Here is a 55,792-nt window from a genome sequence, read left to right as displayed (position 1 = left end):
GATAACGGTGCGGCGGGCCACCGGCGCCCATGTAGTTTTCCGCGTGGACTTCGAAAAAACCGATATCCGGCCTGGCGTCGAGAATAGTGTCGTAATGTTCCGGCTTGAGGCCGAGGCCAGCACGGGGTGGCAGGACGGTGGCGCGGTCGGCTGAAACGGTCATTGCTGGTCTCCCGGTTTTTGACGGATGAGGGGAGGCCCGGCGAGCGGGCCTCCGGTGTCGCGGCTCAGCTTTTAGAGGGCTCCAGCATGCCCTTGTGGCCATCCACGTTCATCGTGGTGCACGTGCCGGCGGGTACAGCTTTCCAGGCATTGCCCTGGTAATCCATGGTGGAGGTTCCGGCGCAGGTCGTGCCGGCGCCGGCAGCGCAATCATTCTGCCCCTTCAGGGCGATGCCGTAGCACTTCTCGTTTCCGGCCATCTTTTCCGGTGCCAGCGGCGCGGCAAAAGACACAGATGCGACAGCGCTTGCGAGTGAGCCTGCCAAAGCGAGGGTGAGCGTGGAACGGTTCATAAATGTTCTCCTCTTGGATGTCCGCAGACCGTTCATCGGCCGCGTATGGCTGTATTCGATCTGTCCGGGCCGACGTTACAGCTTGCGGCGAACACGAACGCGTGACCGCCATATGGAATTTTATTGTACAATAACCACAGCTACCTTCTTGCACCGCAAATATCCCTTGTATTGGAGTCGCTGGGCGATGGTGCGAAGCTTCGGATTTACGGTGGGTGCGCCAATGCCATAAGAACCTGGCCACCTGGAATCAAAGTAAGCTTCATTTTGTTCTGCTTCTGTCACAAGAACAGGAGTTTGATCGATGGTCGGCAGGCAGGCGGACCTCGTCGTTCTGAGCGCCACGGATAGAAATTTCTTCGAATCTCAGGTGCGCCGACATAAAGCGCCACGCTCCTTGTGGGTCAAATCCGCCGACCAAATCCTCGCCTCGGTCAAGCGCTTCTGCCAAAAGACAATGGACCGAACTTCAGATTCGTGTGAATGGCGCATCAATTTGCGCACGGCGTCGTGATATGGCACGGACAAATGCCATTGGACTGTCCGTCAACGAGGCGTCATTGTGGTGATTGTCGCGCATCGGCCGGATGCGCTGTCAGTTATCGGTCACGTTCTCGCCCAAGGCGCAGCCCATTCCTGTCCCCGGGATATGGAAGCGCAGTTCTGTATTGATATCAACAAGCAGGATTTCGGCCTGGCCTGCAACCTGCGGGAGTTGCCGAAGGTGCACAAAGTGAGGTGCTGCCCGATCGTGGGACACCAGCCCGCGGCGTAAACGCAGCGTCCGACGATGAAATGCCCGCAGTTTCCCGATTTTGATGAAGCGCACATTCGATGTACAATCTCATTCCGATCGGTAGCGCTTGATCTGGCGCGGGATTTGCTTCTGTCTGCCTGCCGGCGAAATTCACCTACAATCATCCGGGTAGGCGCGCAAGAAATGAACATACACTGGGACAGCTCCGACTCGAACAACGGCAATCAGACGATTAATTATTCAGACGCAATGAAGGTACCCCGATTAGAAAGAAGAACCAAAACCGCCTGCGAGTCGGACTAATCGCGACCCTAGCTACGACATTCATTGCGCTGGCAGGCGTCGCAGGTCACGGACTGGGCCGCTCCGGAGCCACATCGGCACTTATAGCGGACACCGGTCACAGGCTGAATCTCTTCACAAGTACAGCCGTTTTGATAATCAATCGACTGAGCAGTGTCCCGGGAACGATCGAACTCAATCCCGACGTCGTCTCGCTCGTCGGTGGCCGTGGCGCGCCGTCCACCACTGAAACCGTCAATCGCTTTCTCTACAGGCTCAGCGCCCAACTCGGCAGTGATGCGATCTTCGTTGCCAACGAACGCGGCGAGGTCGTCGGCTCCAGCAACACGACACAACAGGATGACAGTCGGCTTGGCGGAGATATTGCTTATCGGCCCTATTTTCAGGATGCCTTGTCCGGTTTTGTGGGGCGCCATTTCTCACTCGGTGAGGCACCGGACACACCCGGATATTTCGTTGCCTATCCTATACATGATGGCGATCGCGTCATTGGTATCGCGACTGTAAAAATCAGTCTCAAGCCCGTCGTCGATGCGTTTTCGCTCCTCGGAAAACCGGCACTCATCGCTGATCGTGACAACGTGGTGATCCTCTCCTCACATGAGGATTGGCTCTATACCTCGCTCAAGCCCATCTCCGTGGCAGAGCGCGTCGATCTGGAACTGACGGGTATGTATGGGCGCCACCGCGTCGGTGAATTCCCCTTCCTCGTCGATCCCGACGTCAACCAGGCTTCTCTCGGTCTTGACAAGATCGTCCCCCCGCGCGACGGCAGCAGGGCAGCGTTGCCGGACCTGCTCGTTCAGGGACAGGTCCTCGCCGGCATGGATTGGAAGCTTCTGGTGTTTTCGGACGTGACCGATATCCGCCATCAGGGAATGATCGCCGCAGCGTTGGCCTCTGCTCTGGCTGTGCTCCTGCTCACGCTTGCTCTCTACATGACGCAACGCCGCCGCGCAGCCAGGCAAAAGCAGGAGGCAAAGGATGCACTCGAACGGGCCAATGCCCAGCTTGAAGTAACGGTCGCCAAACGCACGCAAGCGCTGACCAATGCGAATATGGAGCTCCGCATTGAAATGGCCGAGCGCATCCGGACAGAGGAAGCGCTGCGCGCCACGCAAAACGACCTGGTTCAGGCAGCCAAGCTGACTGCATTGGGCGAACTCGCTACTGGTATCACGCACGAACTCGCGCAACCGCTTGGCGCCATACAGACATTGGCTGGCAACGCGCGTGAGTTTGTACGCCTGGGTGATCTGGTTAATGCCCAGGGCAACCTTGCGATCATTGATCAGATGGCCAACAAGATGGGAGGCATTATCGACCCGTTAAGGTCGTTTGCGCGGAAATCACCGGCAGAACCGGAGGAGGCTGATATCTCGCTCGCCGTTCGAAACGCACTGTTTCTGCTCGACGCGCGCCTTCGCACATCGGAGATCGCAGTGACCAACGCTTGCGACCCTCGCGTGCCGACCGTCTGGTGCAACCGAAATCGACTCGAACAGGTGCTTGTCAACCTGATCGTCAATGCCATCGATGCAATGGACGGATCCAGTATCCGCACCCTCGTCATCCGCACTGGCCAACTTCGCGACGGGCAAGTCTCCATCTCGATCGAGGATAGCGGCAAGGGGTTCGCTCCGGAGCAGATCGGCAAACTGTTCATCCCTTTCAATACCACCAAAACAACGGGACTTGGCCTGGGCCTTGCGATCTCGCGCGGCATTGCACGGGAGTATGGAGGGGACCTCATCGCAAAAAATCGACCTGAAGGCGGCGCCGTACTTCTCCTGGTGCTTCCACATCCACGATCGAGGGCCACAGCATGACTGCTCCCCTTTCGGTCCTTGTCATTGAGGATGACCCCCATCTGCGGCTGGGCTGTGTTCAAGCCGTGCAACTTGCCGGCCTGCGGGCGCTCGAATTCGACAACGCCGAGGATGCGATCCGTCTCATCAAACCGGGTTTCGCGGGCCTGATCGTTACCGATCTTAAACTTCCGGGTATGGATGGTCTCAGCGTCGTGAAGCGCTGCGCCGAACTGGATTCCGATCTGCCGGTGATCGTGATTTCGGGCCATGGCGATATCGCCGTCGCGGTAGAGGCGATGCGTTGCGGCGCCTATGATTTCATCACCAAGCCGTTCGGGTCTGAACGGTTGATAGACGTCGTGCAGCGTGCGGCGGAGAAACGGAACCTGACGCTGGAAGTCTCCGATCTGCGCCAGAAGTTGGCGCAGCTTGAAGGCGTCGAGGACAAGCTGATCGGAGATTCCGCGCAAATCCGCAAGGTTCGCAGCCTGATCGCCGATATCGCTGACTCCAGTGTCGATGTTCTGCTTTTAGGTGAAACGGGGGTCGGCAAGGAACTTGTCGCCCGGGCGTTGCACAGGCATTCACGTCGCAAAAGCGCAGCATTCGTCTCTCTCAATTGCAGCGGCATTTCTGAAGACATGCTCGACAGCGAATTGTTCGGCCATGAGGCAGGCGCGTTTGCGGGGGCTCGCAAGCGCAGGGTTGGCAAGGTCGAGCACGCCGCGCGAGGCACCCTGTTTCTCGACGAACTGGACTCTGTCCAGCCGAAGGTGCAGATCAAGCTGTTCCGCTTGCTCCAGGACCGGGAAGTCGAGCGGCTCGGCTCGAACCGGAAGATCGCCGTCGACTGCCGCGTTGTGGCTGCCGCCAGCCCCGATCTTTCCGAGCGCGTACAAAGGGGCACGTTCCGCACCGATCTCTATTATCGCCTCAACGCCATTACCATTGAGCTGCCCCCCCTGAGGGAACGGCGCGAGGATATTCCGATCCTGCTTGAGCATTTTCTGCTCGCCGCGGCCGAGCGCTTCAGGAAGCCGCACCCTTCCGTGACAGCCGAGCAGATGAACCGGCTCATGGCGTATTCCTGGCCCGGGAACGTCCGGGAGCTGCAAACCGTCGCAGATTGCCTCGTCCTGGGCATCACCAAGGATGGGCTGACCGGAACGACTATTCCCCAACAGGGGGCGCCGCAATCGCTAGCGGAGTGGGTCGGAGACTTCGAGCGCAATCTGATCGCCACGGAGCTTCGCCGGCACGACGGCAGCCTCGCACGGACGGCCGATGCCCTCAAGGTGCCCAAGACGACGCTGCACGACAAGATCCGGAAATACAGACTGTCAGAATAGGAACACAACCGCGTGATCGGCGACCTGGTGTTCGGATTTCCGAACGGAGGAATGCGCAATATTCGGATTTCCGAATACCCATTCGTTCGTTGCAAGAAATAGCTATTATATTTCAGTTTGTTATGATCTTGTCGACGTGTGTCATTTTTGTGGTGCAATCAAATTCAGCATCATGGCAAACTGCCCAAAATAGAGACGGCAGGGGACATCAAGTGATCGACACGGACACAGCTCCATCGGAGCCCGTCATACCGATCCGGAACAGCGAGAGGGTGCGATGGGCAAGTCGTTGATGACAGCCCTCATGGGTGCTTCAGTCGTCGCAATGACCTCGACGGCCTCCGCACGAGATGTCGCGACGCTGGAGAGGATCGCCGCGACATCGACTATCAGGATCGGCCAACGCGTGTCGTCCGTGCCGTTTTCCTATTATTCCGGCAAGGGGCGCGTCATCGGTTACTCGCAAGATATCATGATGAGGGTAACCGCGGCGGTCCAAAGGGAACTGAGGCTGCCGTCCCTGACCATCGCCCTGGCGCCCATCACGTCGCAAAACTGGATACCCCTGCTGGTCAACGGCACTGTCGACATCGAGTGCAGCTCGACGAGCCACGTTTCAGATCGCGAACAGAAGGTCGCATTTTCCAACACGATCTTCATCGTCGGCACGCGCATTTTGACCCGCAAGGAGGCAGGTATCGTCAACTTCAGGGATCTTGCTGGAAAGCGCGTTGTCGTTACCGCAGGCACGACGGCGGAGCGCTCGCTGCACCGGTTCAACGAAGAACATTCGGCAGGCATCGTGATCGTGGCCGCGAAGGAGCATGACCTCGCGTTTCAGGATCTTGAAGCAGGGCGAGTCGCGGCCTTCGTGAACGACGACGCCCTGCTTTATGGCGAACGGATAAAAGCCGACCATCCTGACGACTGGATCGTCACCGGAACGCCACTGGGGCTTGAAGCCTATGCCTGCACCATGCGCAGGGACGACCCTTCTTTCAAAGCGGTGGTCGACAAGGCGATTGCAGAAATTATGATCTCGGGCGAGGCGCTTGCTCTTCACGACAAGTGGTTCATGCAGCCTATCCCGCCCACGGGCGCGAACCTCAACTGGCCTATTTCAGGTGCCTTGGCCGACCTTTACAGTGCGCCCAACGATAGGCCGATCGAATGAACGGCCGGGCGAAGCCGACAGAAAGGCGAAGCAGCCGGACGCCTGATGAAGTCCCATAGCTCCGGCCAGACGGCCTCGCACGGGCCGACGAACAGAAAGCATCACCCTCGAACGAGGGTCTAACCGCCGCGCCGACCCCGGTGCCAGCGCCGGGAAGCTGCGCGGCAGCACGCCAAAGGAACAAAGAGGAGTCTAATGATGGAAATACTATCTTACCACATACCGGAACGCGGGGAGGGCTGACATGACCACAATTATCGGGTTTCTCAACACGTTCTTTTGGGGTTATGTCCTCATTTATGGCTTGCTGGCCGTGGGGATATTCTTCACGTTTCGCCTGGGGTTTCTGCAACTCAGGCATTTTCCGGAATTTATCCGCGTTGTCATGCGCGCGCCGGAAACCGACGCGGCAGGCATCACGCCGTTCCAGGCGCTCTGCACTAGTCTTGCGTCACGTGTCGGCACCGGCAACCTCGCTGGCGTCGCCGTGGCGATGACGCTTGGAGGGCCCGGAGCACTCTTCTGGATGTGGGTGGTTGCGTCGCTCGGCATGGCGACTGCTTACGCTGAAAGCACGCTTGCTCAGTTGTTCAAGGTTCGGGGCCAAAGCGGTGAGTATCGTGGCGGCCCAGCCTTCTACATCGCGCGCGGTTTGAATGCGCCCTGGGCAGCGGTGATTTTTGCCATATGTCTCCTGCTTGTGTTTGGCCTCGTGTTCAATGCGGTCCAGGCAAACTCGATCGCCGAAGCCATGCATGGCGCTTTTGGGGTTCCGAAACTCGGTGTCGGCGTCGTAATCGCCATCATCTCCGCAGTGGTCATCTTTGGCGGGATCAAGTCGATTGCGCGCTGCGCCGAATTCGTCGTGCCGTTCATGGCTGCAGCGTATCTCGGCGTCGCTCTGTATGTCCTGATTGTCAACATCGCCGAGGTACCGGCAGCCTTGGCGCTCATCGTCAAGAGCGCTTTCGGCTTCGAGCAGGCAGCCGGTGGCATCGCTGGCGCGATGTTGAACGGCGTCAAGCGCGGCCTGTTCTCCAACGAGGCGGGAATGGGGTCGGCGCCGAACATCGCGGCGGCAGCCACGCCCAATCCGCACCACCCCTCGTCGCAAGGGATGGTGCAAGCGCTCGGTGTCTTCATCGACACGCTGCTGATCTGCACCGCGACCGGCCTCATGATCCTTCTGTCTGGCGCACTCGTACCGGGCGGAGAGCTTACGGGGACGCCGTTGACGCAGGCAGCCATGACCGCTCATATCGGCAGCGCGGGGCACGCCTTCATAGCCATTGCCATCTTCTTCTTTGCCTGGACATCAGTAATCGGCAACTATTCCTATGCCGAGAATGCCCTGGTCTATCTCGGGTTAGACAACAAGTCGGGTCTGCTGGTTGCACGGATCGGCCTCATCCTCATGGTCCTGTGGGGCTCCTACGAGAGCGCCACGACCGTCTTCGACGCCGCCGATGCCTCGATGGGCCTGATGGCGGCCATTAACCTCATCGCGATCTGCATGCTCTCACCGCTGGTCGTCAAGCTCACCCGCGACTACTTCGAACAGCAGCGCTCGAAAACCCCGGTCTTTGATCCGCATATGTATCCGGAACTGACTGGTAAGATCGACGCAGAAATCTGGCACGAAGTGTCGTCCTCTCCGATTGCCGAGGCCGGGCCAAGCCCCGCCAAGGCTTGATGGGTCTCATCACACTCGCCCGCCGAGCTTCCGGCGGGCAGTCCCAATAACAGGAAACGGGATGTCCAGACGCATGTCGACAGCTTGAGGCGGCCGGCGCGCGAAGCGTCCTTGGCGGAGAGAACAACATGTATCGCGTTTGGAAATTCCTGAGTGAATATTCATTGCTTCTGATCATCGGCGCCGTTTCGGCGCTTGTGTGGGCGAATCTCTGGCCGAACAGCTATCATGCACTGGCAGAATTGCCGCTATGGCAGAATGCGCCAGTCGGTCATCTGCATGCTGATGGTGAAGGCCATGGGCATCGGACGCTGACCCTCCACTACCTGATCAATGATATACTGATGGCGTTTTTCTTTGCCATCGCCGGAAAGGAAGTCTGGGAGGCCGTCGCCCTGCCGAACGGATCGCTTCGGGGACGAAAGGCCCTTACGCCCCTGATCGCGACAGTGGGTGGAATGCTCGGTCCCGCTGCGGTCTACCTCATTGGTGCCGCTATACTGGGCAAGTTCACATTGCTCGCCAACGGTTGGGCAATCCCGACGGCGACCGATATTGCTTTCTCCTACCTTGTCGGGCGCATCGTCTTCGGTGCGGGACATCCGGCAGTTATGTTCCTGTTGTTGCTCGCCATTGCCGACGATGCTGCTGGTCTTGTCATTCTTGCCTTCTTCTATCCGCAGGGCATTGTCGCGCCGTTCTGGCTGTTGCTCGCGCTTGCAGCTGCCATTATCGTCTGGTTTTTGGCGAACCGGCTGCCGCGTATTCTGGATGACGGCCGTCCGGAACGTCCAGTCTCGACCTTTGTGCGGCAGACACTGTCATTCTGGCCATATCTCATAGCCGGCGCCGCTAGCTGGTATGCATTCCAGCAGGCGGGCATCCATCCGGCGCTTGGCCTGTTGCCGATAATCCCGGCGATCCCGCACTCCGATATCGAATTCGGCGTATTCGCCGAGGAGGAAAACCATCAGGCTGACCTCCTGAACACGATCGAGCACGGGCTGAAGTCGCCGGTGGAACTGGTGCTGTTCCTGTTCGGTCTCGCCAATGCCGGTGTGGAGTTTTCGGCGATCGGCGAGGCGACATGGCTGGTGTTTCTCGGGTTGGCCATAGGCAAACCGCTCGGCATTACGCTGATGGGCTGGATTGCTGCCCGTCCACTTGGCTTCGGCCTGCCCGTGGGTATGAGCATCTCCGATCTCTTCGTGCTCGGTTGCGTCGCAGCCATCGGCTTTACGGTTTCTCTCTTCGTCGCCGGCGTGGCGTTTGAGCCTGGGTCGGTGCAGGACGCGGCCAAGATGGGCGCATTGTTCTCGTTCGCGGCGGCCGTAATCGCGATAGCGGCGGGAAAACTGGCGCGGGTGGAGCGTCGAAATTTGCCCGCCGTGACCTGAAGGGGAGAGGCTAACGATCAGCCTGCCGTTGATGACGACGAAAACATTCTGGAGTGACCGACCACTCATCCCGGTCCTCCAGTGAGGTAGATAACTGCCCTCCCGGTTGTCTATCTCCGCGCCGCCGGTCGCCCCCCCTTTTCCGGCGGCGCGTCCGCCATTTATCTTCTCAACCCGCACCTCACAGGAGCACCCTTTGAAACCGTTTGATGAAATGCTGACAATCGGCGGAGGCGTTCGCAGGCCTTACGAAATGCTCAAGACCTGGCTGGACGGGCAGGAGCCTGCAAATCTGGCCCGAAAGGCGCTTGACGCCGAAGGCGTCTTTCGCAAAACCGGTATCACCTTCGCTGTTTACGGTCAGGAGGAGGCGGCAGAACGACTGATCCCCTTTGACATTATCCCGCGCATCATCCGTGGCGAAGAATGGCGGCAACTGTCGCAAGGCATCGAGCAGCGCGTGCTCGCTCTCAACGCCTTCCTCGATGACATCTATCACGGGCAGGAAATTGTCCGGGCCGGCATCGTCCCGCAAGAACTCATCACTCGCAACGAAGCCTTCTTGCCTCAGATGAAGGACTTCCGTCCGCCGGGTGGCGTCTACACGCACATTATCGGCACCGATATCGTCCGCACCGGAGAAAACCAGTTCTACGTGCTGGAAGACAACGCCCGCACGCCGTCAGGCGTTTCCTACATGCTGGAAAACCGCGAGACGATGATGCAGCTGTTTCCGGAATTGTTTCAGCAGAACAGGATCCAGCCCGTTGAATCCTACCCGCAGCTTCTGCGCCAGTCGCTGGCGGCGGTAGCACCGCCGGGTGGGGACCAGGACAATCCCACTATCGCAGTGCTTACCCCTGGCATCTATAACTCGGCTTATTACGAGCATTCCTTTCTGGCCGACATGATGGGCGTCCAGCTTGTCGAGAGCAGCGATCTCAAGGTGATTGACGGACGTGTCACGATGCGCACGACAGAGGGCTTTCGCGCCATCGACGTGCTGTACCGCCGTATCGACGACGCCTTCCTTGACCCCCTGTCGTTTCGGCCCGATTCGATCCTGGGCGTACCTGGCATCATGGACGTCTATCGTGCCGGTAAGATCACCATCGCCAATGCGCCGGGAACCGGCATTGCCGACGACAAGGCGATCTATTCCTACATGCCCGAGATCGTCGAATTCTACACTGGCTCGAAAGCTCTGCTGGAGAACGTGCCCACCTGGCGCTGCTCGGAGGCCGATAGCCTCAAATACGTCCTGGAACATCTGGCCGAGCTCGTTGTCAAGGAGGTCCATGGCTCCGGCGGCTACGGCATGCTGGTCGGTCCGACCGCCTCGACCAAGGAACGGGAGGATTTCGCGGCGAAGCTGAAGGCGCGCCCAGGCAACTATATCGCCCAACCGACGCTTGCGCTTTCCACAACACCGATCATGACGGAAAAGGGTCTGGCGCCGCGCCATGTCGACCTCAGACCCTTCGTGCTCGTCTCCGACAAGGTCCGCATCACGCCCGGCGGCCTGACCCGCGTCGCTCTGAAGGAGGGTTCGCTGGTGGTGAACTCCAGCCAGGGCGGCGGCACAAAGGACACCTGGGTGCTGGACGACTGAACTTCGCCTGTCGCTGAAGCCGAACCCCACTCAAAATAGATGCGCCCTGGATAGCCTCGGATTGCGAGGTAAAGACCTGGGTGGAAAGCAGAAAGGAATTGCAAGAATGCTTCTTGGACGAACAGCAAGCGGTCTGTACTGGATGCATCGCTATATCGAGCGTGCCGAGAATATCGCCCGCATCATCGACGCCGGCCTGCGAATGGCCCTGACAAGTTCGGCGGGCGTGATGGAAGAGTGGAAATCCGTCGTGATCTGCTCAGGAACCGAAGCTGGCTTTCGCGAAAAATATACGGATTACACAGCCGCAGCCGTCACGGACTATCTTTTGCGCGATATGGACAATCCCTCCAGCGTTCTTGCCTGCATCGAGGCCGCCCGCTCAAACGGGCGTATGGTGCGCACGGCGTTGACCCGCGAGGTCTGGGAAACACTCAACGAAATATGGATGAACCTCAAGGTGGCATTATCAGAGAGGTTTGCCGAAAGCGAGCTGCCGGGCACCCTTGACCGGATCAAGCGAGAGATGGCGCTGATCCGCGGCACTTTCCATGGCACCATGCTGCGCAATGAAATCTTCGACTTCGCCAGCATCGGCACATTTATCGAAAGGGCCGACAACACGGCGCGTATTCTCGACGTCAAGTATCATGTGCTCCTGCCTTCGGTGTCGGCTGTGGGAAGTGCCCTCGACAATCTCCAGTGGGAATCGATCTTGCGGTCTGTCTCCGCTCACCGGTCATACCGATGGGTTTACGACGGCCAGTACAAATCGCGCAATGTTGCGGACTATCTGATCCTGAACGGCCGGATGCCACGTTCATTGCAGTTCTGCTACCGCAACATCGTGCAGCATCTTTCCTATTTATCCGAAGACTATGGAATCGACAGATCTTGCCACCATGTAACAGCTGACACGCTTGCCATGCTCAAGGACAGGACAGTCGACCAGATATTCGAGTTGGGGCTGCACGAATTCCTGACGGATTTCATCAAGCAGAACAATCGGCTCGGGAACGAGATCTCCGAAAACTACAACTTCACGTGAGATTGTCTCCGGGAGGGAGCTCATCTTCGCCCGTATCGCGGCCTGTTGATTGTCTTCGGTGAATGTGAGTGGGCCTCCGCAAGGCGACACACCACGGCCGCCCTTTACTGTCTGTCAGGTGACTAAATGGTGAGACTTGTGGCCTTGTTTTCCCGGGAGTCAGCGCAAACCGCATATAGACGACCGGCGGTGCGGAGCACTGGCCGGGACGGTAACCAGGGGCGCCCGAATCGAAATCCGCCTGGGCGCTCCAGTTGATCAACAGCCTGGTAATCTCGTATTATTGCGACAGCCTTGTAACGCGTGCGGCAAGCTCTGCTCTGTTTGAGCAGCCCATCTTCTCAAGGCAGCGTGTAAGATGCGTTCGCACCGTCGCAAAGCCGATATTGAGCACACGAGCAATGTCTTTGTCAGAGCAGCCGCGTGAGATGAGAAGCGCGACGTCTCGCTCGCGATCGGTCAGAGCGGAGAGTGTGACGTCAGGCGCGGCAGAGAGCGCGCGCTTGAGCAGTGGTGCAAGGACCTTTAACAAGCCAATTTCACGGTCCGCGAAGTCCGGTTGGCGTTTGGTACGCCAGATGCGCAGATCCGCCAGTGCCCGTCCGTTATCCTTGAGGAAGACATTGATGCCATGATCTAGTCCGTCCTTCATCAGAAAGTCGTTGAAGAACTCCGTCTTCCTCAAATCCGGTTTTGAAATCACCTCATCGACATAGGCCGGGCGCCACAGACTGCGCAATTGCCGGGTCATCGGGTCGCGGTACTGGAACCAGTTCCTGTAAGCCTTGATACTGTCAGGGGACTGGTTGATCACGAAAGGATCGTCATAGCAGCTTATTTTTGGATTCCATTTGTAAGACGCCAGCACATCCGCCCGCATAAGGCGCAAGATGTCGGGGAAAATAGTTTCCCTGATCTCCGCCGAACCCGGGCTTGTCAATCTTCCGACAATGTCGGCGAACAGACTTGCCTCGTCGAATGTTAGATCGAATACAGTCCCGCTCATGAGACTCCCAATAATTGGCGGAATCTTTTTTTGTCCGCTTGGTTCCCTTTTATGGAATGGAAGCAAACAACATGCCAAAGATCAAGAATTTTCGACCTGTCTGACATCACCTTCCTGACCCGTGGCGCGACAGTACCCCGGTCGCGGGACTTTCCTTAACGGGAAAACGAAAGAAAACCGGCCTTCACCAACAAAATTGCGGATGGTGGCACACCCCTCATCTCAAGTAGCCCTTCACTTGTCGAAATCTCATGCGGGGACAACCATGACACTGAAGGCATTCACATTGACCGAGGTCGCCGCCGCCATGGAGCGAGGCGTGTTCAGCGCTGAGGAGTTTGTCACCGATCTGCTGAAGAGAAAAGCAAATCGTGGCGCGATAAACGCCTTTGTGTCACTGGACGAAGAGCGGGTGCGCCTGGATGCGCGTCGGGCTGATTTGGAGCGGGCGGCCGGAAGGTTGCGTGGACGGCTGCACGGTCTACCCCTTGCGTTCAAGGACAACATCAATGTCGCCGGTTATGTTACAACGGGCGGAACACCGGCGCTTCGCAATTTCAAGCCCTTGGCGGATGCTTCGGTTGCGGCGAGACTTTTGAACGCCGGTGCGATTGCCTATGGCAAGAATGGCATGCATGAACTGGCTTATGGCGCGACCTCCGTTAATTTTGCTTACGGCACGCCGTGCAATCCTTTCGATGAAGCCCGCACCTCCGGTGGCTCCAGCGGTGGAAGCGGGGCAGCCGTTGGCGCACGGCTGGTTCCGGCTTCCATCGGAACCGATACCGGCGGCTCGGTGCGGATACCTGCCGCCTTGTGTGGGACATGGGGCTATCGCCCGACAACCGGACGTTGGCCGACTGACGGCATCGTGCCGATTTCAACGACGCGGGACACACCGGGGCCAATTACCCTCTCTGCGACAGACATGGTGCTGCTGGACAGCATTGTAACATCCTCGCCGCCAGTTTTGGCTTCACGAATAAAGGGTACCAGGCTCGGTATTCCGCATAAACATTTCTGGGACGTCGTCGATTGCGAGGTCGCCGTGGCCTGTACGGCGGCGCTTCAACAGCTCGTCGCCGAAGGTGCGGAGCTTGTCGAGGTTGATTCTCAAGCGCTCCCGGAGCCTTATTCAGCCGCCGCGATGTCGATTTCGGTCTATGAAGGAAGGCGCGCCCTATCCGCATTTCTGGCCGATCACGACATACCGTTGACTTTCGCAGAGGTTGCCGATCAGGTGGCGAGCCCCGACGTGCGCGAAATTCTTCTCGCGCAACTTGATCCGGCAACAGCCGTCGACCCCTTGGCTTACGAGACCGCTATGACGGTGCATCTTCCGGCCTTGAAGTCGGCCTATGCTGAAATATTCAAGGCCAACCGGATCGATGCGCTCGCGTTTCCCGTCTGCCGTCTGCCGGCACCGGAGTTTACCCGGTCGTCAACGGTTATAATCGATGGCAAAGGGTTTCCTGTTTTTCCGGCTCTCATTCACAATACGGATATCGGCAGTGTCGCAAGTCTTCCCGGAGTTTCCGTTCCGGTCGGCCTCACGCAGGCAGGCCTGCCCGTGGGGCTGGGGTTGGACTTTCCATTTGGACGAGATCAGGCGCTTCTGGCATTCTCGCTCGCGATCGAGACGCTTTTCCCCGTTCCTTCTCCCCCTGCATGAGGTGATGCGGCAAACGCTTGATCAAGTCCGTTTACAGCGGATGTCAGTTGCCGCCTGTCCTCAATATTGCTGATGAGGAAAAACTCGATCCGCGCTATTCTTGGCTCATTTCGTGATATTTCCAGAGGACCTCTATGAGCCACGACGATCACACGATGCCACCTTCCACACTTGCGCTTCGGATCAAGGCGATCGAAACCCTGATGATCGAAAAGGGGAAGATCGATCCCGGTGCCGTGACGGAGATCGTCGATCTGTTCCAGAACAGGCTTGGTCCACGCATCGGCGCCGGTGTCGTGGCGCGTGCCTGGTCCGATCCAGCATTCAAGACGCGCCTGCTCGAAGACGCGACAAGGACGTTGAAGGAAATGGGTGTCAGCGGCCTTCAGGGCGAGGCAATGATCATCCTTGAAAATACGCCCGAGATTCACAATGTGATCGTATGCACCCTGTGCTCCTGCTATCCTTGGACAGTGCTTGGTCTGCCGCCAACATGGTACAAGTCGGCACCTTATCGCAGCCGTATCGTTATCGAACCGAGAGCCGTGCTTGCGGAATTCGGTCTGGATATCTCCGACGACCGTGAGGTGCGCGTTTACGACAGCAATGCCGAAATCCGTTACATGGTCCTGCCTGAGCGCCCCTCCGGAACAGAGGGCTGGAGTGAGGAAAAACTGGCGGCTCTCGTGACCCGTGATTCCATGATAGGCACAGGCGTGCCGCTTGCAGTGGCGGCGATCCGAGGAGTGTGATGCCATGAGATCAATCGCCGATCTAGGCGGCATGCAGGGTTTCGGCCCGGTCAATCGTGCCGACGATGACACCAGTTTCAAAGCGGAGTGGGAGGCAAAAACATTCGCCGTTAATCTTCTTTCGCTTGCAGCTGGATGCTTCAACATCGATGAAAGCCGCTGCTCCATGGAGAGGATGCCGCCAGCCGATTACCTGACGACGTCCTATTTCGAACATTGGCTTTATTCACTTGAAGATCTGCTGATTTCCAAGGGCGTTCTAACCGAGGAGGAATATAGGACGCGGATAGCCGAACTTGCCGCAAAGGAGGCCAGTTATGCTACCTAAGGAGATGGTTGCCATCGCGATAGCCACCGGCGCCCCGACGCTGCGCACAGTCGACACCGTTCCGAAGTTCAAGGTGGGCGATGACATCATGACGACCAACGACAGCGTCTCCACCCATACCCGTTTGCCCGGCTATGCGCGCGACAAGCGCGGAACCGTCGTCGGATATGAAGGCGCGCACATATTCCCGGATGCACATTCGGCTGGACTTGGAGAATGTCCCGATCATCTTTATCGCGTCCGTTTCGAGAACACGACACTCTGGGGTAAGGGGAGTGACGGGCGTGGGGCCGTGTATCTGAGCCTTTGGGAAAGCTACCTGTTACGTGGGGAAGTATCGTGATGGCAGATGATTTGGCAATCGATCCGCGATGGCTCGACAATGGCCCGGCCTTTTCCGAGCCATGGCAGGCAGAAGCCTTTGCGTTGACCATGCAATTGTCGCGCGCCGGGCATTTTACATGGGCGGAATGGGTTGCGGCATTTTCGGGCGAGATCACGACCTCTCCCCAAGAGGAAGGCGAAGACATCAACACGGCCTATTATCGACAATGGATGCAGGCTCTGGAAAAGATCGTCGGGCATCGCGGCATGACGACAGATGATGAGGTGGCCGATTATCAGGAACATTGGCGGCGTTCCTATTTCCACACCGAACACGGCAAGCCCGTTGAGTTCCGCAAGGGGCTAGCGCCCATCCCGCCCGGGGCGCTGGAAGAGCTCGATCACGAGCATGACCATCACCACCACGAACATTGCCACGCCGGTGACCACGAAACGCATTCCGGTCCGGTTGCCGTGAGCCCTGCGCGCCGGCAAGCTTCGTCATAACTGTTCTGCAAAGACCCGCCGACCTGAATGGATGATCGTGGTGCCGAAAGGTTCCGCATTGGTCTTCCTATTTGATTTAAAACGGGAAAGTCTTGGCGGTGCGGGTGCCCGATTATCCACAAAACTGTTGATCCCCGATCTCTGGCGCCGCTCCTACTATGCTGAAGCCGGTCCCCGCAAGTAGCCGTGCTGCGGCGAACTTGCGACCGTAAAACCGCAGTGCGGCAAGAAAAAATCGACAGAGGAAGAACCATGACATTTTCGCACAACAACATGAGGCTGACCCGACGCAAGTTCCTTCACGCCGTGGGAGCTGGTGCTGCCGCGGGTGCGGCAACGTCCGTTCTGCCGGCTCCGGCTATCGCTGCCAGCCCGACGATCAAGATCGGCTATATCAGCTCGAAGACCGGCGCGCTGGCACCGTTTGCAGAGGCGGATCCTTTCATTCTTGCCAAGGTCCGCGAGGTGCTGAAGGATGGGCTTGTCAATAACGGCAAGACCTACAAGGTCGAGATCAGCGATATCGATGACCAGTCGAATTCTGATCGTGCCGCCACCTCGGCAAGCCAGTTGATCAATAATGACGGCATCCATCTCATGCTCGCGCAGGGGGCGCTGACCAACGTTCCGGTCGCCTCGCAATGTGAGACTGCGGGCGTGCCGGGCATCACCACGATGGACCCATGGCAGGGCTGGATGTTCCCGCTGAAGGGGACGCCGGATGTTGGTTTCAACTATGTAAACCACTTCTTCTGGGGCATTGAGGACATCATCTCAACCTTCATCGGTATGTGGGACCTGCAAAGCACCAACAAGAAAGTCGGCACCGCCTGGTCCAACGATCCGCCTGGCAAGGTCTTTGGTAATACCGAAATCGGTTTTCCAGCGTCGCTTGGCAAGGGCGGTTATTCGATTGTCGATGTCGGTGAATTCCAACCGGGCGCGGACGACTTCTCCCGGCAGATCGTCGCTTTCCGCGATGCTGGTTGCGATATCGTGACGGGTCTCTTCTCCCCGCCGGAATGGGCAGTGTTCTGGCGTCAGGCGCAGCAGCTCGGTTTCAAACCAAAGATCGCAACGCCGGCCAAGGCGCTGCTCTTTCCTGCCGGAATAGAGGCGCTCGGCAAGACCGGCGACGGGATGTCTACCGAAATCTGGTGGACGCCAGGCTATCCGTTCAAGTCCACATTGACGGGCCAGTCCTGCGGCGAGATTGCGGCGGAGTATTCCAAGTCGTCGAGCAAGCGCTGGACACAGCCGATCGGCGTGGTCCATGCCCTGTGGGAACTGGGCATCAACGCACTGAAGAACGCGGCTGATCCAACCGATCCGGATGCCATACAGGCGGTCATAAAATCGACCAAAATGACGACGGTCGTCGGCGATATCGACTGGGCCGGAAGCCCGATCAAGAACGTTGCCAAGCTCAAGATTGCCGGTGGCCAGTGGCGTCTCCAGCCCGACGGCACCTACGATTTGAAGGTCACCTACAACAAGAACGCCCCTGAGGTTCCAGTCCAGGCCGACTTTACGATGGACCTGGCGCGGAAGGCTGGGTGATGGTGGCATCTGACGCGATCAGGGCGCTCACCGTCGAAAATGTCGTGAAGTCCTATGGCGGACCGACCGTATTGGACGGTGTCAGCATTGCGATCGATCCCGGGAAAATTCTCGGGATCATCGGTCCCAACGGTTCCGGCAAGACCACGCTCTTCAGCGTGATTTCCGGTGCTTTTACGCCTTCTTCCGGCAAGATTTTCCTCGCCGGCCGGGACGTCACCGGCCTTGGAGCTTCCGCACGTGCTATTGTCGGCATCGGGCGAACCTTTCAGGTTCCGCAAACCTTCTCGCATATGTCGGTCTACGAGAATGTGCTTGTTGCCGTCGAGTTTGCTGGGGGACTAAAGGGCCGTGAAGGGGAGGGGGCGGCGCTTCAGGCGCTGAAAATCTGCGGGCTTGAGAGCCGCGGAGATCTAATCGCCGGGGGGCTGCCGCTGCTTGACCGCAAGCGTCTCGAGCTTGCCCGCGCGCTGGCCACGAAGCCCACCGTTCTTTTGCTGGACGAAATCGCCGGAGGATTGACCGACGAGGAGGCCGCGGACGTCGCGACCATTGTTAAAGCGCTGGCAGCAAGCGGAATTGCGATTATCTGGATCGAACATCTCGTGCATGTGCTCACCCATGCCGCCGACGAAATCGCAGTCCTTGGTGAAGGGCGCATCATCGCGCAGGGCGAACCGCATGAAACAATGCAGATGCCCAAGGTAAGGCAAATCTATCTCGGTATGGAGCCTGACATCGATGATCTTGATCAATGACCTCAGGGCGGCCTATGGGCCGCTGCCCGTTCTGTTCGGCATCGACCTCAGCGTAGCACGCGGCGAAACGCTGGCGCTGATAGGCGCAAACGGCGCGGGTAAGACCACGACTTTTGCGGTGATGACGGGCCGTTTGAGGCCTCAGACGGGCAGCGTTTCGGTCAACGGCCGAGATATTGCCGGACTGACACCGATGGACATCGTCGGTCACGGAGTGGCACTCGTTCCCGAGGGTAGACAACTCTTTCCGAGTCTCACCGTGGAGGAAAACCTGCTGGTCGGCGCGCATTCGCGGCGGCCGGGAGGATGGACCCGGGAGCGTGTCTACGAGATTTTTCCGACCGTTGCCGAATTCCGCAAGCGGCCGTCGACGGCGCTATCGGGAGGTCAACAGCAACTGGTTGCTATCGGTCGTGCACTCATGTCCAACCCCGGGGTTCTGCTCTGCGACGAACTCTCGCTCGGCCTGTCTCCGGCAGCCGTCGATACCGTCTACGCTGCGCTTCAGAAGCTGCGGGGGGAGGGGCTCACAACCGTCATCGTCGAGCAGGACATTGCCCGCGCCCTTTCCGTCTCGGATCGCTTTGCGTGCATGCGCCACGGGCAGATCGCGTTGTCGGGTCCGTCTGCCACCGCGGACAGGGCCGAGATCTCAAACGCCTATTTCGGGATGCGTTGATATGCTGGAAACCTTGATCAATGGCGCGTTGGTCGGCGCACTTTATGGCCTTTACGGCCTCGGTCTGTCGCTCTGTCTCGGCCTCATGCGGCAGATCAACCTTGCGCATGGTGATTTTATCGTCTTCTCCGCCTTCCTCGCCCTGCAACTCATGAGCCATTTCGGGCTTCACCCCCTTCTGGCGCTGCCGGTGGTTGTGCCCGTTATGTTTGCGGTTGGCTGGGCCTTGCAGCGCTTCATCATCGAAAGGACGCTTGGGCGCGGCGAGATGCCACCTATTCTGGTGACGTTCGGGCTTTCTGTCATTCTCCAGAATGTCATGCTCGAACTTTTCAGTGCCGATACCAGGAGCCTTGATCCTGGCGCACTTGGAACCGCGGCAGTCAATTTCGGCTCGGTGGCGATCGGCGTTCTGCCGCTCCTCACATTTGCGGTGTCGATCGTCATTTTTGCACTTACGGCGGCGGTCTTCGGCGGTACGCGCTTCGGCCGCGCGGTTCGCGCGACGTCGGACAATGAAGCTGTTGCGCAGCTGATGGGGATAGGGACGCGGAAAGTCTTTGCCACTGCCATGGGCTTAGCGCTCGCCATCTCCGCCATCGCTGCGATCTTCTATGGTATGCGTGGCACTTTCGACCCGTCGACGGGTCCGGAACGTATGCTCTTTGCATTTGAAGCCGTGATCCTCGGCGGGCTCGGCTCGATCTGGGGAACGCTTGCCGGTGGCATTGTTCTGGGTATTGCCCAGGCGGCGGGCACCTTCATTACCCCGAGCCTCGGGCCACTTGTCGGCCACATCGTCTTCCTCATCGGCCTCTTGTTGATGCCGGGTGGCCTCTTTACCAAAAGGATACGTGTATGACGCTCGCTTCGCCTCTTGCCCGGTCTCTCGTGGCTGTAGGTTTTCTTGCCGCGGTGCTGTTGGCCATACCGTTTACAGGCTCCCGATACGCTCTCTTGCTAACGACCGAAATTGCAGCGGTTCTGGCAATTGCTCTCATGTGGAACCTGCTTGCGGGCTTTGGCGGTATTGTTTTCATGGGCTTTCAGGTCTTCATCGGCATCGGTGGATACACGCTCTTTATCGCCGCCAACGGGTTCGGCATGTTACCGTTTCCCTTCGTGTTGCTGTCTGCGGTCGTCTGCGCAGGCTTCGCATTGCTGATCACACCCGTTCTTTTTCGCCTTTCGGGTGCTCAGCTCGCCATAGGATCCTGGGTCATTTCGGAAGTCGTCAGACTGATCGTCTATCATACTGGGCTTCTCGGCGGCGGCGGTGGAATTGCACTGACGGCTGTACGCGGTGTTGATCGTTCCGTCAGGCTTTTTGCAACCTATGGCACAGCTGCCGCCATCTTGTTGATCGCGCTTCTGACCTGCGTCGGGCTGATGCGAAGCCGATTCGGTCTCGCCTTGCGCGCGATGAAGGACAGTCCACTTGCTGCCGAAGCGATGGGCGTGACGATTCGCAAAACGCAAACCTATGTCCTGCTCATCGCAGCCGCGATCGGCGGTGCAGCCGGAGCCTGCTACTATATGGTTGCCCTGCAAGTGAGTCCGACTGCCGGATTTTCAATGAACTGGATGGCTATCATACTCTTTGCGGTAATCCTCGGCGGGATTGGAACGCTCGAAGGCCCGATCGTTGGCGTCGCCATTTACTTCTTATTGCGCGAAACGATGGGCAATATCGGATCGCTCTACTTCATCATCCTTGGCGTCCTGGCGATCGGCGTGACATTGTTCGTCCCGGGTGGAGCCTGGGGACTGTTGAAGTCTCTGATCAAGATCGATCTGCTCCCCATTCGTCGTCAAATGCGTGAGGTAGGGCGTAGCGTTTGACCCTCCTGTAATTCCCATCGAACGGTCACTTCAACGATGCAAGCCTGCGAATGATTGGCCGGCGTTACGCATGGTAACCGTGGGGCTTCGCCCCTTTCCGGTGTCAGAGGCGTGGCGTCTCTCCATCAACGATAGCCAGCAGGCCGGCCAGCGTTGCCGTCACCGGGGTGGCGACGCCAAGTCCGGTACCTGCCTTGCTGACTGCTCCGGTAATTGTGTTTATCTCCATGCGTCGACCCGCAAGCCGGTCCTGCAACATGGATGGCTTGTGCTGTCGATGATTGGCGAAGGCATGTTCCACCGACTGGCGAATATGATCCGCATTAATGGCGAGGCCCTTGGCCGTCGCAACCGCTACAACTTCGTCTAGAATCGTGAAGACGATCGCGCGGGTCTCCTGCCGGTCGCCCATCTCGCCAACGGTCAATCCGGTGATGGCCGCGAGTGAGTTGAGGGCGGAATTGAAGGCGAGCTTTTCCCATATCGCCGCTTCAACGTCGGGATCGAGCTTGCAGTTGAGCCCGGCCCTGTCCAGAGCGCTGCCAATCGCTTTCAGTCTCTCCGACACTTGGCCATTCGCAGCCCAAATCTTGATCTCACCTTCGCCAGGAACGTTGATAAATCCAGGCTCAATCAGAGTGGATGGCCAGTTGGTCATGCCCATGACGATGCGGTCGCGATCCACAAAGGGCTCAATTGCCTCGACGTTGCCAATCCCGTTCTGCACAGTCAGCGCCCAGGTGTCTGGACCGATCAGGTGTTTCGCGGCTTCCATGGCAGATGTGGTGTGCATGCCTTTGGTAAAAACGATTAGGAGTTCGAAAGCATCCGTATAGCGATCTGCCGGCCCAACCGGAAGGCGATAGGACTTGTCCCCGAAAAGGCCGGATACCCGAAGCCCGCCGCCGTCAACTGCCTCGATCGTTGCCTGTGATACTTCGATCAGTGCGACGTCATTATCCTGATTTGTCAGGCGCGCGGCGAACAAGCCCCCCATGGCGCCAGCTCCAATTACGCCGATCTTCATCTCTCTCTCTCTCTCCCTGATTGTATGGCCCCGGTTCAGCCGTGCTTCAATGAAGTAGCTTCGGCGAATTGGTTTGTAATCCAATATTTGGATATCAAACTATCTTGCGCAAGCGGAATTTTCTGCATAAGCTTCTGTCAGGCAATAGGGGAGGCAGGCTGGCTGGAAGGGGATTGGTAACAGTTCCTGCCAGGAACCGGCGGATCCAAAGCCGCCTTCGGAGGAGGAAAACCATGGATGAGATTCAGCTATTAATAAATAACGAGGACCGCGCAGCGCTTGCGGGCGGTATATACGAGCGCATTGATCCTGTAACCGGCCAGGTAGCGACCAAAGCAGCGGCAGGTCAGGTGGAAGACGCCAAATCCGCCGCAGACGCCGCTGCCGCTGCCTTCGCGCAGTGGTCCTCTACGGGGCCGGGCGAACGACGCAAGCTGCTTCTGAAAGCTGCCGATATCATGGATTCCAAGGCAGGCGAATTTATCCGTCTGATGACGGCTGAAACTGGCGCCACGGCGCCCTGGGGTGGCTTCAACACCATGTTCGCAGCCAATATCCTGCGCGAGGCCGCGGCGATGACAACGCAGATCTCCGGTGAAATCATCCCGTCCGATAAGCCAGGCACACTGGCCATGGGCGTGCGCCAAGCCGCCGGCGTTTGCGTTGGCATCGCGCCCTGGAACGCACCTGTCATCCTCGGCACGCGTGCCATCGCCATGCCGTTGGCCTGCGGCAACACGGTCATTTTAAAGGCTTCCGAACTATGCCCGGGCACCCACCGCCTGATCGGGGAGGTACTGCGCGAGGCGGGCCTTCCCAAAGGTGTCGTGAACATCGTCACGAATGCGCCGGAAGATGCAGCCAAGGTTGTGGAGGCATTGGTTGCCCATCCGGCGGTCAAGCGCATCAACTTTACCGGCTCAAGCCGCGTCGGCAAGATCATCGCCAAGCTCGCGGCCGAACATCTGAAACCCGTTCTGCTGGAACTTGGCGGCAAGGCGCCATTCCTCGTTCTAGATGACGCGGATCTTGATGCGGCTGTCAACGCAGCGGCTTTCGGTGCCTACATGAACCAGGGCCAGATTTGCATGTCGACAGAGCGGATCATCGTCGACTCCAAAGTGGCGGACACCTTTGTGGAAAAGCTCGCGGCCAAGGCGAGAGCGCTCCCGGCAGGTGATCCGCGCGGTCACGTCGTTCTCGGCTCACTCGTGACGCCTGAGGCGGCCGAGCGGGTCCAGGAAATGGTCGATGACGCCGTTGCCAAGGGCGCGGCACTCGTGGCCGGTGGCAAGCGCAACGGTTCCATCATGGAAGCGACGCTTGTCGATCACGTGACGCCTGATATGCGGATCTATTCCGAGGAATCCTTCGGTCCCGCCAAGAGCGTGATCCGCGTCAACGGTGACGAGGAGGCGATCCGTGTTGCCAACGATACGGAATATGGTCTGTCGTCTGCGGTCTTCAGCCGGAATGTCGAGCGCGCCATGGCGGTCGCCCGGCGGATTGAAAGTGGAATTTGCCATATCAACGGTCCCACCGTCCACGACGAGGCGCAGATGCCATTTGGCGGCGTCAAGGCTTCGGGTTACGGTCGGTTCGGCGGTCGTGCGGCGATTGCCGAGTTCACCGATCTGCGTTGGATAACGGTGGAAGACGCGCAGCAGCATTATCCGTTCTGACATATTCCGGAGAGTATTTGTGAGACCATCAGCCAAATCCGTCGAGGATACCCCGAGCCAAAGCGACAGCGACCCTCTCATTCCTGAAGCCTTCAGGGATGTCATAGGATATCACTTGCGCGTGGCCCAGGAAGTCTCGTTTCAGGCATTCAGCGCAATGCTGGAAAAGACGGATCTCAAGCCGGGTTGGTACTCGATCCTCACGATCCTTTCCGAATATGAGGAGTTGACCCCTTCAGAATTGAGCAAGGTGTGCGGCCGGGACCGCTCCACGCTGACTTCAACGCTGAAGGGACTCTCCATTCGCGGCCTCATCGAACGGCGGCAAAATCCGGATGATCAGCGCAGCTACAGCGTCAGCCTTACCAAAGCCGGGCGCGAGATGCATTCGCGACTACATGCTTTCGCGCAAGAGCATGACCGCCGCCTCGATGAGATCGTCGGCAAGGACAAGGACCTTCTGGTAGCAATCCTGGCGAGGATCGTCGGTTCATTCGGTAAGGGCTGAACCGGCGCGGCGGGATCATCACAGGCCTACGGCCAGCTGACCGCCGAAAACCGGGAGACATTTCGACATACGGGAATTCCCGTTCAATTCGGTTTCCGAGGAGGAGCCGGAAACGCCAGCGGCTTGCCCGCAATTTTCAGCAAGGGAGGAAGACATGCTGAACAGAATTTTCAAAGGTGGCCTGATGATCGCCGCACTGGGACTGGCATCCGCTTCGGCAGGCGCGGTCCCGCCCGCCGTCGCGGCAGATAATCCAATCCATCTGAAGATATCGCTTTGGGTTCCGCCAACCCATCCGCTCGTCAAATCGGCGCAGGAATGGGCAGACAGCATCGCAAGGGATTCCGGCGGCTCTATAACGTCGTCGATCTTCCCTGCCGAACAGCTCGGCAAGGCGTTCGACCACTATGACATGGTGCGCGACGGGATTGCCGATGTGGGTTATGTCAGCCCAGGCTACCAGCCCGGCCGCTTCCCCTTCATCAACGCGGCCCAGCTTCCGTTCACCGTGGCCAACGCCACTGGTGGAACGGCAGCGGTGGATGGCTGGTATCGCGAATATGCGCACACAGAGATGGCAGACACGCATTTCTGCCTCGCCTTTGTTCACGATCCGGGCACCTTGCATTCCGTCAAAAAGGTTGTGCTGCCCGAAGATTTCAAGGGACTGAAGGTTCGCCCGGCGCAGCAGACTGTCGGCGAAATGGTGACGCTTCTCGGCGGAACGAACGTGCAGGCGTCTGCACCGGAATCGCGTGACGCTCTGGAACGCGGCATTGCCGACGCCATCACCTTTCCTTGGAACTCCGTGTTCCTGTTCGGGATAGACAAGGTCACGAAATATTCGATCGATGTCCCGCTCTATACCACGGCCTATACCTGGTCGATGAACAAGGACGTTTACGACAATGCGTCCGCCAATCAGAAGAAGGTGCTCGATGCCCATTGCAACACCGAATGGGCAGTCAAATTGTCCTCCGCCTGGACCGCGTTCGAGAATGCCGGTCATGCCCGCATGAAAGCTGCGTCCGGTCACGAAGTGGTTGAGCTGACTTCGGAACAGCTCGAGGCGTGGCGCAAGGCAGTGTCTCCGTTGCAGGGCAAATGGGAAAGCCAGGTGACGGCAAAGGGCGGAAACCCTGCCGAGGTTCTCGGGAAACTGAAGAAGAATCTGACCGACAACAAGGCCGCGTTCTGAGGCAGTTCCGGCCGGTCCCGTGCGGGGCCGGCCCATCGCTCACGGCAATTGGGAGGAAGCCATGACGCCTGAAACACATGAAAGCCCCGCAGCCACCATTACGGAACCCAGGAACCACATGGATCGCTTCATTGCCGGCATAGAGTGGATCGCGGCCGGTTTTGTCGGTCTGGTGGCCGCTGATATCTTCATTTCGGTTATGCTCCGGTACTTTTTTTCCTATGCGATCCCGGACGGTTACGATTTCGGCCGCATGTTTCTCGGTATTCTCATCTTCTGGGGTATCGCCGCTACCAGCTATCGTGGCGCCCATATCACCGTCGATCTCGTCTGGGAAAATGCCAGCCCGAAATACAAGCGCTGGATCGATGTTTTTGCGACGCTGGTGCTGCTGTTCGTCGTGACCGTGCAGACGATCATGTTGTTCGACAAGGTGGTCCAGACCCGAGCCCAGCATGTGCTCACCTACGACCTTCAGCTTCCGGTGTGGCCATTCTTTCTCATTGCCTGGCTTGGTGATGTCGCCGCCGTTCTGCTCATTGCAGTGCGCACCTTCCGTCTCGTGTTTTATCCGCAAAGCGTGAATGTGGATCACGCCGACAATCCGGTGGAGTGATGCCATGACACAGAATTTCGTAGCCGTAGCCGGATTTTTCGCACTCTTTGCGCTGATGCTGTTGCGCGTTCCCGTTGGCATGGCGATGGGCCTTGTTGGCGTAACCGGTTTTGGCGTGATCGCGGGCTTTGGCCCGGCCCTGAAACTGATTGGCCAGACGTCCATGCGCACCGTAACGGATTATACGTTCGGCGTTATTCCGATGTTTCTTCTGATGGGCGCCTTCGTTTCCAACTCTGGCATGAGCCGCGAACTTTTCCGGGCGGCCAATACGTTCATCGGTCATTTAAAGGGCGGCCTGGGGTTGGCAACAATCCTCGCATGCGGTGGCTTTGCCGCAATTTCTGGTTCATCGGTCGCGACAGCTGCGACCTTCTCGACAGTCGCCTATCCAGAAATGCGGCGGCTGAAATATCCCGAGACTTTTGCGGCCGGCACGATTGCGGCTGGAGGCACACTGGGTGCCATGTTCCCGCCTTCGACCGTCCTCGTGGTTTACGGCATTATCACCGAGCAGGATATCAGCAAGCTGTTCATGGCAGGCCTGATCCCGGGCATCATTGCGATCCTTATGTATATGACGACCATTGTGATCATCGGTCTTGTGCGCCCCAACCTGTTGCCGGCCGCCCCCAAGAGCTCGTGGAAAGAAAGGCTGGATGCCATCAAGGACATATGGGCGCCGCTCACCCTGTTCCTTTTCGTCATCGGCGGTCTTTATGGTGGTCTCTTCACACCGACGGAAGCGGGTGGCGTTGGCGCCGGCGGTGCATTCATTATCGGTGTTTTGCGGCGCAGGCTCGACAAGGAGAAGATCCTCACCTCGTTGCTGCACGCGACACGCACGGCAGCAGCAGTTTTCACGGTACTGATCGGCGCGCTGATCTTTGGGTATTTCCTGACGATTACCGGGACGCCGCAAAAGGTCACAGAGTTTCTGGGTGGTCTCGGCCTTGGTCCCTATGGCGTGCTGGCGTTGATTCTCGTGATGTATCTCGTGCTGGGCTGCCTCATGGACGCAATGGCGATGATCATCCTGACGGTTCCGATCGTCTATCCCGTTATCGTCTCGCTTGGTTTCGATCCCATCTGGTTTGCGGTCATTATCGTCATGACGGTGGAACTCGGCCTGATTTCTCCACCGGTCGGCATGAACGTGTTCGTCATCAAGAGCGTCGTGCCAGAGCTGACATTTTCCCGCATCTTTCGGGGGGTGTCACCCTTTATCATCACGGACTTCCTTCGCCTGGGGCTGCTGGTAGCCTTCCCGATCCTGGCGACATGGCTTCCGTCCTATCTCTGAAATACGAAAGTGAGCCAATTCATGACGGACACAAAGTCTGCTACAATTACCGCCGGAGGCGCTCTGCTGGCGCGCCTGAAGGCCGTTGGCGTCGATTACATCTTCGCCAATTCAGGCACGGATTTCCCGCCGATCATCGAGGGGCTGGCGGAAGCGTCAGCCAAGCAGATCCCGTTGCCCAAAGCGATCGTCATTCCCCACGAAAATGCGGCCATGGGCATGGCGCACGGCTATTATCTGGCGACGGGACGTGCGCAGGCGGTAATGGCGCACACCAACGTCGGCCTCGCCAATTGCGCCATCGGCGCAATCAACGCTGCTACCGAACACGTTCCGATGCTGCTTTTTTCCGGACGGACGCCCGTCGTGGAGAAGGGGCGGCTTGGTGCACGAACCGTACCCATTGGCTGGGGCCAGGAAATGCGCGACCAAGCGGCGATGATCCGCGAAACTGTTAAATGGGACTACGAGCTGAAATTCCCTGAACAGGCCGTTGACATCGTTGACCGTGCCTTCGCGGTTGCGAATTCCACGCCGCGTGGACCGGTCTATTTAAGCCTGCCGCGTGAGGTGCTCTGCGAGCCGTGCCCTTCGGACCAGCTCGATGCGTCGGCAACCATTGCGGCAGCCAGAGCGGGGCCGCGCCGCGCCGACATCGAGGCGGCTGCAAAACTTCTCAGCCAGGCACAAACCCCGCTGATCATCGCGCAGCGCGGCGCGGGTTCACCCGAAGGATTTGCAGCATTGTCCCGCCTTGCCGAGGATTGGGGTATTGCGACTTGCCAATATTGGGCGATCCAGCTCGCCGTGCCGACCGACCATCCCATGGCAGTAGGCGGCGACCCTGCCAACTGGCTCGCGGAAGCCGATCTCGTACTGGTAATCGATAGCCTGGCTCCATGGTCCCCGGACATTCACCTACTAAAGCCGGGCTGCAAGGTCATTCATATCGGCGAAGATCCGCTTTATGCGCGCTTCCCGGTTCGCAATTTCCCCTGCGATCTGGCACTTGTCGGCGATACGGACGAAATTATCATCGATCTGGCTGCCGCAGTTTCCGGCTTCCTGCCGGAGACTGAAAAAGTTCGCGATGCTCGACGCGCCAAGATCGCAATCGCGTCGTCCAAGCGCCGCGCGACGATCCTTGAACGTGCTGCGGCAGGCCGAGGCCCAGTGATGACCAAAGCGTTTGTCAGCACCTGCCTGTCCAGAGCGATCGAGGGAATGGACGCGGCAGTGTTTTCAGAGCTGGGCGCGCCGCTCGAGGAACTGACTTTGCACTCGGCCGACACCTGGTTTCAGGAACCGCATTCTGGTGGCCTCGGCTGGTGCTTCCCCGCGGCGCTCGGCATGAAACTTGCGCAGCCTGACAGGCTGATCGTCGCCACGATGGGTGACGGCTCCTACATGTTTTCCAATCCGGTTGCCTGCCATCAGATAGCAGAAGCGGCGGAAATTCCACTCCTTGTTCTGGTTCTCAATAACTCGGAATGGGGGGCGGTGCGTCAATCCGTGCTCGGCGTTTATCCGGACGGGTATGCCTCGAAGGCAAACACCATGCCGCTGGTTTCGCTTACGCCGACACCGGACTTCACCAAAGTGGCGGCTGCGAGCCGGGCCTGGACCGCCCGGGTCGACCGAGCAGAGGAGCTCGACGCAGTTCTGGCGGCCGCGATCGAACAGGTGACGACACACAAAACCCAGGCTCTCGTCGAAATACGGATCGCGCCCTGATGAGCCTTCTCAACGTCGAAGAATATAGGCAGGAGGCGAAGCGACGGTTACCGCGCTTTGTCTTTGACTATCTGGATGGTGGCGCGGAAGACGAGATCGCGCTCGAGGGTAACCGCAGCGCCTACGAGGCGATAAAAATGACGCCGCGACTGCTTAATGATGTCGCGGTTCGCGATCAGAGCATCGACTGGTTCGGACGACGCCTGCCGATGCCGGTCGTTATCGCGCCGACCGGCCTTAACGGCCTCTACCGACGTGACGGTGATATTTTGCTTGCCAGGGCAGCTTCCAGATTGGGTATCCCTTTCACGCTGTCAACGGCCTCGAATAATTCCATCGAGGAAGTCGCCAAAGCGTCGAACGGAGATCTGTGGTTCCAGCTTTATGTGATGAACCGCGATTTCGCGGACCAGCTTGTGGATCGGGCGCTCGCGGCGGACTTCAGCCATCTGGTTCTGACCGTGGATGTTGCGATGGGCGGCAAACGGGAGCGTGATGAGCGGAACAATTTCGTGATGCCATTCCGTCTTCGTCCGAGAACAGTCGCCAACGTCCTTTGCCATCCGCGGTGGCTGTGGAACGTCGGTCGTCATGGTGCGCCATCAATGGCAAATCTCGCCACTGACGTGGTCACGGATCCCAATACCCAGGCAGCACTTCTTTCCCGCAAGATGGATGCGAGCTTCGATTGGGACGATTTGAAACGTCTGCGTGACCGCTGGCCCCGTCGCCTTCTGGTGAAAGGTTTTTTACACCCGGATGATGCTGAACGCGCGGTCGGCCTCGGTGTTGATGCTGTTGTTGTCTCGAACCATGGCGGCCGTCAACTCGATATAGCGCCCGCACCTATCGACGTTCTGCCCAGCTTCTCCATTATCAACGCTCCGATCATTGTCGACAGCGGCATCCGGCGTGGAAGCGACATCGTTAAGGCGATCTCGCTGGGTGCGAGCGCGGTGATGATCGGTCGCGCTGCATTGTTCGGCCTTGCTGTTGGCGGCGAGCAGGGAGTTGTTGAGGTGATCGAACTTTTGCGACGCGAGGTTGACAGAACACAAGCGCTGTTAGGTTCAGGAAGGTTCGTCCGTTCCACTCCCGGCGATTTTTTTGAGTGATGCCGAAGGGGCGTTACATCTCGGTCAATTTCACCAGCGCAAGACGAATCGTACTCCGTACCGACGTAGCACATTCGTCGCTGACCGAAGTCGATAGACGAGACCCGTCTGCAGCTGATCACCATCGACCCGCGCACGGCGATCGGTGCCGGTGCCGCACGCCTCTGGATCAACAAGCGCGCGGGCATGGTCGTCGCAGGCCCCTGTTTTACCGCCAATGCCCGCGAGGCAGGCTGCGATCTTGCAAACGCCGGCTTGCATCCATGCCTTCCGACATCAGGGGGCGGCTATGCCGGCGATGAACCCGCTCAAGGGCCGTACAGAGGCCGATGCCCTTCGATCCTTCCCACAAACAGCGGCGTCGCTTTGCAGCTGTTGCTGCGCCCTGGTACGGCCGTCCGGGCGAAGAGCTCTTCTACGGCGTCAGGCCAGAACAGTTTATCTTTGCCGACGATGGAAGGCCGGTACAGATCTTCGTCGCTGAGCCGACAGGAGGAGCAGACAGATTATCCAAGATGGCAGGCGGGTCTCAATGAGTCCTGCCGGACTGTCAATCGGTTCAGGACACTGGAGAGCTCTGATTCCAGGCTTACCCGGTGTCCTTAACCACGTATTGGCAGAGTACTGCGGCACCTGCCACGACCCAGTCATTTGTTTGTCCTTTCGGGCTGGTTGCAGCTTGCGATCTCGAGTGCCAGTCAAGCGGTTGAATTGGACCGAAGCTGAAGCACCGCTCCGGGGTTGGTGCCGTGCCGGCAATGTCGTGAAGGGGCTACTTCAGTCGCTTAAGCAGTTCGGCGGCGACGGCCGGAGCGGAGCCGGGATTCTGGCCAGTGATCAGTTCACGGTCAGTCACGACGTTGGATGACCACGGCACCTCATTGCTGACGAAATTACCTCCCGCCGCCTGCAAGGCTGTCTGCGGATAGAACTTCATCTCGCCACCGTTCAGCAGGCCCTTGGCGATTTCTTCTTCCTGATTGCTGATGACGGTCATCTTGTAGCCTGCATAGATCCAGTCCCCGGCTCTGGCCGAACCGCTTGTCTCCAGCTTTGTGATGAAAGCCGCTGCATCGGGCAGGACCGAGAGGAGGGCGATCGGGCCATGGCAGGCAAGGGCCGTCGTCTTGCCCTTCGCATGGAAGTCGGCGAGCAACTTGCCCAGTTCAGGGCTGACCAGAAGATCCTGCATCGGGGCGTGGCCGCCCGGCACATAGACCGCATCAAATTGATCGTAACCGATCTGCTCGACCCGGGCGAGGCTGACGACCGGCGAGACGCTGCCGGACGTCAGTTTGAGCTTGTCAAGCATGGCGATGCTTTCCTGCATCGCGACCTCGTCGCCGCCGAAATACATCTTGTCCACGGAGGATTTGTCCAGCGTCGGCGCTGTACCCCTCGGGGTCGCGAAGGTAATCTCATGACCGGCCTCGGTGAGTGCCTTGACCGGCTGCATCAACTCGTTGAGATAGAAGCCGGTCTCGAAAACCTTGCCATTCTTCAAATCAAGATGGTCGGAATCGGACAGCACAACGAGGACGTTGGCGGCCTGTGCGCTGAAGGCGCTCGTTCCAAGAGCTAGCGCAAGAGCGAGAGTGCGGTTGGCTTTCATGGTTTTCTCCCTGCAAAGACCATTCCCTGCCAGCATGGCGGGGAAGGTCCATGACTTGTCGTTGGTGATGGGGTTAATGACGATTATGCGGTCAGCAGGTCGCGAAGTGCCTCGCCGACGCCAGTCGCTGACTGGGGGTTCTGACCCGTAACCAGCCTTCCGTCGACGACCACCTTCGCGGTCCAGTCGGGGGCTGGATGATGGTGCGCGCCGCGGGCGGCAAGCGTGCTGGCAAGCAGGAAGGGCACGACCTTGTCGAGCCCAACGGCGCGCTCTTCGTCATCGGTGAAGGCAGCGACATTCTTGCCGGCGACAAGATGCGCGCCGTTACTGAGCGTGATGTTGACCAGTGCGGCGGGGCCGTGGCAGACAGCGGCGACGACACCGCCTGCCTCGTAGACATCGCGGGCGACGCTGCTGACAACCGGGCTAGTCGGGAAGTCCCACATGGCCCCATGACCGCCAGCGAAGAAGATGGCGGCATAGTTTATCGGATCGACGTCGGAAAGGCGCGTCGTGTTGCGAATGGCGTTACGGAAGCCTTCGCTGTTCCAGTAGCGCCCATTGGTCCCGTCAGTGAGGTCGAGACCGTCGACGGGCGGCTCGCCGCCATCGATCGAGGCGAACTCGACCGGGATGCCGGCGGCATCGAGGACGGCGAGGGGATGGGTGACTTCGCCGAGGTAGAAGCCGGTGTTTTCACCCGTTTCACCTTTGACGCCATGGCTGGTAAGAACGAAGAGAACCGGCTTGATGTCCTCGGTTGGGCTTGTCATGATTTGCTCCTGAAATCGGGGATGACGCTTGATCGGATTCGATAACGGGAATGTATTAAAGCCCAACAGAAGGATAAATACGCCTTCAGGGAATTCATTTGTTCGCAGGAGGATGGAATGACGGGTGCAGCACACGCCGGTGCCACGGACAATTGTTTGCTCCGGTTACGAGAGATGTACGGGGTACGGCCTGCAGCAATATCTCTTCGAACTGCGTGAGCGGGAACAGTCAGTCGCGGAGCATACCGGAGCGACGTCGATCTCGCCACTTTATTGGCGCCGCGATAAGGGATAAATCCTTCCTGAAGGAATTGATTTATTCGTAAGAGGCTAGAATGAGTCGGCGATTTGACCACCTTGGCGATGTTGAAGCGTTCGTAACTGTCGCGGAGAAAGGGTCGATGACCGAAGGGGCGGTCGTCCTGTCGACCACGCCTTCGGTGCTCAGCCGGGCGATTACCCGGTTGGAAACGCGCCTCGGTGCCCAGTTGATGCGCCGGACAACCCGGCGTCTGAGCCTGACCGATGCTGGGCGTGCCTACCTTGAGCAGGCGCGCGCGGCGTTCTCATTGTTCGATGATGCTGAGCGGACAATCCAGGGCAAAGATGGAGAACTGCTCACCGGCAATGTGCGTCTCAGCGTGCCAACGACCTACGGCCATTATCGACTGCCGGCGATGTTGAGCGGGTTCGCGAACGCCTATCCAGAGATCCAGATCGAATTGAGCATCACCAATCGAAATGTCGATCTGGTCGCCGAGGGGTATGATCTGGCGATCCGCCTCGGACCGTTACCTGACAGTGGTCTTGTGGCACGGAAACTGGAGGACGCGCCATTGCGGCTGGTTGCCGCTCCGGCCTATCTCGAGCGAGCAGGCACGCCCCTGTCGATCGAGAGTCTGGCGGACCACCAGTGTCTGCCCTTCGTCATGCCGAGCACCGGGCGCTGTGCCCCTTGGCTGTTCTGTACAGAGGATCGCGACACGGAGTGGACGCCGCCTGGCCGTATCCGGGTTTTTGATGATGTGTTGGGCGTAATCTCGCTTGCGGAAAGCGGACTGGGCATTTGCCAGACTTACGATTTCATCGTGCGCGATGGCATCGAGCAGGGGCGCTTGGTCGAGGTCCTGGATCACACACGGGGGCGAACGAAGCCCTTTTCCATCATTTTCGCGCCGCATCGGCGGCTCTCACCTGCGACGCGGGCGCTCATCGACTATCTCACTAGTGCTGCGTCAAGCATTTGAGCCCGTCTCCACACGCAGCCGGTGTGCCGAAGCGACAATATGGTCCCGGACAACGGCGATCCGGGGATGCCGCGAGGCGCCCTTGTTCCAGACGAGATATAGAAAGTGCTCCGGGCCAGCGCGTACCGTGGGGAGCGCAACCATACGGCGGGCAGTGAGATAGTCAGGAAGGACCGACCATCCGGCTCATGTCGCGACGGTATTCGCAAGCGGGCGCAGATCCGGCGCGGTGATCACAGGGCCGGTACAGCGGCGTCTCGCCGAAGACCCTGAATGAACTCGCGCACGAAGGGAAGATGCTCGTCATAAGCAAGGCAGGGCAGATCGCCAAGAAGCGCCGCGATCAGCGACCGCCCCTGGTCTTCTGACGAATTTTCGGCGCGGCCATGAGGAACAGTCTTTGCGACCGATTTCGGCAAACCCGTATGTTGCATTGTCCGACAGGGACGTCGTGATGGCGAAATCAACGGCCCCCTCATCCAAATGCGACCTGACACACTCCCGATTCCCCGTCTGAAACCGGAATTTGATCCCATCCATGTGAAGCGGCACGACTGCTCGCAAAAGCTGAGTCGAAACGAATTCGGCAGGCCCGGCGATGTGAACCGTTCCCTGCAGGGTTCCAGAACGTAGCTTCAATGCCTCCGGACTGCTGTCCAACGCATCCGGATGTGGCGCGATCGCTCGGGCACGATCATCGGCTGCGGCCGTGAGCGACACAACCGCGTGCCACCCGGTCGAAAAGAGCTTTTCCGGATGACGACTCAAGGCTCTGGTTATTGGCGGAGGCCGCTGGTTGGGTAATGCCCAGCCTGTTCGCCGCATGTTTTCCGGAACCGATCCGGTCTCGGGGGGAACACCGAGGGTGGCGAAGGCCCGCTGGATGTGATGAAGGACAGGTGATGATTTTCGCCGAAATCGTAGTAAAATACGAAAAAACGGAGGACACGATTATGGGTCGTCCATCCCTGAATAAACGCCGGAATTATTGGGAGAACGTAGGAATCGACACACTTTTCGCACTGTGTGTTGCGCTCCCCATTGCGGGTCTGGTTTTCATTATCTTGCACGTTTGACGATCGCGTATCGTGGTCGCGTGGTCTGTACCTGCAACAAGACTGAAGGAGGCGTCAGGTCTCATATCACGCGGCATCGGCGCCGCAGCCTTGATACATTTTGGTCTAGTCGAACATGTGCAGGTGGCGTCGGGCGAAATCGATGAGGCTTTCGACATGGGAGGTGACCGAACGCCTCACCGCTTCGGCGTCCTTGTTTTCCAGGGCGCCAACGATGACGAGATGTTCGGTCGAGTCCGGCGTCAGCCGGTCCTTGAGATTACCGATTTCAAACAGACGAGTTGTTGCGCGTAATCCCCGCAGTACGCCGGCCATGACGTCGTTGCCGCAATAGTCGATAATCAGATTGTGGAGGTGATCGTCCGAAAACCAATGGGCGTCCGTATGGTAGGCAGTAGCGCCCATAAGGTCGTCGATTTCACGTCGCACCTCCACGAGCCGTCTGCCGGGAATGGCCTCCATAGCCTGGACTGCCGCTTCCGGCTCAATAAGGATGCGTAGCTTGAGGCTCTGGATATATTCACCGATGTCTACTTGACGGACCACATATCTGCGACCATCGCCCTTGTGGACCATTCCCTCGCCCTCAAGCCTTTGCAGCGCCTCGCGCAGGGGCGTCCTGGAAATCCCGAGCGTCTCGGCAAGCCGTGCCTCGGTGATGACCTGCCCGCCACGCAGCCGCCGGTGGCGTATCATGTCGGACACGGCGTTGTAGGCGAGCGCCGCCAGTTTATGCCCGCTCATGTCCGCGGGTGTCTCGGCTGCCTGTTTTTCCGTTTGTGTCACGCGGCTTGTCATCCTTCGTTCGCTTGGGTCGGGTGATCGGTTTTCGTCACCCATACGTCTTCCAAAGACCTATAGCATGTTGCATAGCTGTCATGATCGCGAACACGCCCGGAGTTGAAATATGAACGACGATATCACGGTCACGACGGAAACCAGTCTGGCTGACGAAACGTATCGTGCACTTCTTAACGATATTCTGGCGGCGCGGCTGGCGGGCGGGGCTGTTGTGCAGGAACGGCGTCTTGCCACAAGACTCGGCGTGTCGCGCTCGCCGATGCGGGACGCGCTGGGCAGGCTCGAGGGGCAGGGACTTCTGGTGCGCAACAGCAAGGGCGTGCTGACGGTTCGCGTCATTTCGCTTCAGGATTATCTGAACAGCCTTGCCATGCGGCTTCTGGTCGAGCCTTCGGCGGCGGCGCTGGCGAGCGCTTCCATGGAGCTGGCGCGCATCGACGCGCTGCGAGATATACTCGACCGCATCGACGCCGATCCCGAGCCGGATCCGGCCGTGGTCTGGCACTTCGACGATGCCTTGCACAATGGTATCGGTGCGGCGAGCGGCAATCCCTTCATGGCGGAAACAATCATCCAGATGCGCCGTTATACGACGATCTTCGAACGCCAGCGACGCCTCGCGCATCGCAAGCCGGGCATTGCCGATCACTATGCCATTCTCGCGGCGCTCAGGGCGCGGGATGCGGAAGCGGCCCGGGAGGCGATGACCCTGCATCTGGAACGGGTTCGCGAAAACATTCTGAGTACCTACTGACCTCATTATTTCTCCTCTCCCGGGGGAGGTAATGCCCGTTTTTACGCCCTGCTGAAAAAGGGGGCTTGCATCACGCCTGTCAAATGTGTATGAAATTGGTATACCAATTGGATGCAAATTTGACAAGCAGCCTGTTGGATCGAAAAAGAAACATAACTCCAGAGGCCCCGACATGAATTTCCGTCTTGTATCGCTTGCGGCTTTTGCCGTCCTCCAGCTTTCCTCTACCGCCTTCGCGCAGACCTGCACGCCCAAGGTTGCCGATTCCGAACTCATCAAGCCCGGCACGCTGGTTATGTCCACCAACCCGACGCTGCCGCCGCTGCAATTCGTCGATTCCAAGGGCGAGCTTCAGGGCATGCGCGTCGAACTCGGCAAGGAGGTCGCAAAGCGTCTCTGCCTCACCCCGGAATACATCCGCATCGAATTCTCGGCTATGATCCCCGGCCTTCAGGCTGGCCGCTGGGACATGATAAACACCGGCATTTTCTTCACCCCCGAGCGTGCCGCGATGATGCAGATGATCCCCTACGAGGATCAGGCGATCAGCGTTTCCGTTGCGCCGGATACGAAGAAGGAATTCAAGTCCAAGCAAGATCTGGCCGGCATGCGCATCGGCGTGGAGCTTGGCGGCTTTGAGGAAAAGAAGGCGCGGGAACTGGACGCGGAACTGAAGAAGGAAGGCAAGGACGGTTTGGCGATCCAGACATTCGACAACTTCGCGCTGGCCTTCCAGTCGCTTCGCGCCGGACAGGTCGAAGGGGTTGTCTCTATCGACGCCGTCGCCAAGGAATATGATACGCGTGGCGATTTCAAGCGTGCCGTGCATGGCCTCTATCCGGCCCCTGTGTCGGTCGCCTTCAAGAGCCCGGCGCTCGCAGATGCTGTTTCCAGCGTCCTGAAGGAGATGAAGGCTGACGGTTCGCTGGGCAAGCTGTTCGACAGCTACGGTCTGCCGATGGTTCAGGGCGACTACGCCGTCAAAGGCCCGAACCGCTGATAATTGATGCGCAGGGCGAGCGTCTTCCTTCGGGCGCTCGCTCCCGACAAGACTGGAGAGGCCCGCCATGTCATTCTGGAACTGGTCAGGTTTTTTTGAATACCTGTTCAATCCCTTCATTCTTGAAGGTGTCGCCACCACGATATGGCTGACCTGCGTCTCGCTGGTATGCGGCCTGATCCTCGGTTTCGTGCTGGCGCTGATGCGGCGGTCTCATACGCTGCCGGTGCGCAGCGTTGCGACGTTTTACGTCTGGCTGTTCCGCGGCACGCCGCTTCTGGTGCAGCTCATCGTCATCTACACGGCGCTGCCGCAGCTCGGCATCCGTTTCAGCGTCGTGCAGGCGGCGCTGATCGGCCTTGCGCTGAACGAGGCCGCCTATCTCGCCGAAATCATCCGCGCAGGCATCGAGGCCGTGCCGGAAGGCCAGTCGCGCGCCGCAAGGGCGCTTGGAATGACCGAGCGGCAGATCATGCGCCGCATCGTCATGCCGCAGGCCTTCAAGGTCATCATCCCGCCGCTCGGCAATTCGGTGAACGGCCTTTTGAAAACCACATCGGTCACCTCGGTCATCTCCATGGAGGAGCTTCTGCGCCGCACGCAGGTTCTCATCCAGGAGAAGTTCATGGTGCTCGAACTCTTCGCGGTCGCCGCCATCTACTATCTGCTGCTCACCACCGCCTGGGATTTTCTCCAGCGGCGTATCGAAAAGCGCTTCGGTCAGGCGACGGCAACTGCCCGCATTGCAGACAAACGCTGAAATCTCGAAGGACAACAGGAATGAACAAGACATTTCGCGGTGTATTCACCGTGATGATTACGCCGCTAGACGACAAGGGCGCGGTCGACCTCAAGGCGCTGACTGCCTTTGTGGACTGGCAGATTAACGAAGGAATTCATGGTCTTATTCCGCTTGGTTCAACCGGTGAATTCCTTTCACTCTCGCAAGAAGACCGCGACGCGGTGGCACGCACCGTCATCGAAACGGCGGCAGGCCGCGTGCCGGTCCTGATCGGCACCGGCGCGGAGGACACCCGGGAGGCGGTGCGCCTCAGCCGCGAGGCCGAAGCCATGGGTGCGGATGGCGTCATGGTCATTCCGCCGTTCTATTCCACCCCCACCGACGACGAACTTGTCGAGCATTACCGGACGATTGCCGGGGCGATCGGCATTCCGGTCATGGTTTACAACAATCCCGCCACGGCCAATGTCGATCTGAAGCCGGAGCTTCTGGCGCGCATCGCCGAGATCGACGGCTGCGACTACGTGAAGGAATCGACGCTGGAAGTGACGCGCGTTCGCGATATCGTGCGTCTGGCCGGAGACAACATGACCGTGTTCGGCGGTATTCTCGGTTTCGAATCCTTCGTGATGGGCGCCGAGGGCTGGGTGGCCGTCGCCTCCAACGTCGCGCCGCGCGTCATGGCGCGCATCTTCACGCTTGCTGCCGATGAAAAGAAGTATGATGAGGCGCGTGCCCTTTATCTGGAATGGCTGCCGGTCATCCAGGCTGTCGGCGGGCAGGCCTATGTGGCCGGCTCCAAGGCGCTGCTCAACCATATGGGCTTTACCGCTGGTCATCCGCTGCCGCCGCGGCTGCCGCTGCCGGCTGCACAGGATCAGGCGATGAAGGCGCTGGTCGAGCGCTTCGGTCTGCGCTTCGAAGGCTGAGGAAGGTTGCCGAACATGCCCGTTTCCGCCGGTTATGCAGACAGGCTTACACTCTACATCGACGGTGCAGAATGCCGTGCCGATGCGGGCGCAAGCATTGCGGCTGCAATGGCGGCGGCGGGCAAAAACGGCTTCTCCTGCGATGTGACGGGCAAGTCGCGCGGCCTGTTCTGCGGCATGGGTGTCTGTCACGACTGTCTCGTGACGGTCGACGGCCGCACCAGCCAGCGCGCCTGCATGACGCCGGTTGCCGATGGCATGCATGTGGATCGCCAGATGGCGCGGCCCGACATTCTCGATGACAGCCTGAAAGCGATCTGTCCCGTTCCGGATGCCGTTTCCGAGCGGTGCATGGATCTGCTTGTCATCGGTGCCGGTCCGGGCGGGCTTTCCGCAGCACTTGCCGCCGCCGAGGCTGGCGCATCGGTCGTGGTTCTCGACGAGCGGCACACGGCGGGCGGCCAGTTCTACAAGCAGCCGAATACGGCCGATGCCGCCGCCGCGCTTGCCGGGGATGCACAGGCCCGCGATGGCGCCTCGCTGATCTCCCGCGCCCGGGAGGCAGGCGTCGCGCTGGTCGCGGGCGTCACCGTCTGGGGCGCGTCGTATACGCACGAGGGCGGCCTGCTGATCGGCTGTTACGGGCCGGACGGCGCGTTTTACGCCGCGCCGAAGATGCTGGTGATCGCCACCGGTGCTTTCGAGCGTTCCGCTCCGGTGCCGGGCTGGACGTTGCCGGGCGTGATGACCGCCGGCGCCGCCCAGACGCTGCTGCGCAGCTATGCGACGCTTCCCGGCCAACGCATCGTCATTGCGGGCAACGGCCCGCTCAATATTCAGGTCGCGACGGAAATCCTGAAAGCGGGCGGCGAAATCGTCGCGCTGGCGGATAGGGCAGCGTCGCCTTTCCATAACCCTGCCGCCGCATTGGCCGTGCTGCAAGGCGATCCGGCGCTGGCCTTCAAGGGCATGCGCGAACTCGGCAAGCTGGCGAAGGCCAAGGTTCCGCTCCTCTGGCAAAGCCGCGTTCTAACCGTCGAGGGCGAGGGGCGCGCGGAGCGGGTCAGCATCGCCACTCCGTCTGGCATCCGGCATTTCGAGGCCGATACGGTTCTTCTCGGCGGCGATTTCACAGCCTCCAACGAGCTTCCGCGCCTCGTGGGCTGCGCCCATGACGTTGCGGCTGATGGCTCCCTTGTTGCACGTTGCGGCGAGGACGGCGAAAGCTCGCTTCCGCACGTTCATGTCGTCGGCGAGGCGGTTCGTTTCGGCGGCGCCTATGTCGCGATGTCCGAGGGACGGCTCGCCGGTCTTGCCATCGCCCGCAAGCTCGGACTTGGCGACAGGACAGACTACAAGGCGAAACGCAGGCTCTCCCGGTCGAAAAAGTTTCAGGCGGCTCTCTGGTCGCTTTTCACCAGTGCAGCGGAAAGCCTGTCGCAGCCGGCAGACGACGCTATTGCCTGCCGCTGCGAAAACATCACGGTCGGTCGCCTCAGGGAAGTTTCCCGAGACGCCCCGCCGGATATCGCAACCCTGAAGCGGTTGACGCGGGCCGGGATGGGCCGCTGCCAGAGCCGCTATTGCGGCCGCACGCTGACGGCGCTCGCCGGCAAGCCCGTTTCGCAGACGCAAGGGCTGCTCGCGCCGCAGATGCCGCTTCGGCCGGTGCCGCTCGCCGCGCTTGCCGTCGAAAAGCCGGAATGGGGTGGTCACAAGCGCGCATTGCTGCCCGAACGCCCGCCCTTGCCGAATGCCGAGCCGCTGCCGCGAACCGATGTTGCGACGCTGGTGATCGGCGCGGGGATCGCGGGTCTTTCGACGGCCTATTTCCTTGCCGATAGCGGTGAGGATGTCGTCGTGCTGGAGCGCGGTTTTCCCGGTGGGCTCGCCTCCGGCGGCAACGCGGGCAGCCTGCACGCGCAGCTTCTTTCCTTCGATCACGGCGTGCGCGCCGAAGGCGGTGGCGGACCCGCCGCCCGAACGCTGTCCCTGCAACGGGATTCTATCGATCTGTGGCTGGCGCTCGAAAAGCGTTTCGGCGTCGATTTCGAGATGAAGATCACCGGTGGCCTGATGGTGGCGGAAACGGAAGCGCACCTTCGCTTTCTGGATGAGAAGACCGCGCTGGAACGCGCCTCCGGCATCGATTGCCATGTCATCGGCAGGCAGGACCTGAACAGGCTCGAACCGGCGCTGTCGTCCGCCATGATCGGCGCGGCCTATTGCCCGCAGGAGGGCAAGATCAATCCGCTGGCCGCTACCCGCCACATGGCCGATGCAGCACAAAAGGCTGGTGCGCAGATTTTCGACAGGGCCGAGGTGCTCGCTATCGAACGGGGCGGCAATCGCTTTACGGTGGAAACCTCGCGCGGCAAGATCACCGCCGCCCGTATCGTCAATGCGGCGGGCGCTTTCGCCGCCCGCATCGGGGGGATGCTTGGCCTCAAGGTTCCGGTGTTCGGCGCGCCGCTGCAAATGGTCGTGACGGAAGCGGCGGCACCTGCCATTTCACATCTCCTCGCCCATGCCGACCGGCATCTGACGCTGAAACAGGCGGCCAACGGCAATTTCCTGATCGGCGGCGGCTGGACGGCGGGGCTCGATCCGGTCCACAGTCATCCGCGCCCGCTGTTTTCCAGCCTCGAAGGCAATCTCTGGGTTGCCCAGCATGTCGTGCCGGGATTGCGCAAGCTGCATGTCATTCGCAGTTGGGCGGCGATGAACATCAACATCGATGGCGCGCCGATCCTCGGAGAACATCCGGCCATGCCGGGCTTCTTCAATGCCGTCACGTCGAACGGCTATACGCTTGGGCCACTCGTCGGCCAACTCACGGCCGCCATGGTCGCAGGCCGCGATCCGGGCCGCGACCTGTCGGCATTTTCCATTTCCCGTTTCCAATGAGGCGACAATGATCGAAATCACCGGGGTTTCCAAATATTACGGCGAGTTCGAGGTTCTGAAGAACTGCACGACCACCGTGAAGAAGGGCGAGGTCGTGGTTGTTTGCGGCCCGTCTGGTTCCGGCAAATCGACGCTCATCAAATGCGTCAACGCGCTGGAGCCGTTCCAGCAGGGTTCCATCCGCGTCGACGGCATCGAGGTCGGCGATCCGGCGACCGATCTGCCGGAGCTACGCTCGCGGGTCGGCATGGTGTTCCAGAACTTCGAGCTGTTTCCGCATCTAACGATCGAGGGCAACATCATGCTGGCGCAGCAGATCGTGCTCGGGCGCAAGGAGGATGCCGCCCGCAAGAAGGCGATGGAGCTGCTGGATCGCGTCGGCCTGACCGCCCATGCCCTGAAGTATCCCGGCCAGCTTTCCGGCGGCCAGCAGCAGCGCGTGGCGATTGCCCGCGCGCTGGCGATGAACCCGATGGCGATGCTGTTCGACGAGCCGACATCGGCGCTCGATCCGGAAATGATCTCGGAAGTTCTCGACGTCATGACCGGGCTTGCCCGCGAGGGCATGACCATGATGGTGGTGACGCACGAGATGGGTTTTGCCCGCCGCGTGGCGACCCGGATGATCTTCATCGACAACGGCGAAATCGTTGAGGACCGGCCGACGGAGGCATTTTTCAACGAGCGCCACAACGCTCGCACCGAAGCGTTTCTCAGCAAGATTCTTCAGCACTGAACAGTATTTGAAAGGAGTGTGCCGTGAGCGAACTCGATCTCATCGTGCGCAACGGAACCATAGCCACGGCCTCGGACGTTTTTCGAGCCGATATCGGCATCAGGAATGGCCGCATCGTACAGATCGCCGAGCGCATTGACGGTGACGGCAAGGTTGTCGACGCGGAAGGCAAATACGTCCTGCCGGGTGGCATCGACAGCCACGTCCACATTTCGCAACCGTCGGGCGACGGCATCGTTATGGCGGACGATTTCGAAAGCGGCACGCGGTCGGCGCTGTACGGCGGCAACACCACGCTGATGCCCTTCTGCCTTCAGGAAAAGGGCAAGTCGCTACGCGAGGCGGTGAAGGAATATCACGCGCTTTCCGAGGGCAATTGCTACACCGACATCAGCTTCCACCTGATCGTCAACGATCCAACCGAAGCGGTACTCGGGCAGGAATTGCCAGCGCTGATCGCGGACGGCTACGCCTCGCTGAAGGTGTTCATGACCTATGAGGATCTGCGTCTCAGCGATGCAGAAATCCTTAAAGTTCTGGATGTCGCCCGCGAGACGGGAGCAACGGTGATGGTCCATTGCGAAAACGAGGATGCTATCCGGTTCCTGATCGAAAAACATGAGGCTGTAGGCGATGTCGTCCCGCGCGCCCATGCCACGACGCGGCCCGCCGCCGTCGAGCGCGAAGCGACACATCGGGCGCTGACGCTCGCCGAAATAGTCGATGTGCCGATCGTCATCGTGCATGTCTCAAACGGTCAGGCTATGGAAGAAATCGGCCGGGCGCGGGCGCGCGGCGTCAAGGTCGTCGGCGAAACCTGCCCGCAATATCTGATGCTGACGGCGGACAATCTTGCCGGCATGGACTGGGAAGGCGCAAAATTCGTCTGCTCGCCACCGCCGAGGGACGAGGCCGCGCAGCGCGAATGCTGGCTCGGCATAGAAAACGGCGTCTTCGACCTCTTCTCGTCCGACCATTGCCCGTTCCGTTACGACGACGAGCGCGGCAAGCTCAACCCCAAGGGCCGCACGCGCTTCCGCCATATTCCGAACGGTATTCCCGGCGTCGAAACCCGCTTGCCCATCCTCTTCTCCGAAGGGGTCATGAAGGGGCGGATTGATCTGCCGCGCTTCGTCGCGCTGACCGCGACGAACCACGCCAGAACCTACGGGCTTTATCCACGGAAGGGTACGATTGCCATCGGCTCTGACGCCGATCTCGCCATCTGGGACCCGAAGGAAATGCGCACGATCCGCCATGCTGATCTGCACGACGGCGCGGACTATTCGCCTTACGAGGGAATTGATGTGGAAGGCTGGCCCACGACCGTCATCCTCGGCGGCCGCATCATGATTGAGGACGGCGTGCTGAAGGGCAAAAAGGGCGATGGTGCCTATTGTTCCGCCAGTACCCGCAAGAACCCCTGATTTTTACACTGACCGGAGATTTAACGATATGAAACTGAAGATAACAGCTGGCCCCTACGTGTTCGATGCCGTGCTCGAAATGGAAAAGGCTCCGAAGACCTGCGAGGCTTTCATCGCGCGCATGCCTTTCGAAGGCCAGATCGTACATGTGCGCTGGTCCGGCGAAGGGGTGTGGGTCCCCCTCGGCGATTACGACTTCGGTGTCGGTTATGAAAACCACACCAGCCACCCTGCACCCGGCCAATTCATTCTTTATCCGGGCGGCATCAGCGAGACGGAAATACTGCTAGCCTATGGCGGCGTCGACTTTTCCTCGAAGGTCGGCCAGCTCGCCGGCAACCACTTCATCACGCTGACCTCCAATCTCGACAAGCTTTCGGAACTCGGCCCCAAGGTGCTGTGGGAGGGCGTGCATCCGATCCGTTTCGAGTTGGCGGAATAAATCTGTCAGGCGGATGGAGTTTCATCTGCCTGACTATCGCGAAGTGGAAATGCCGGGCGGTCGCTGGTGGGTGATTGTTGATTTGCGCTGAGAACTGATGGAGCCATCGCGGGAATACCAACCGTCGCCGCAAAACGTCTGAAATCTCTCCTCTTCGGCCGCTCGTCCTTGCCGCTCATCTTGAGAGCCATATGGTCGTTTTGCAGGTTCGGGAACTGCGCTTTGGTGCTCTATTGGAGAGTTTTGTCGTGTCGGAGTTGATGAAACTGGCGTCATGGAGCGAGCGGCGCGTTTCATTCATCCGGCAAAGCGCAGGTGCAGAAGCTTGCCGGTCGCATCATCAATATAAACGAGGAGGGCGCATTTGGACCCCCGACCCTCAAGCCACCAGTGATGAGAACCGCCGATCTGCACCAGTTCGCCAAAACAGTCACGACGGCCACGCGGCTGATGCAGTTGCCGCTTGCGTTCGCGGCGCGAGGTCCACAAACCCGCCGCCGTCATCCATTGGCGCAGCGTCTCCTTGCTGACCGAAAGCTGATGCCGTTCAACAAGCTTCTCACAGGCCAGTGTCGGCCCAAAATCCTGATAATAAGCCCGCACCAGATCCAGAACGGCATTTCGGAAATCCTCACCGTAACGACGATTGCTCGGGCGGGCGCGTCTTCCCGAAATCAGACCTGAAGGTCCAAGTTTATCGTAAGCCTGTAAAAGACGATGAATCGTATGCGGTGGTCCCCTGACACGCATTGTCACGCGCCCAGGCCAAGTAGCGTTGCGCCGTCACCAAACCGGTTGTTATCGGTTATTTAGGTGAGTTGAATTTGTCTGAGCGCTTGGAATCAAGATAGAGCTGGGCGCACGCAATCACGAGGTTTCGGTGTACAGCGAATGGGACTTTTCCTCATCTTAATCATCGGCCTGCTTGCCGGGACCATCAGTGGTATCATCGGTACTGGCTCCTCCATCATGCTCGTCCCGGTGTTGGCTTATGTCTATGGGCCAAAGGAAGCTGTACCAATAATGGCGGTGGCTGCCGTTATGGCGAATATCTCCAGGATTCTTGTGTGGTGGCGGGAAGTTGATTGGCGGGCTGTGGTAGCCTATGCGGTTACCGGGGTTCCTGCGGCGGTTCTCGGTGCACGAACCATGCTTGTTCTGCCGCCCCGGGCAGTAGATGCGGCGATTGGAGCATTCTTGCTATTGATGATCCCCGGACGTCGCTGGTTGGCAGCAAACCTTATCCAGTTACGACTATCTCATCTGGCCGCAGCCGGAACATGCATCGGCTTTTTGACCGGGATCGTGGCCTCTTCTGGACCTGCCTCAGTACCAGTGTTCATCGGCTATGGTCTGACCAAAGGAGCCTTTATCGGAACGGAAGCTGCAGCTTCGCTGGCGATCTACACCGCAAAAACGCTCACCTTTCAGGGCTCGGGAGCGCTTCCTTTTGCTATTATCGTGAAGGGTCTAACAGTGGGGGCATCTCTTATGGTCGGTTCCTTCATAGCGAAACCTTTCCTTCTCCGGCTCACGCCGGAAGCTTTTCGTCATATCACGGATGCGCTGCTGGTTACCTCAGGACTCAGTCTGCTTTGGGGAGCGGCAGTTTAAGCAAGCCGACGGGGCCATCTGCGCGAGGCCACAACTAGTTAGTCAGCGGTCATTGTTGGCATTTGCCTGCGCGTCTCATCCTGATCGCCGCGCTATAGGCGTCCGGCGATCTGTTCGGGCGACCACCGAGCCTCCAGTTGACTGATGACTTCAGCACGAAGATCTGGGTGGCGTCGAAGCTTGCGCAAACGTCGCCGCCGCTCGCGCCTCAGTTCGTCAGCGATCGTACCAAAATAGCCGGTACTCAGGCAGTTCGTTGTCATGAAAGGTGTTGCGCCGGATTTCCCGGTAGATCGTCGAACGGTGGCGTCCTAGCCGACGGGCCATCTCGTTGACAGCAAGTTTCTGCTCTACGAAGCGATGAAGAAGGCGACGATCGGCGAGGGTTAGTTGCTGATAATATCCAGAGATGCCAAAATCCCCAAAGTGAAGCCATTGAAATCATTGGCATGTCGCACTTGGAAATAGAATGTACCCGGCTACACACAATAATCGCATAACATATATTATGGAACTTCTGACTCAATCTACATTTCGTTCCTTCAGCAGACGCGCGGCATGCCACTCCAAATGGTCTGCCATGAAGGTGGGCCGATGCGATGCCCGTCCTCGATCAGCAGCGTCGCATCGTAGGACCGCCATGAATTTTGGTCAGAACCAAGATACTTCTCAAATGCCGGCCGAGACCAATCGGCGGTTGATGGTTGCGCTATTGGAGCGAACGCAGAGACTGAACGGAACCTAGCCGGGTTCTTCAGCGCTAGTGTAATGGCCCCATGACCGCTCATGGAGTGACCGAAGATGCCCTGCAATTGAACCCGTCTATGCACCCCTCCGTTCATACACGCAGCGCATCGATGACGGCGCGCAGGCCGGCTGACAGGTATTTCCGCGTCGGGTAATAAAGATACAGCCAGTCTTCGGGCGCACTCCAGGATGCCAGGCATTCGATCAGGCTGCCGTTCTGGACATGGGCGCGCGCCCGTTCCTCCCAGACATAGGCCAGCCCCACGCCCGATAGCGCCGCCTCGACCATCAATTCGTGATCATCCAGCGATAGAGATCCGGTCGGCTCGAATTCGATGATCTTGCCGGCCCGGCTGAACTCCCAGGCATATGGCTTGCCGCTTGGATAGATATTGCGGATGCAAACATGTTGATGCAGATCATCCGGGGTTTTCGGGATCGGATGACGCTCGAAATAGCGTGTTGAGCCCACGACCGCGAACCGAAGCCGCGGCTTGATCTTCACAGCAGTCATGCCATCACGCAGGCTCTCACCAAGCCGAATGCCGGCATCGAAGCCCTCCTCGACAATATCGACAAGCCGGTCGGTGGCGACGATTTCCAGATGGAGACCAGGATTTTCTGCGATGAGCGGACCGATGACCGATCGGAAGACGAATGGCGCAACCGAATTGGGCGCGTTGATGCGCACCTTGCCAAATGGTGTGTCGCGAAACTGGTTGAGCGCATCCAGCGCCGAGCCGATCTCGCCGAAGGCTGGCGACAGCTGCGCCAGCAGCATCGCGCCGGCATCGGTCAGCGACACGCTGCGGGTCGTTCTATTGAGCAGCCGGATACCGACGCGCGCCTCCAGATTGCCGACAGCATGGCTGATTGCGGAAGCCGTCACCCCGCGCTCTTCGCCGGCCCGGCGAAAATTGCGGTGACGGGCAACCGCGTCGAAGGCGGCCAGTTCCGAGAGATCCGTGCTGCGCATTATCAAATCTCACTCATTATTGAGAAGAAGATTACGTCTCTAATACTGATCGTCAAAAAGGTCCAGATTTCTCCTCGCAAACCGGCGCTGGTGCCGGACAAGACAGGAGACAAGATAATGGCCGACTTCATTCCTCCCGCCCATAACACAGCATCGCCCTTCGCCGACATGCGTGGCCATCACGTTGCCGTCCGCACGCCGGACCTCGAAACCGCCAAGCGCTGGTATGTCGAGAAGCTCGACTTCCGTGTCGTCGCCGAATGGGACTATGCCGACGAGCAACTGGCTTACCTTGCGCCGGCCACCGACGACCATTTCTATGTGGAAATCCTCGGCGGCGGCGATCCGTCGCCGAAAGACGTCCGCCCCTATACCGATCTCGGCGATAGCCTCAAATATGCCGGCTACCACCATTTCTGCCTGAATGTCGCAAACGTCGACGCCACTGTCGAGGAGCTACGGGCGCGCGGCGTCACCATCGTTACCGAGCCGTTCGAGCTGTTGGCAATCAGCCGCCGCCTCGCCTTCTTCTGCGATCCCTTCGGCAATCTGATCGAGCTGGCGGAAGTCCTGCCGTGACCCTTTCTTACCCGGCTGGCCGTCACGGCATCGCGATGGCCAGCACATCAGGAGAATATCCCATGACGAACTCCATCATGATTATTGGCGCTGGCCCGGGCATCGGGCAGGCCGTCGCGGAGAGATTTGGTCGGGAAGGCTGGCATGTCGTGCTCACCGCGCGCAGTGCCGATCGTCTGGCCGACCTGTCCGCCGCCCTTTCCGGGCAAGGTCTCCAGGTCTCCACTCTACAAGCCGATGCGACCGATCCGGTCGCACTGCGCAAAGCGGTCGCCAAGGCGGATCGGATCACCGGCGGGCTGACGGCGGTCCATTTCAATGCCGCCGTCGTGCGAGAACAGGATCTGTTCAGCATGCGCGACGATGAGATCACGGACGATCTCGCGATCAACGTTGCTGCTGGCCTTCACACGATCCGGGCGTCAACCGATCTGTTCGGTGCGGGCGGCGGCACGATCCTGGTCACAGGCGGTGGCCTCGCCGTGTCGCCCCATGCCGGCTATGCCAGCCTCGGCCTTGGCAAGGCTGCACTGAGAAATGTCGTCGAAGGTCTGGCCGGTCCTCTTGCCGAACGCGGCATCCGCATAGGGGTGGCGACAATCGCCACCCTCGTCGGCCCTGGATCGGCAGAGGCGAGAGAGGCCGCCGACACGATCTGGACGCTGGCAACAGACCCGAATTCAGACTGGGAAGCCGTCTACCCCGCAAACGCCTTCAAGGGAGACTGACATGACCGAAACATTGACACTGATTGCAAGATTGACCGCCAAACCGGGCTGCGCCACGACGCTTGGCGAAGCGCTGCAGGCGCTCGTCTCCCTGACCCGGGCCGAGGCGGGATCGATTGACTATCACCTGCACCGCGACAACGACGATCCCAGCGTCTGGATTCTCTATGAAAACTGGCGATCGCGCGCCGATCTCGATGCGCATTTCCAGCAGCCCTATACCACAGCAGTCATGGCGCGCTTTCCGGATCTGCTGGCCCGCGAGATGGAACTCACATTTTGCACAATGACATCGCCGCGCCTCTGAGGTCGCGCGCGCCACTTTCCCCATCAACCCGACATCAAGGAAACATTCTCATGAAAATCTGGTTCATCACCGGCGCCTCGCGTGGCTTTGGCGCCCTCGTCACCACACGCGCTCTTGAACAGGGCGACGCCGTCGTCGCCACCGCGCGCAATCCAAAGGCGATCACCGAGCGGTTCGGTGAGCACCCCAATCTACTTCCGGTCGCTCTCGATGTGACCGACGACAAACAGGCGACCACAGCTGTGAAAGCAGCGATCGATCGCTTCGGCCGCATCGACATCCTGCTTAACAATGCCGGATTCGGACTGCTGGGCGCTGTCGAGGAGGCGACGGCATCCGACATCGAGGCTGTCTATCGCACCAATGTCTTCGGTCTTCTCAACGTGACCCGCGCTGTGTTGCCCTTCATGCGCCAAACCCGCTCCGGCCGCATCCTCAATATCTCATCGATCGGCGGTTATCGCGGCGCTGCGGGCTTTGGTATCTACTCATCGACGAAATTCGCCGTCGAAGGGCTAAGCGAAGCCCTGCATGACGAACTCGCGCCGCTTGGCATCCATGTCACTGTCATCGAGCCGGGTTATTTCCGCACAGATTTCCTCGATAGCTCTTCCTTGTCGGTGAGCGGCAATATCATTGGCGATTACGCAGACACTGTCGGCAAGGTGCGAACAATAGCCGCCGGTCTCAGCCACAACCAGCCCGGCAACCCTCAAAAGCTGGCAGATGTACTGATCGCCTTCGCTAGCGCGCCCAATCCGCCGATGCGCCTGCCGCTCGGTAGCGACACTGTCGCGGCAATAGAGAAGAAGCACGCGGCAGATGCCGCGATCCTTGATGTCTGGCGGCAGGTGTCTGTATCGACGGACTTCGCCAGTATGTGAGCCAAGGCCACGAAGGCGGAGCAGGCTCCACTTTCGGGCGCTACCGGTTCCAGTCGCATGAAGTCAGGCGGCCTTCGGTTTCAGCGCCTGGCTCAGGTTCGCAATGTCTTTCAGGGGTGGGCGCCCGAACAGCCTGGCATATTCCCGGCTGAACTGGTTGGCGCTCTCATAGCCGATACGGAAGGCGACCGAGGTTGCCTTGCCCTCCCCTGCCAGCAACATAGAACGGGCATAAAGCAGCCGCACCCGCTTCTGGTACAGGTAGGGCTCAGCGCGGTGACTGCCTTGAAATGACGGTGGAAGGCGGAAACGCTGAGTGCCGCCATATCGGCCAGATCGTCCACCCTGAGCGGGCTCGCAAAATTCTCCCTGATCCAGCGGATAGCGACGCCGATACGCGACAGTGCCGTCTCCTGCAGCGCGATGTCACGCAGCATCCAGCCCATAGAGCCCTGCAACAGGCGAAACAGGATCTCGCGCTCGTAGGCCGGCGCCCCGACCGGATCGTCGCCGATGTGGACGGCCGCATGGGAGACTGCATCCTGCGGCTCTATCGCTCGGCGCTGAATGTCGGGCGCGAATGGCAGCCAAGCCTCGCCAACATTACCGCATCGACGCTGGTCGTTCACGGCTTAAAGGACCGGCCGGTTCCGCCGGAGCTGGCAGAGGCACTGGCAAAAGACATCCGGGCGCGCGAGGTAGTTCTGCTCGACGCGGGACACTGGTACCCACTTCAGCGACCCGACGAGATGGCGATGGCGTTGAACACCTTCTGGAGCAGCTAATCGATCAGCGCATCCGAGCAGCAGCGACAGGATGACACGCGAGTCTTCAGCTGAGGTGAGGCATCTTCGAGTCGGCAAATAGTGCCGGGAACCAAGTGTTTCCCGGCAGCGCGAATAACCATTCGAGGCTGTGCCAAACTGACACTCAACGTCCTGGCCACATTTGCAGAAATGTTGCCACGGTCTCGTTCAGTTCTTCCTCACTTGCGCCTCCGCTGGCGGCAGCAAGGAGGCCGTCCGTTGTTGCCTTCAGCAGCATGGCCAATCCACGGGCACTGATCGTTGGGGGAATATCTCCTTCCCGATCAGCAAGCTCAAACCGTTCAAGGAGCCTCGCGCGCCAAAATCGGCTCTTCTCCAGCACATACTCACGTATGCCCTCGTCGCCTGGCGCATAGGCGTTGGAGTGGACCACGCCCATGCTACCTTTCGGACTCGCCGTATTAGTCCGCAAATTTATCGTTGCTCGCAAGAGATGTTCGGCAACACCTCGACTGGTAGGTTGTCTTAGGGCGTCCAGCATGTAGGCTGATTTCTCGCGCTCGTATAGCTCCATGACCTGCTTAAAAAGCTGTTCCTTATCCCCAAAGGAAGCGTAGAGCGTCGCACGGCTTATGCCCATCGCCGCAATAAGAATGCCGATGCTCGCGCCCGCATATCCATGTTTCCAAAATACGTCCATGGCAGCAGCAAGCGCTGCATCCTGATCGAACTGCCTTGGCCGGCCCGGTCCGCCGGGTCGGCTGAGATTTGAAAGGGGGGCATTCGCGGTCACGACTGGGATACCTCACGGCGTTGACAATTTGGAACGATCGTTCTATTTAATTTTGGAACGATCGGTATGGATAGCTTCTGGGAGCCAGATTTGACGTTCCGTACAACAAAGGAGTAACTTATGTCATATTCAGAGCAAGAGAAAGCAAACCTGCTCGCCATCAAGGATGCCCTCGCGGCATCGGCACATGACTTCACCAAATTTTTCGCGGAGATGTTCGCCGAGGACGCTGAATGGACCATCGCCGGTCACGGCCCGGTCGCGCGAACTTATTTTGGGATGGAAGATCTTTTTACCAACGCAGAGGAGGCGCTGTTTGCCCGCTTCGCTGAACCCCTGAGGGTGGAACCAAAAGGAATATGGGCCGATGGGGATCGCGTCTTTGCACATATTGAGAGTGCGACCACGGCCAAAGATGGCAAGCCCTATGCCAACAGCTATATGTACATCATGTCGATGAAAGACGGGCGGGTGGTATCTGGCATCGAGTGGCTAGACCTCAATGCCTATTACGAGATCCTGGACCGAGTGCATGTGTGAGGACGACGGCTCGCTTGCCCCGTGAGTGCACTGAGCCTTTTCGCAGCGCCGGATGAACGGAGGGCAAGCATTGAAGGGAGCGGTTCATGGGACCGCTCCCTTTTGCCTCAGCGCACTGTCGTGATCAAAAGATGCACCGTTCATACCCTCGCTCATAGAAATCGGTCATTCTTGAACCTCCCCCTATTGCTCACGGACCCGACTGCTTCGTGGCACGATTTTTCATCTGCATAGTATCGACCATAGCGGTGTCAAGGTTTTGAGGCGCAAGGCTTGTCACTCTTGAGATCTCCATGATCTCTTCGAAAAATACGCAATTGCCTTATCGTCCATAAGTTCAGCTTCAATATTGAAAGCCGCCGCCACGATGTCGTCCATTTCTCTGGCTCGATCGACCGTCGCGTAACGCGCTTCGAGCCTTTGCTGTTGCAGGTCGAGCCGAGGTCAGGCAGACATTCCACTTATCTCCCCCTGTTCAAATTCCCCGAGCCAGCTCTTGTTCACGGTCAGCATCACACACCCGATTTCGCCCCCGAGCTTTCGCCAAATATAATGCCCGATCCGCCTCTCGACAAAGATCCGAGAGCGTATCCCCTTGATGAACTGCTCTCGCAATCCCGACGCTTGTGGTAACTGTCAGGCCGGAACCAAGGGCTGGGAAGCGCAGGTCTGCCACGGTTTTACGGATTCGCTCCGCATGGAGTACGGCATCTCCGACGCTTGCCGGAAGGAAAACGACGAACTCTTCCCCCCCTTGGCGTGCGAGTAACGCCGATGTAGGCAAGACCGACTGTACGGCCTGCGCCATCATTGAAAGAACCTGGTCACCAATGGCGTGTCCGAAACGATCGTTCAGCTGTTTGAAGTGATCTATATCCAGAAAGAGAATGGCGTCGCCCTGCTCCGGCTCGTTTGGTGCTTTCGCGTTGAATGAGCGACGATTATCAATCCCTGTCAACGGGTCACGATCAGCCAGATTTTTGATCTTGATGTGCTGGCGCTCGTTGATGAAGATCACGATTGCAATCGCAAGCACAAACTTGGAAAGGATCATGAGGGAAAAACCGTTGACCACACTGAGTACCGGGAAAGTGTGAAAGGAAAACTGCACCCCCATGATCAATGAGAGCAGGCTGGCAGCGCCAAGTATTCCGACAAGCAGTTTACGGATCGGCAACGGCTCGCGAGAAGCGTCGCGGTACACGACCCCTGCCGCCACAGCCATGGTCAAACAACCAAGTAATGTAAAGGTTGCCGCCCGGTAGGTATTATTCAGATGAAAATCCGTAATCAGTCCGGCGGCCAGAGTTCCGACTGTCGGCACGAATATCAGACATATATTGAATGTCCGTGCCGGGTTGCTGATCAGAACGAACGCTGAGCTCAAAAGACAGTATCCCAACACGCCCAATGTGATGTTGACGAGACTAAGTATCCCGTAAAGCGCCGGATAAAGTTCTGCATATCCTGCCAACGTCGCGCCCGCCGCAAGGACCACAAAGCTTGCTGCGAGAAGCCCGCCCCCACGGCTCTCGGCGGAGGTCAGACGTAAAAAGCATAAAGTTAGAGCCCCCGCAATATAAGACGTTTTCTGCAGGAAGAGGATGGTCGGAAGGTCCAGTTCGGCGGTCATTTAATACCAAAGGTTACTTGTTGAGACCTTCATGCCTACAATTGCTGAATCTTTTGCGAATAATTCTTGAATTTTTAGAATTATTTTTTCGGCTCCTGGGCTTTCAGGGAGCCAGCCCCGATCTCGGGCCCGGGAATTTCTGTGCAATCTCGGATGCGGTACCGTGGTCGGTTTCCATCTCATCGAGAAACGGGTGCTGGAGCTCGGCTTTCACTTCGGAATAGAATGAGAATGCGGAAGCATCAAAATTCTCAACGCTCGCAAAATCCGAAACCTTCGAAGCGAGTTGCTCAGCCGAAAGGCTCATCCCTTAAGGGCGTTCACCGTCGACAGTACCTTCATCGCAAGGCTAGACATCGTTATCGCCACCAGTTTTCAATAAGTTATGTAGGTCGTAACCCATAAACGCGAACGGCTATCTGATTTTTGCGACGCCGTCGATTCTAGATCGTCACCGACGTGCCAGCCGTTTGGGGCAACTTCCAGAGGAGGACGAACGGTCTATTTCTTTTGATTGCCAGCGAAAGCGGTCGTCGTGTGAGTGGCGAACCACTACTTTCTCGCATTGTTGTCGCACTAATTTGGCGAATTACACGCTCTCGCCCTCGAATTCGCCGGTCTTCCAAGCATAGACCGCATCTTCGAAAATCTGCGGGAAGACCTTCTTGCTCGTCGGGTTCGTGACAACATAGGTTCCATTATCGCTTGACGGCGACACATTTCACTTCAGCGAGGAGTCCCGGGTGGGCGAGCTCGGAGACACCTATCCGGGTCCACGCATAGGTTCCCTTCGGAAACACCTGGTTTTTAACAGTCCGGAAGATGTCCATGTGTTTGGACATTTCGACGTGATAGCTTGTCATTTCCACGATGTCGTCGAACGTGCAATGAGCGGCTTCAAGGACAATTCGTAAGTTGTCCCATACAGCTCTGAACTGCTCTGCCGGATCGTGAATAATCTTGAGATCCTTCGTCCTTCCTACCTGGCCGACGACATAAATTGTGTCTCCGACTTTAACCGCGGGAGCATAGCCTGCCCGGCTGACGATCTCCTGCATCTCGTCGGGTATGATGATCTCTCGATCCATAATGGTCCCCGCAATCTTCGATGGTTGTTAGCAGCGCTGCAACATGCATCACAAACTCTTATGCGCTGCTGGGTGAAAAATACAAATGGCGAGCGATGTCACAATCTTCACTTTTCCTGAGTGACATCTGCTCCTTCCCGGTTGGAATCGAAGAGGCCGGACACGTAGCTCAAAACGGTGACGAACCTCACAGGCGGGCAGGCCAATTATTCGACGACGCTCTTCGTCAGGCAGAGACGGCTGCGTTTTGAAAGACTCTTTCTCAAGCTCCAGCATCGTCGCAAACATCTGTGTCACGTTCCCAAATGTGACACAGCCTGTTGATTTCCACTGAGAACTGACCCGGTAGCCCAGGATATTTCCATCGAGAATTGACCCATGTTTGAACCTTGCCCTGCGTGTTTTCAGCGGGGGCTA

Annotated in this window: 56 protein-coding genes and 5 pseudogenes (1 of these 61 cut by a window edge); 42 read left to right on the top strand and 19 right to left on the bottom strand. The window is 58.8% G+C overall.

What is annotated here, in order from left to right:
* Both bufB and ACQZ5K_RS24140 read right to left on the bottom strand, forming a co-directional pair.
* A protein-coding gene (bufB, locus tag ACQZ5K_RS24145; RefSeq protein WP_448741682.1) for an MNIO family bufferin maturase crosses the window boundary here: on the bottom strand, nt 1-163 show its 5' portion. It extends 719 nt beyond the left edge of the window; only the first 163 of its 882 coding nucleotides appear in the window; it begins with the start codon at nt 161-163; the stop codon falls past the left edge of the window.
* Between the two features lie 64 nt (nt 164-227).
* Entirely contained in the window at nt 228-515 is a 288-nt protein-coding gene (locus ACQZ5K_RS24140) for a BufA1 family periplasmic bufferin-type metallophore (RefSeq protein WP_080794706.1), read from the bottom strand.
* A gap of 304 nt (nt 516-819) precedes the next feature.
* Here ACQZ5K_RS24140 and ACQZ5K_RS24135 point away from each other — a divergent pair, with 304 nt between their 5' ends.
* From ACQZ5K_RS24135 to ACQZ5K_RS24095, 9 genes are all read left to right on the top strand, one after another.
* Complete coding sequence (locus tag ACQZ5K_RS24135; RefSeq protein ID WP_448741681.1) at nt 820-1,029, top strand: hypothetical protein; 210 nt, start codon at nt 820-822, stop codon at nt 1,027-1,029.
* 48 nt (nt 1,030-1,077) lie between these two features.
* On the top strand, nt 1,078-1,290 hold the full coding sequence (locus ACQZ5K_RS24130; RefSeq protein WP_448741680.1) for a hypothetical protein: 213 nt from the start codon (nt 1,078-1,080) through the stop codon (nt 1,288-1,290).
* A 416-nt stretch (nt 1,291-1,706) separates the two neighbouring features.
* Nucleotides 1,707-3,404 carry an ATP-binding protein gene (locus ACQZ5K_RS24125; RefSeq protein WP_448741679.1) on the top strand — a complete coding sequence of 566 codons (1,698 nt, stop codon included), beginning with the start codon at nt 1,707-1,709 and terminating at the stop codon, nt 3,402-3,404.
* Complete coding sequence (locus ACQZ5K_RS24120) at nt 3,401-4,735, top strand: sigma-54-dependent transcriptional regulator (protein WP_448741678.1); 1,335 nt, start codon at nt 3,401-3,403, stop codon at nt 4,733-4,735. Before ACQZ5K_RS24125 ends, ACQZ5K_RS24120 begins: the two co-directional genes overlap by 4 nt.
* Before the next feature lie 292 nt (nt 4,736-5,027).
* Complete coding sequence (locus tag ACQZ5K_RS24115) at nt 5,028-5,909, top strand: transporter substrate-binding domain-containing protein (protein ID WP_448741677.1); 882 nt, start codon at nt 5,028-5,030, stop codon at nt 5,907-5,909.
* Between the two features lie 244 nt (nt 5,910-6,153).
* A complete protein-coding gene (locus tag ACQZ5K_RS24110) occupies nt 6,154-7,602 on the top strand; it encodes an alanine/glycine:cation symporter family protein (RefSeq protein WP_448741676.1) in 1,449 nt (482 codons plus the stop codon).
* A gap of 128 nt (nt 7,603-7,730) precedes the next feature.
* Complete coding sequence (locus ACQZ5K_RS24105; protein WP_448741675.1) at nt 7,731-8,999, top strand: Na+/H+ antiporter NhaA; 1,269 nt, start codon at nt 7,731-7,733, stop codon at nt 8,997-8,999.
* A 196-nt stretch (nt 9,000-9,195) separates the two neighbouring features.
* On the top strand, nt 9,196-10,611 hold the full coding sequence (locus tag ACQZ5K_RS24100) for a circularly permuted type 2 ATP-grasp protein (protein WP_448741674.1): 1,416 nt from the start codon (nt 9,196-9,198) through the stop codon (nt 10,609-10,611).
* 106 nt (nt 10,612-10,717) lie between these two features.
* On the top strand, nt 10,718-11,659 hold the full coding sequence (locus ACQZ5K_RS24095; RefSeq protein ID WP_448741673.1) for an alpha-E domain-containing protein: 942 nt from the start codon (nt 10,718-10,720) through the stop codon (nt 11,657-11,659).
* Nucleotides 11,660-11,939: 280 nt separating this feature from the next.
* Here ACQZ5K_RS24095 and ACQZ5K_RS24090 read toward each other — a convergent pair whose 3' ends face one another.
* Nucleotides 11,940-12,665 carry a response regulator transcription factor gene (locus ACQZ5K_RS24090; RefSeq protein WP_448741672.1) on the bottom strand — a complete coding sequence of 242 codons (726 nt, stop codon included), beginning with the start codon at nt 12,663-12,665 and terminating at the stop codon, nt 11,940-11,942.
* 202 nt (nt 12,666-12,867) lie between these two features.
* Here ACQZ5K_RS24090 and iaaH point away from each other — a divergent pair, with 202 nt between their 5' ends.
* The 10 genes from iaaH to ACQZ5K_RS24040 all read left to right on the top strand — a co-directional run bounded on the left by iaaH (nt 12,868) and on the right by ACQZ5K_RS24040 (nt 21,087).
* Nucleotides 12,868-14,337 (top strand): indoleacetamide hydrolase, encoded by a 1,470-nt coding sequence (gene iaaH / locus ACQZ5K_RS24085; protein WP_448741671.1) that lies wholly within the window; start codon nt 12,868-12,870, stop codon nt 14,335-14,337.
* Between the two features lie 134 nt (nt 14,338-14,471).
* A complete protein-coding gene (gene nthA, locus ACQZ5K_RS24080) occupies nt 14,472-15,089 on the top strand; it encodes a nitrile hydratase subunit alpha (protein ID WP_448741670.1) in 618 nt (205 codons plus the stop codon).
* 4 nt (nt 15,090-15,093) lie between these two features.
* On the top strand, nt 15,094-15,417 hold the full coding sequence (locus tag ACQZ5K_RS24075) for a hypothetical protein (protein ID WP_448741669.1): 324 nt from the start codon (nt 15,094-15,096) through the stop codon (nt 15,415-15,417).
* Nucleotides 15,407-15,760: an SH3-like domain-containing protein gene (locus ACQZ5K_RS24070; protein ID WP_448741668.1), complete on the top strand. Its 354-nt coding sequence runs from the start codon at nt 15,407-15,409 to the stop codon at nt 15,758-15,760. The genes ACQZ5K_RS24075 and ACQZ5K_RS24070 overlap by 11 nt, the downstream gene beginning before the upstream one ends.
* Nucleotides 15,760-16,248 (top strand): nitrile hydratase accessory protein, encoded by a 489-nt coding sequence (locus ACQZ5K_RS24065; protein ID WP_448741667.1) that lies wholly within the window; start codon nt 15,760-15,762, stop codon nt 16,246-16,248. The genes ACQZ5K_RS24070 and ACQZ5K_RS24065 overlap by 1 nt, the downstream gene beginning before the upstream one ends.
* Nucleotides 16,249-16,500: 252 nt before the next feature.
* On the top strand, nt 16,501-17,808 hold the full coding sequence (locus ACQZ5K_RS24060) for an ABC transporter substrate-binding protein (RefSeq protein ID WP_448741666.1): 1,308 nt from the start codon (nt 16,501-16,503) through the stop codon (nt 17,806-17,808).
* Nucleotides 17,808-18,566 carry an ABC transporter ATP-binding protein gene (locus ACQZ5K_RS24055; RefSeq protein WP_448741665.1) on the top strand — a complete coding sequence of 253 codons (759 nt, stop codon included), beginning with the start codon at nt 17,808-17,810 and terminating at the stop codon, nt 18,564-18,566. The genes ACQZ5K_RS24060 and ACQZ5K_RS24055 overlap by 1 nt, the downstream gene beginning before the upstream one ends.
* On the top strand, nt 18,550-19,245 hold the full coding sequence (locus tag ACQZ5K_RS24050; RefSeq protein ID WP_448741664.1) for an ABC transporter ATP-binding protein: 696 nt from the start codon (nt 18,550-18,552) through the stop codon (nt 19,243-19,245). The genes ACQZ5K_RS24055 and ACQZ5K_RS24050 overlap by 17 nt, the downstream gene beginning before the upstream one ends.
* A 1-nt stretch (nt 19,246) precedes the next feature.
* Nucleotides 19,247-20,107 carry a branched-chain amino acid ABC transporter permease gene (locus ACQZ5K_RS24045; protein WP_448741663.1) on the top strand — a complete coding sequence of 287 codons (861 nt, stop codon included), beginning with the start codon at nt 19,247-19,249 and terminating at the stop codon, nt 20,105-20,107.
* Nucleotides 20,104-21,087, top strand: a complete 984-nt coding sequence (locus ACQZ5K_RS24040; RefSeq protein ID WP_448741662.1) for a branched-chain amino acid ABC transporter permease — start codon at nt 20,104-20,106, stop codon at nt 21,085-21,087. The genes ACQZ5K_RS24045 and ACQZ5K_RS24040 overlap by 4 nt, the downstream gene beginning before the upstream one ends.
* Nucleotides 21,088-21,190: 103 nt before the next feature.
* Here the strand turns inward: ACQZ5K_RS24040 and ACQZ5K_RS24035 are convergent, their stop codons facing one another.
* Entirely contained in the window at nt 21,191-22,114 is a 924-nt protein-coding gene (locus ACQZ5K_RS24035) for a ketopantoate reductase family protein (RefSeq protein ID WP_448741661.1), read from the bottom strand.
* Between the two features lie 233 nt (nt 22,115-22,347).
* Between ACQZ5K_RS24035 and ACQZ5K_RS24030 the strand changes: the two genes are divergently transcribed.
* The 7 genes from ACQZ5K_RS24030 (at nt 22,348) to ACQZ5K_RS24000 (ending at nt 30,270) form a co-directional block, all read left to right on the top strand.
* Nucleotides 22,348-23,796: an aldehyde dehydrogenase gene (locus ACQZ5K_RS24030; protein ID WP_448741660.1), complete on the top strand. Its 1,449-nt coding sequence runs from the start codon at nt 22,348-22,350 to the stop codon at nt 23,794-23,796.
* A gap of 19 nt (nt 23,797-23,815) precedes the next feature.
* Nucleotides 23,816-24,304, top strand: a complete 489-nt coding sequence (locus ACQZ5K_RS24025) for a MarR family winged helix-turn-helix transcriptional regulator (protein WP_448741659.1) — start codon at nt 23,816-23,818, stop codon at nt 24,302-24,304.
* A 154-nt stretch (nt 24,305-24,458) separates the two neighbouring features.
* Nucleotides 24,459-25,502: a TRAP transporter substrate-binding protein gene (locus tag ACQZ5K_RS24020; RefSeq protein ID WP_448741658.1), complete on the top strand. Its 1,044-nt coding sequence runs from the start codon at nt 24,459-24,461 to the stop codon at nt 25,500-25,502.
* 61 nt (nt 25,503-25,563) lie between these two features.
* Nucleotides 25,564-26,118, top strand: a complete 555-nt coding sequence (locus ACQZ5K_RS24015) for a TRAP transporter small permease (RefSeq protein WP_448741657.1) — start codon at nt 25,564-25,566, stop codon at nt 26,116-26,118.
* Nucleotides 26,119-26,122: 4 nt separating this feature from the next.
* On the top strand, nt 26,123-27,421 hold the full coding sequence (locus ACQZ5K_RS24010) for a TRAP transporter large permease (RefSeq protein ID WP_448741656.1): 1,299 nt from the start codon (nt 26,123-26,125) through the stop codon (nt 27,419-27,421).
* Nucleotides 27,422-27,442: 21 nt separating this feature from the next.
* The gene (locus ACQZ5K_RS24005) at nt 27,443-29,155 is read left to right on the top strand and encodes a thiamine pyrophosphate-requiring protein (RefSeq protein ID WP_448741655.1); all 1,713 of its coding nucleotides are present in this window, start codon (nt 27,443-27,445) and stop codon (nt 29,153-29,155) included.
* The gene (locus ACQZ5K_RS24000) at nt 29,155-30,270 is read left to right on the top strand and encodes an alpha-hydroxy-acid oxidizing protein (RefSeq protein WP_448741654.1); all 1,116 of its coding nucleotides are present in this window, start codon (nt 29,155-29,157) and stop codon (nt 30,268-30,270) included. The genes ACQZ5K_RS24005 and ACQZ5K_RS24000 overlap by 1 nt, the downstream gene beginning before the upstream one ends.
* Nucleotides 30,271-31,042: 772 nt before the next feature.
* On the opposite strand, the gene ACQZ5K_RS23995 is transcribed toward ACQZ5K_RS24000, so the two are convergent.
* Entirely contained in the window at nt 31,043-31,882 is an 840-nt protein-coding gene (locus tag ACQZ5K_RS23995) for a type 1 glutamine amidotransferase domain-containing protein (protein WP_448741653.1), read from the bottom strand.
* Nucleotides 31,883-31,965: 83 nt separating this feature from the next.
* A complete protein-coding gene (locus tag ACQZ5K_RS23990) occupies nt 31,966-32,658 on the bottom strand; it encodes a type 1 glutamine amidotransferase domain-containing protein (RefSeq protein WP_448741652.1) in 693 nt (230 codons plus the stop codon).
* A 335-nt stretch (nt 32,659-32,993) separates the two neighbouring features.
* Here ACQZ5K_RS23990 and ACQZ5K_RS23985 point away from each other — a divergent pair, with 335 nt between their 5' ends.
* Nucleotides 32,994-33,905, top strand: a complete 912-nt coding sequence (locus tag ACQZ5K_RS23985; RefSeq protein ID WP_448741651.1) for a LysR family transcriptional regulator — start codon at nt 32,994-32,996, stop codon at nt 33,903-33,905.
* Nucleotides 33,906-34,138: 233 nt separating this feature from the next.
* Here the strand turns inward: ACQZ5K_RS23985 and ACQZ5K_RS23980 are convergent, their stop codons facing one another.
* The 3 genes from ACQZ5K_RS23980 to ACQZ5K_RS23970 form a co-directional block, all read right to left on the bottom strand.
* A complete protein-coding gene (locus tag ACQZ5K_RS23980; protein ID WP_448741650.1) occupies nt 34,139-34,339 on the bottom strand; it encodes a hypothetical protein in 201 nt (66 codons plus the stop codon).
* A 260-nt stretch (nt 34,340-34,599) separates the two neighbouring features.
* On the bottom strand, nt 34,600-34,854 hold the full coding sequence (locus tag ACQZ5K_RS23975) for a helix-turn-helix domain-containing protein (protein ID WP_448741649.1): 255 nt from the start codon (nt 34,852-34,854) through the stop codon (nt 34,600-34,602).
* 232 nt (nt 34,855-35,086) lie between these two features.
* Entirely contained in the window at nt 35,087-35,725 is a 639-nt protein-coding gene (locus tag ACQZ5K_RS23970; RefSeq protein ID WP_448741699.1) for a GntR family transcriptional regulator, read from the bottom strand.
* Between the two features lie 163 nt (nt 35,726-35,888).
* On the opposite strand from ACQZ5K_RS23970, the gene ACQZ5K_RS23965 reads away from it, so the two are divergent.
* The 8 genes from ACQZ5K_RS23965 to ACQZ5K_RS23930 all read left to right on the top strand — a co-directional run bounded on the left by ACQZ5K_RS23965 (nt 35,889) and on the right by ACQZ5K_RS23930 (nt 44,719).
* Nucleotides 35,889-36,536: a GntR family transcriptional regulator gene (locus tag ACQZ5K_RS23965; protein WP_448741648.1), complete on the top strand. Its 648-nt coding sequence runs from the start codon at nt 35,889-35,891 to the stop codon at nt 36,534-36,536.
* 172 nt (nt 36,537-36,708) lie between these two features.
* A complete protein-coding gene (locus tag ACQZ5K_RS23960) occupies nt 36,709-37,536 on the top strand; it encodes an ABC transporter substrate-binding protein (protein WP_448741647.1) in 828 nt (275 codons plus the stop codon).
* 67 nt (nt 37,537-37,603) lie between these two features.
* Nucleotides 37,604-38,296 carry an amino acid ABC transporter permease gene (locus ACQZ5K_RS23955; RefSeq protein WP_448741646.1) on the top strand — a complete coding sequence of 231 codons (693 nt, stop codon included), beginning with the start codon at nt 37,604-37,606 and terminating at the stop codon, nt 38,294-38,296.
* Between the two features lie 20 nt (nt 38,297-38,316).
* Entirely contained in the window at nt 38,317-39,207 is an 891-nt protein-coding gene (dapA, locus tag ACQZ5K_RS23950; RefSeq protein WP_448741645.1) for a 4-hydroxy-tetrahydrodipicolinate synthase, read from the top strand.
* Nucleotides 39,208-39,222: 15 nt separating this feature from the next.
* Nucleotides 39,223-42,114, top strand: a complete 2,892-nt coding sequence (locus ACQZ5K_RS23945; protein WP_448741644.1) for an FAD-dependent oxidoreductase — start codon at nt 39,223-39,225, stop codon at nt 42,112-42,114.
* Nucleotides 42,115-42,121: 7 nt separating this feature from the next.
* Nucleotides 42,122-42,850 (top strand): amino acid ABC transporter ATP-binding protein, encoded by a 729-nt coding sequence (locus ACQZ5K_RS23940; RefSeq protein WP_448741643.1) that lies wholly within the window; start codon nt 42,122-42,124, stop codon nt 42,848-42,850.
* A gap of 23 nt (nt 42,851-42,873) precedes the next feature.
* Nucleotides 42,874-44,277, top strand: a complete 1,404-nt coding sequence (gene hydA / locus ACQZ5K_RS23935) for a dihydropyrimidinase (protein WP_448741642.1) — start codon at nt 42,874-42,876, stop codon at nt 44,275-44,277.
* A 28-nt stretch (nt 44,278-44,305) separates the two neighbouring features.
* A complete protein-coding gene (locus ACQZ5K_RS23930; protein ID WP_448741641.1) occupies nt 44,306-44,719 on the top strand; it encodes a DUF3830 family protein in 414 nt (137 codons plus the stop codon).
* A 300-nt stretch (nt 44,720-45,019) separates the two neighbouring features.
* On the opposite strand, the pseudogene ACQZ5K_RS23925 reads toward ACQZ5K_RS23930, so the two are convergent.
* Nucleotides 45,020-45,442 (bottom strand): annotated as a pseudogene (locus tag ACQZ5K_RS23925) (helix-turn-helix domain-containing protein); the annotation flags it as partial.
* Nucleotides 45,443-45,610: 168 nt separating this feature from the next.
* Here ACQZ5K_RS23925 and ACQZ5K_RS23920 point away from each other — a divergent pair.
* On the top strand, nt 45,611-46,333 hold the full coding sequence (locus tag ACQZ5K_RS23920; protein WP_448741640.1) for a sulfite exporter TauE/SafE family protein: 723 nt from the start codon (nt 45,611-45,613) through the stop codon (nt 46,331-46,333).
* Nucleotides 46,334-46,428: 95 nt separating this feature from the next.
* On the opposite strand, the pseudogene ACQZ5K_RS23915 reads toward ACQZ5K_RS23920, so the two are convergent.
* The 3 genes and pseudogenes from ACQZ5K_RS23915 to ACQZ5K_RS23905 form a co-directional block, all read right to left on the bottom strand.
* Nucleotides 46,429-46,744, bottom strand: a pseudogene (locus tag ACQZ5K_RS23915) (transposase); the annotation flags it as partial.
* Between the two features lie 185 nt (nt 46,745-46,929).
* Nucleotides 46,930-47,142 (bottom strand): annotated as a pseudogene (locus tag ACQZ5K_RS23910) (alpha/beta hydrolase-fold protein); the annotation flags it as partial.
* A 29-nt stretch (nt 47,143-47,171) separates the two neighbouring features.
* The gene (locus tag ACQZ5K_RS23905; RefSeq protein ID WP_448741639.1) at nt 47,172-48,056 is read right to left on the bottom strand and encodes a LysR family transcriptional regulator; all 885 of its coding nucleotides are present in this window, start codon (nt 48,054-48,056) and stop codon (nt 47,172-47,174) included.
* Between the two features lie 117 nt (nt 48,057-48,173).
* Here ACQZ5K_RS23905 and ACQZ5K_RS23900 point away from each other — a divergent pair, with 117 nt between their 5' ends.
* From ACQZ5K_RS23900 to ACQZ5K_RS23885, 4 genes are all read left to right on the top strand, one after another.
* Nucleotides 48,174-48,635 carry a VOC family protein gene (locus ACQZ5K_RS23900; RefSeq protein WP_448741638.1) on the top strand — a complete coding sequence of 154 codons (462 nt, stop codon included), beginning with the start codon at nt 48,174-48,176 and terminating at the stop codon, nt 48,633-48,635.
* 62 nt (nt 48,636-48,697) lie between these two features.
* Nucleotides 48,698-49,363 carry an SDR family oxidoreductase gene (locus tag ACQZ5K_RS23895; RefSeq protein ID WP_448741637.1) on the top strand — a complete coding sequence of 222 codons (666 nt, stop codon included), beginning with the start codon at nt 48,698-48,700 and terminating at the stop codon, nt 49,361-49,363.
* Between the two features lies 1 nt (nt 49,364).
* Nucleotides 49,365-49,670, top strand: coding sequence for a putative quinol monooxygenase (locus ACQZ5K_RS23890; protein WP_448741636.1), 306 nt, complete (start codon nt 49,365-49,367; stop codon nt 49,668-49,670).
* A 50-nt stretch (nt 49,671-49,720) separates the two neighbouring features.
* Entirely contained in the window at nt 49,721-50,554 is an 834-nt protein-coding gene (locus tag ACQZ5K_RS23885; protein ID WP_448741635.1) for an oxidoreductase, read from the top strand.
* Nucleotides 50,555-50,617: 63 nt separating this feature from the next.
* Here the strand turns inward: ACQZ5K_RS23885 and ACQZ5K_RS23880 are convergent, their stop codons facing one another.
* Nucleotides 50,618-50,800 (bottom strand): helix-turn-helix domain-containing protein, encoded by a 183-nt coding sequence (locus tag ACQZ5K_RS23880; RefSeq protein ID WP_448741634.1) that lies wholly within the window; start codon nt 50,798-50,800, stop codon nt 50,618-50,620.
* 80 nt (nt 50,801-50,880) lie between these two features.
* On the opposite strand from ACQZ5K_RS23880, the gene ACQZ5K_RS23875 reads away from it, so the two are divergent.
* A complete protein-coding gene (locus ACQZ5K_RS23875) occupies nt 50,881-51,339 on the top strand; it encodes an alpha/beta fold hydrolase (RefSeq protein WP_448741698.1) in 459 nt (152 codons plus the stop codon).
* A 145-nt stretch (nt 51,340-51,484) separates the two neighbouring features.
* Here ACQZ5K_RS23875 and ACQZ5K_RS23870 read toward each other — a convergent pair whose 3' ends face one another.
* Nucleotides 51,485-52,114, bottom strand: coding sequence for a TetR/AcrR family transcriptional regulator (locus ACQZ5K_RS23870; protein WP_448741633.1), 630 nt, complete (start codon nt 52,112-52,114; stop codon nt 51,485-51,487).
* Between the two features lie 120 nt (nt 52,115-52,234).
* Between ACQZ5K_RS23870 and ACQZ5K_RS23865 the strand changes: the two genes are divergently transcribed.
* A complete protein-coding gene (locus ACQZ5K_RS23865; protein WP_448741632.1) occupies nt 52,235-52,654 on the top strand; it encodes a nuclear transport factor 2 family protein in 420 nt (139 codons plus the stop codon).
* Between the two features lie 475 nt (nt 52,655-53,129).
* Here ACQZ5K_RS23865 and ACQZ5K_RS23860 read toward each other — a convergent pair whose 3' ends face one another.
* The 4 genes and pseudogenes from ACQZ5K_RS23860 to ACQZ5K_RS23845 all read right to left on the bottom strand — a co-directional run bounded on the left by ACQZ5K_RS23860 (nt 53,130) and on the right by ACQZ5K_RS23845 (nt 55,375).
* Nucleotides 53,130-54,287, bottom strand: coding sequence for a GGDEF domain-containing protein (locus ACQZ5K_RS23860; protein ID WP_448741631.1), 1,158 nt, complete (start codon nt 54,285-54,287; stop codon nt 53,130-53,132).
* Nucleotides 54,288-54,390: 103 nt separating this feature from the next.
* Nucleotides 54,391-54,644 (bottom strand): annotated as a pseudogene (locus tag ACQZ5K_RS23855) (hypothetical protein).
* Between the two features lie 235 nt (nt 54,645-54,879).
* A pseudogene (locus ACQZ5K_RS23850) lies at nt 54,880-54,966 on the bottom strand (conjugal transfer protein TraH); the annotation flags it as partial.
* 19 nt (nt 54,967-54,985) lie between these two features.
* Entirely contained in the window at nt 54,986-55,375 is a 390-nt protein-coding gene (locus ACQZ5K_RS23845; protein WP_448741630.1) for a RidA family protein, read from the bottom strand.
* Nucleotides 55,376-55,792 lie beyond the last annotated feature (417 nt).

This window comes from Agrobacterium sp. 22-226-1, assembly GCF_053522345.1.
Note: the sequence above shows the minus strand (reverse complement) of the source record. Positions and strands in the feature narration are given on the sequence as shown.

Excerpts from the sequence above, each read along its gene's own strand:
- ACQZ5K_RS24140 (WP_080794706.1), bottom strand. The coding sequence starts at position 515 with ATGAACCGTTCCACGCTCACCCTCGCTTTGGCAGGCTCACTCGCAAGC.
- ACQZ5K_RS24135 (WP_448741681.1), top strand. The coding sequence starts at position 820 with ATGGTCGGCAGGCAGGCGGACCTCGTCGTTCTGAGCGCCACGGATAGA.
- ACQZ5K_RS24120 (WP_448741678.1), top strand. The coding sequence starts at position 3,401 with ATGACTGCTCCCCTTTCGGTCCTTGTCATTGAGGATGACCCCCATCTG.
- ACQZ5K_RS24115 (WP_448741677.1), top strand. The coding sequence starts at position 5,028 with ATGACAGCCCTCATGGGTGCTTCAGTCGTCGCAATGACCTCGACGGCC.
- ACQZ5K_RS24110 (WP_448741676.1), top strand. The coding sequence starts at position 6,154 with ATGACCACAATTATCGGGTTTCTCAACACGTTCTTTTGGGGTTATGTC.
- ACQZ5K_RS24105 (WP_448741675.1), top strand. The coding sequence starts at position 7,731 with ATGTATCGCGTTTGGAAATTCCTGAGTGAATATTCATTGCTTCTGATC.
- ACQZ5K_RS24095 (WP_448741673.1), top strand. The coding sequence starts at position 10,718 with ATGCTTCTTGGACGAACAGCAAGCGGTCTGTACTGGATGCATCGCTAT.
- ACQZ5K_RS24090 (WP_448741672.1), bottom strand. The coding sequence starts at position 12,665 with ATGAGCGGGACTGTATTCGATCTAACATTCGACGAGGCAAGTCTGTTC.
- iaaH (WP_448741671.1), top strand. The coding sequence starts at position 12,868 with ATGGTGGCACACCCCTCATCTCAAGTAGCCCTTCACTTGTCGAAATCT.
- nthA (WP_448741670.1), top strand. The coding sequence starts at position 14,472 with ATGAGCCACGACGATCACACGATGCCACCTTCCACACTTGCGCTTCGG.
- ACQZ5K_RS24075 (WP_448741669.1), top strand. The coding sequence starts at position 15,094 with ATGAGATCAATCGCCGATCTAGGCGGCATGCAGGGTTTCGGCCCGGTC.
- ACQZ5K_RS24070 (WP_448741668.1), top strand. The coding sequence starts at position 15,407 with ATGCTACCTAAGGAGATGGTTGCCATCGCGATAGCCACCGGCGCCCCG.
- ACQZ5K_RS24065 (WP_448741667.1), top strand. The coding sequence starts at position 15,760 with ATGGCAGATGATTTGGCAATCGATCCGCGATGGCTCGACAATGGCCCG.
- ACQZ5K_RS24060 (WP_448741666.1), top strand. The coding sequence starts at position 16,501 with ATGACATTTTCGCACAACAACATGAGGCTGACCCGACGCAAGTTCCTT.
- ACQZ5K_RS24055 (WP_448741665.1), top strand. The coding sequence starts at position 17,808 with ATGGTGGCATCTGACGCGATCAGGGCGCTCACCGTCGAAAATGTCGTG.
- ACQZ5K_RS24050 (WP_448741664.1), top strand. The coding sequence starts at position 18,550 with ATGATCTTGATCAATGACCTCAGGGCGGCCTATGGGCCGCTGCCCGTT.
- ACQZ5K_RS24045 (WP_448741663.1), top strand. The coding sequence starts at position 19,247 with ATGCTGGAAACCTTGATCAATGGCGCGTTGGTCGGCGCACTTTATGGC.
- ACQZ5K_RS24040 (WP_448741662.1), top strand. The coding sequence starts at position 20,104 with ATGACGCTCGCTTCGCCTCTTGCCCGGTCTCTCGTGGCTGTAGGTTTT.
- ACQZ5K_RS24035 (WP_448741661.1), bottom strand. The coding sequence starts at position 22,114 with ATGAAGATCGGCGTAATTGGAGCTGGCGCCATGGGGGGCTTGTTCGCC.
- ACQZ5K_RS24030 (WP_448741660.1), top strand. The coding sequence starts at position 22,348 with ATGGATGAGATTCAGCTATTAATAAATAACGAGGACCGCGCAGCGCTT.
- ACQZ5K_RS24020 (WP_448741658.1), top strand. The coding sequence starts at position 24,459 with ATGCTGAACAGAATTTTCAAAGGTGGCCTGATGATCGCCGCACTGGGA.
- ACQZ5K_RS24015 (WP_448741657.1), top strand. The coding sequence starts at position 25,564 with ATGACGCCTGAAACACATGAAAGCCCCGCAGCCACCATTACGGAACCC.
- ACQZ5K_RS24010 (WP_448741656.1), top strand. The coding sequence starts at position 26,123 with ATGACACAGAATTTCGTAGCCGTAGCCGGATTTTTCGCACTCTTTGCG.
- ACQZ5K_RS24005 (WP_448741655.1), top strand. The coding sequence starts at position 27,443 with ATGACGGACACAAAGTCTGCTACAATTACCGCCGGAGGCGCTCTGCTG.
- ACQZ5K_RS24000 (WP_448741654.1), top strand. The coding sequence starts at position 29,155 with ATGAGCCTTCTCAACGTCGAAGAATATAGGCAGGAGGCGAAGCGACGG.
- ACQZ5K_RS23995 (WP_448741653.1), bottom strand. The coding sequence starts at position 31,882 with ATGAAAGCCAACCGCACTCTCGCTCTTGCGCTAGCTCTTGGAACGAGC.
- ACQZ5K_RS23990 (WP_448741652.1), bottom strand. The coding sequence starts at position 32,658 with ATGACAAGCCCAACCGAGGACATCAAGCCGGTTCTCTTCGTTCTTACC.
- ACQZ5K_RS23985 (WP_448741651.1), top strand. The coding sequence starts at position 32,994 with ATGAGTCGGCGATTTGACCACCTTGGCGATGTTGAAGCGTTCGTAACT.
- ACQZ5K_RS23980 (WP_448741650.1), bottom strand. The coding sequence starts at position 34,339 with ATGCAACATACGGGTTTGCCGAAATCGGTCGCAAAGACTGTTCCTCAT.
- ACQZ5K_RS23970 (WP_448741699.1), bottom strand. The coding sequence starts at position 35,725 with ATGAGCGGGCATAAACTGGCGGCGCTCGCCTACAACGCCGTGTCCGAC.
- ACQZ5K_RS23965 (WP_448741648.1), top strand. The coding sequence starts at position 35,889 with ATGAACGACGATATCACGGTCACGACGGAAACCAGTCTGGCTGACGAA.
- ACQZ5K_RS23960 (WP_448741647.1), top strand. The coding sequence starts at position 36,709 with ATGAATTTCCGTCTTGTATCGCTTGCGGCTTTTGCCGTCCTCCAGCTT.
- ACQZ5K_RS23955 (WP_448741646.1), top strand. The coding sequence starts at position 37,604 with ATGTCATTCTGGAACTGGTCAGGTTTTTTTGAATACCTGTTCAATCCC.
- dapA (WP_448741645.1), top strand. The coding sequence starts at position 38,317 with ATGAACAAGACATTTCGCGGTGTATTCACCGTGATGATTACGCCGCTA.
- ACQZ5K_RS23945 (WP_448741644.1), top strand. The coding sequence starts at position 39,223 with ATGCCCGTTTCCGCCGGTTATGCAGACAGGCTTACACTCTACATCGAC.
- ACQZ5K_RS23940 (WP_448741643.1), top strand. The coding sequence starts at position 42,122 with ATGATCGAAATCACCGGGGTTTCCAAATATTACGGCGAGTTCGAGGTT.
- ACQZ5K_RS23930 (WP_448741641.1), top strand. The coding sequence starts at position 44,306 with ATGAAACTGAAGATAACAGCTGGCCCCTACGTGTTCGATGCCGTGCTC.
- ACQZ5K_RS23920 (WP_448741640.1), top strand. The coding sequence starts at position 45,611 with ATGGGACTTTTCCTCATCTTAATCATCGGCCTGCTTGCCGGGACCATC.
- ACQZ5K_RS23905 (WP_448741639.1), bottom strand. The coding sequence starts at position 48,056 with ATGCGCAGCACGGATCTCTCGGAACTGGCCGCCTTCGACGCGGTTGCC.
- ACQZ5K_RS23900 (WP_448741638.1), top strand. The coding sequence starts at position 48,174 with ATGGCCGACTTCATTCCTCCCGCCCATAACACAGCATCGCCCTTCGCC.
- ACQZ5K_RS23895 (WP_448741637.1), top strand. The coding sequence starts at position 48,698 with ATGACGAACTCCATCATGATTATTGGCGCTGGCCCGGGCATCGGGCAG.
- ACQZ5K_RS23890 (WP_448741636.1), top strand. The coding sequence starts at position 49,365 with ATGACCGAAACATTGACACTGATTGCAAGATTGACCGCCAAACCGGGC.
- ACQZ5K_RS23885 (WP_448741635.1), top strand. The coding sequence starts at position 49,721 with ATGAAAATCTGGTTCATCACCGGCGCCTCGCGTGGCTTTGGCGCCCTC.
- ACQZ5K_RS23865 (WP_448741632.1), top strand. The coding sequence starts at position 52,235 with ATGTCATATTCAGAGCAAGAGAAAGCAAACCTGCTCGCCATCAAGGAT.
- ACQZ5K_RS23860 (WP_448741631.1), bottom strand. The coding sequence starts at position 54,287 with ATGACCGCCGAACTGGACCTTCCGACCATCCTCTTCCTGCAGAAAACG.
- ACQZ5K_RS23845 (WP_448741630.1), bottom strand. The coding sequence starts at position 55,375 with ATGGATCGAGAGATCATCATACCCGACGAGATGCAGGAGATCGTCAGC.